This window comes from Actinomadura spongiicola, from assembly GCF_003432485.1.
In the GTDB taxonomy this organism is placed as follows: domain Bacteria; phylum Actinomycetota; class Actinomycetes; order Streptosporangiales; family Streptosporangiaceae; genus Spirillospora; species Spirillospora spongiicola.
In genome coordinates this window covers 513,719-571,389 of record NZ_QVNQ01000002.1, presented here as the reverse complement: position 1 = coordinate 571,389, position 57,671 = coordinate 513,719, and the positions used below count along the sequence as shown (strand labels likewise).

The 57,671-nt window shown below is 69.9% G+C and carries 47 protein-coding genes (2 of these 47 running past the window's edge); 20 read left to right on the top strand and 27 right to left on the bottom strand.

Annotation, left to right across the window (positions count from 1 at the left end; genetic code table 11):
* Positions 1-2,186, bottom strand: partial view of a LamG-like jellyroll fold domain-containing protein gene (locus D0T12_RS07300; RefSeq protein ID WP_158581437.1) — the beginning only. The gene continues 7,204 nt to the left of window position 1, outside the view; the window shows 2,186 of its 9,390 coding nt (coding positions 1-2,186); it begins with the start codon at positions 2,184-2,186; its stop codon lies beyond the left edge, outside the window.
* 111 nt (positions 2,187-2,297) lie between these two features.
* The gene (locus D0T12_RS07295; RefSeq protein WP_147339423.1) at positions 2,298-4,637 is read right to left on the bottom strand and encodes a hypothetical protein; all 2,340 of its coding nucleotides are present in this window, start codon (positions 4,635-4,637) and stop codon (positions 2,298-2,300) included.
* Between the two features lie 783 nt (positions 4,638-5,420).
* On the opposite strand from D0T12_RS07295, the gene mptB reads away from it, so the two are divergent.
* Positions 5,421-6,641: a polyprenol phosphomannose-dependent alpha 1,6 mannosyltransferase MptB gene (mptB, locus tag D0T12_RS07290; protein WP_158581436.1), complete on the top strand. Its 1,221-nt coding sequence runs from the start codon at positions 5,421-5,423 to the stop codon at positions 6,639-6,641.
* Positions 6,642-6,726: 85 nt separating this feature from the next.
* Here the strand turns inward: mptB and D0T12_RS07285 are convergent, their stop codons facing one another.
* A complete protein-coding gene (locus tag D0T12_RS07285) occupies positions 6,727-7,545 on the bottom strand; it encodes a class I SAM-dependent methyltransferase (RefSeq protein ID WP_199487330.1) in 819 nt (272 codons plus the stop codon).
* 103 nt (positions 7,546-7,648) lie between these two features.
* On the opposite strand from D0T12_RS07285, the gene D0T12_RS07280 reads away from it, so the two are divergent.
* Together D0T12_RS07280 and D0T12_RS37360 are read left to right on the top strand one after the other, a co-directional pair.
* A complete protein-coding gene (locus tag D0T12_RS07280; RefSeq protein ID WP_117398672.1) occupies positions 7,649-8,344 on the top strand; it encodes a winged helix-turn-helix transcriptional regulator in 696 nt (231 codons plus the stop codon).
* A gap of 50 nt (positions 8,345-8,394) precedes the next feature.
* Positions 8,395-8,730, top strand: a complete 336-nt coding sequence (locus tag D0T12_RS37360) for an excalibur calcium-binding domain-containing protein (protein ID WP_117398972.1) — start codon at positions 8,395-8,397, stop codon at positions 8,728-8,730.
* Here the strand turns inward: D0T12_RS37360 and D0T12_RS07270 are convergent.
* From D0T12_RS07270 to wecB, 3 genes are read right to left on the bottom strand one after another with little or no spacing between them, the layout of a single operon-like run.
* Entirely contained in the window at positions 8,694-10,853 is a 2,160-nt protein-coding gene (locus tag D0T12_RS07270; RefSeq protein WP_233525917.1) for a glycosyltransferase family protein, read from the bottom strand. The genes D0T12_RS37360 and D0T12_RS07270 overlap by 37 nt on opposite strands.
* A gap of 53 nt (positions 10,854-10,906) precedes the next feature.
* A complete protein-coding gene (locus tag D0T12_RS07265; protein WP_117398670.1) occupies positions 10,907-11,605 on the bottom strand; it encodes a hypothetical protein in 699 nt (232 codons plus the stop codon).
* A complete protein-coding gene (gene wecB, locus D0T12_RS07260) occupies positions 11,598-12,698 on the bottom strand; it encodes a non-hydrolyzing UDP-N-acetylglucosamine 2-epimerase (RefSeq protein WP_117398669.1) in 1,101 nt (366 codons plus the stop codon). The genes D0T12_RS07265 and wecB overlap by 8 nt, the downstream gene beginning before the upstream one ends.
* Before the next feature lie 24 nt (positions 12,699-12,722).
* Here wecB and D0T12_RS07255 point away from each other — a divergent pair, with 24 nt between their 5' ends.
* The 3 genes from D0T12_RS07255 (at position 12,723) to D0T12_RS07245 (ending at position 16,723) form a co-directional block, all read left to right on the top strand.
* Entirely contained in the window at positions 12,723-14,168 is a 1,446-nt protein-coding gene (locus tag D0T12_RS07255; protein ID WP_233525886.1) for a glycosyltransferase family 4 protein, read from the top strand.
* A complete protein-coding gene (locus tag D0T12_RS07250; protein ID WP_117398668.1) occupies positions 14,169-15,452 on the top strand; it encodes a nucleotide sugar dehydrogenase in 1,284 nt (427 codons plus the stop codon).
* Positions 15,453-15,577: 125 nt separating this feature from the next.
* A complete protein-coding gene (locus tag D0T12_RS07245; RefSeq protein ID WP_117398667.1) occupies positions 15,578-16,723 on the top strand; it encodes a glycosyltransferase in 1,146 nt (381 codons plus the stop codon).
* A gap of 12 nt (positions 16,724-16,735) precedes the next feature.
* On the opposite strand, the gene D0T12_RS07240 is transcribed toward D0T12_RS07245, so the two are convergent.
* Complete coding sequence (locus D0T12_RS07240) at positions 16,736-18,661, bottom strand: outer membrane protein assembly factor BamB family protein (protein WP_147339422.1); 1,926 nt, start codon at positions 18,659-18,661, stop codon at positions 16,736-16,738.
* Between the two features lie 92 nt (positions 18,662-18,753).
* Here D0T12_RS07240 and D0T12_RS07235 point away from each other — a divergent pair, with 92 nt between their 5' ends.
* The 4 genes from D0T12_RS07235 to D0T12_RS07220 all read left to right on the top strand — a co-directional run bounded on the left by D0T12_RS07235 (position 18,754) and on the right by D0T12_RS07220 (position 23,023).
* Positions 18,754-19,344: an HD domain-containing protein gene (locus tag D0T12_RS07235; protein WP_117398665.1), complete on the top strand. Its 591-nt coding sequence runs from the start codon at positions 18,754-18,756 to the stop codon at positions 19,342-19,344.
* A 16-nt stretch (positions 19,345-19,360) separates the two neighbouring features.
* On the top strand, positions 19,361-19,858 hold the full coding sequence (locus D0T12_RS07230) for an SRPBCC family protein (protein WP_117398664.1): 498 nt from the start codon (positions 19,361-19,363) through the stop codon (positions 19,856-19,858).
* Positions 19,859-19,948: 90 nt separating this feature from the next.
* Positions 19,949-22,366 carry a HelD family protein gene (locus D0T12_RS07225; protein ID WP_233525884.1) on the top strand — a complete coding sequence of 806 codons (2,418 nt, stop codon included), beginning with the start codon at positions 19,949-19,951 and terminating at the stop codon, positions 22,364-22,366.
* Between the two features lie 39 nt (positions 22,367-22,405).
* Positions 22,406-23,023, top strand: coding sequence for a TetR/AcrR family transcriptional regulator (locus D0T12_RS07220; protein ID WP_117398663.1), 618 nt, complete (start codon positions 22,406-22,408; stop codon positions 23,021-23,023).
* Positions 23,024-23,218: 195 nt separating this feature from the next.
* Here the strand turns inward: D0T12_RS07220 and D0T12_RS07215 are convergent, their stop codons facing one another.
* The 4 genes from D0T12_RS07215 to D0T12_RS07200 are packed head-to-tail and all read right to left on the bottom strand — an operon-like array spanning position 23,219 to position 26,783.
* Positions 23,219-24,073, bottom strand: a complete 855-nt coding sequence (locus D0T12_RS07215) for a glycosyltransferase family 2 protein (protein ID WP_117398969.1) — start codon at positions 24,071-24,073, stop codon at positions 23,219-23,221.
* A 23-nt stretch (positions 24,074-24,096) separates the two neighbouring features.
* A complete protein-coding gene (locus D0T12_RS07210; protein WP_117398662.1) occupies positions 24,097-24,948 on the bottom strand; it encodes a CDP-alcohol phosphatidyltransferase family protein in 852 nt (283 codons plus the stop codon).
* Positions 24,938-25,993, bottom strand: a complete 1,056-nt coding sequence (locus D0T12_RS07205) for an iron-containing alcohol dehydrogenase family protein (protein WP_199487373.1) — start codon at positions 25,991-25,993, stop codon at positions 24,938-24,940. The genes D0T12_RS07210 and D0T12_RS07205 overlap by 11 nt, the downstream gene beginning before the upstream one ends.
* Positions 25,994-26,039: 46 nt before the next feature.
* Positions 26,040-26,783: a phosphocholine cytidylyltransferase family protein gene (locus D0T12_RS07200; RefSeq protein ID WP_117398660.1), complete on the bottom strand. Its 744-nt coding sequence runs from the start codon at positions 26,781-26,783 to the stop codon at positions 26,040-26,042.
* A gap of 410 nt (positions 26,784-27,193) precedes the next feature.
* On the opposite strand from D0T12_RS07200, the gene ispD reads away from it, so the two are divergent.
* Positions 27,194-27,910 (top strand): 2-C-methyl-D-erythritol 4-phosphate cytidylyltransferase, encoded by a 717-nt coding sequence (gene ispD, locus D0T12_RS07195; RefSeq protein WP_117398659.1) that lies wholly within the window; start codon positions 27,194-27,196, stop codon positions 27,908-27,910.
* Complete coding sequence (locus D0T12_RS07190; RefSeq protein WP_117398658.1) at positions 27,907-28,656, top strand: glycerophosphodiester phosphodiesterase; 750 nt, start codon at positions 27,907-27,909, stop codon at positions 28,654-28,656. Before ispD ends, D0T12_RS07190 begins: the two co-directional genes overlap by 4 nt.
* Before the next feature lie 4 nt (positions 28,657-28,660).
* Here D0T12_RS07190 and D0T12_RS07185 read toward each other — a convergent pair whose 3' ends face one another.
* The gene (locus D0T12_RS07185; protein ID WP_117398657.1) at positions 28,661-29,395 is read right to left on the bottom strand and encodes a hypothetical protein; all 735 of its coding nucleotides are present in this window, start codon (positions 29,393-29,395) and stop codon (positions 28,661-28,663) included.
* 125 nt (positions 29,396-29,520) lie between these two features.
* Entirely contained in the window at positions 29,521-30,603 is a 1,083-nt protein-coding gene (locus tag D0T12_RS07180; protein WP_117398656.1) for a glycosyltransferase family 2 protein, read from the bottom strand.
* Between the two features lie 238 nt (positions 30,604-30,841).
* Here D0T12_RS07180 and D0T12_RS07175 point away from each other — a divergent pair, with 238 nt between their 5' ends.
* Positions 30,842-32,509: an LCP family protein gene (locus D0T12_RS07175; RefSeq protein ID WP_117398655.1), complete on the top strand. Its 1,668-nt coding sequence runs from the start codon at positions 30,842-30,844 to the stop codon at positions 32,507-32,509.
* A gap of 116 nt (positions 32,510-32,625) precedes the next feature.
* Positions 32,626-33,207, top strand: a complete 582-nt coding sequence (locus D0T12_RS35265) for a hypothetical protein (RefSeq protein WP_158581434.1) — start codon at positions 32,626-32,628, stop codon at positions 33,205-33,207.
* An 81-nt stretch (positions 33,208-33,288) separates the two neighbouring features.
* Here D0T12_RS35265 and D0T12_RS07160 read toward each other — a convergent pair whose 3' ends face one another.
* The 3 genes from D0T12_RS07160 to D0T12_RS34790 all read right to left on the bottom strand — a co-directional run bounded on the left by D0T12_RS07160 (position 33,289) and on the right by D0T12_RS34790 (position 36,683).
* Positions 33,289-35,379 carry a permease gene (locus D0T12_RS07160; RefSeq protein ID WP_117398652.1) on the bottom strand — a complete coding sequence of 697 codons (2,091 nt, stop codon included), beginning with the start codon at positions 35,377-35,379 and terminating at the stop codon, positions 33,289-33,291.
* Positions 35,380-35,483: 104 nt separating this feature from the next.
* A complete protein-coding gene (locus D0T12_RS07155; protein ID WP_117398651.1) occupies positions 35,484-36,167 on the bottom strand; it encodes an ABC transporter ATP-binding protein in 684 nt (227 codons plus the stop codon).
* A gap of 156 nt (positions 36,168-36,323) precedes the next feature.
* A complete protein-coding gene (locus tag D0T12_RS34790) occupies positions 36,324-36,683 on the bottom strand; it encodes a hypothetical protein (RefSeq protein ID WP_147339419.1) in 360 nt (119 codons plus the stop codon).
* A 624-nt stretch (positions 36,684-37,307) separates the two neighbouring features.
* Between D0T12_RS34790 and D0T12_RS07150 the strand changes: the two genes are divergently transcribed.
* Together D0T12_RS07150 and D0T12_RS07145 are read left to right on the top strand one after the other, a co-directional pair.
* On the top strand, positions 37,308-38,642 hold the full coding sequence (locus tag D0T12_RS07150; protein WP_117398650.1) for a UDP-glucose dehydrogenase family protein: 1,335 nt from the start codon (positions 37,308-37,310) through the stop codon (positions 38,640-38,642).
* Positions 38,643-38,684: 42 nt separating this feature from the next.
* Positions 38,685-39,098, top strand: coding sequence for a CoA-binding protein (locus D0T12_RS07145; protein ID WP_117398968.1), 414 nt, complete (start codon positions 38,685-38,687; stop codon positions 39,096-39,098).
* Between the two features lie 536 nt (positions 39,099-39,634).
* Here the strand turns inward: D0T12_RS07145 and purE are convergent.
* Positions 39,635-40,135, bottom strand: a complete 501-nt coding sequence (gene purE / locus D0T12_RS07135; RefSeq protein WP_117398648.1) for a 5-(carboxyamino)imidazole ribonucleotide mutase — start codon at positions 40,133-40,135, stop codon at positions 39,635-39,637.
* Positions 40,132-41,304, bottom strand: a complete 1,173-nt coding sequence (locus D0T12_RS07130; protein ID WP_117398647.1) for a 5-(carboxyamino)imidazole ribonucleotide synthase — start codon at positions 41,302-41,304, stop codon at positions 40,132-40,134. Before D0T12_RS07130 ends, purE begins: the two co-directional genes overlap by 4 nt.
* A gap of 298 nt (positions 41,305-41,602) precedes the next feature.
* Here D0T12_RS07130 and D0T12_RS07125 point away from each other — a divergent pair, with 298 nt between their 5' ends.
* Entirely contained in the window at positions 41,603-42,199 is a 597-nt protein-coding gene (locus tag D0T12_RS07125; RefSeq protein ID WP_117398646.1) for a GtrA family protein, read from the top strand.
* A gap of 119 nt (positions 42,200-42,318) precedes the next feature.
* Here the strand turns inward: D0T12_RS07125 and D0T12_RS07120 are convergent, their stop codons facing one another.
* The 4 genes from D0T12_RS07120 to treY form a co-directional block, all read right to left on the bottom strand.
* A complete protein-coding gene (locus D0T12_RS07120; RefSeq protein ID WP_117398645.1) occupies positions 42,319-43,590 on the bottom strand; it encodes an ATP-binding protein in 1,272 nt (423 codons plus the stop codon).
* Between the two features lie 101 nt (positions 43,591-43,691).
* Complete coding sequence (locus D0T12_RS07115; RefSeq protein WP_019629095.1) at positions 43,692-44,363, bottom strand: response regulator transcription factor; 672 nt, start codon at positions 44,361-44,363, stop codon at positions 43,692-43,694.
* 137 nt (positions 44,364-44,500) lie between these two features.
* Positions 44,501-46,333 (bottom strand): malto-oligosyltrehalose trehalohydrolase, encoded by a 1,833-nt coding sequence (treZ, locus tag D0T12_RS07110; protein ID WP_117398644.1) that lies wholly within the window; start codon positions 46,331-46,333, stop codon positions 44,501-44,503.
* Positions 46,330-48,675, bottom strand: coding sequence for a malto-oligosyltrehalose synthase (treY, locus tag D0T12_RS07105; RefSeq protein ID WP_117398643.1), 2,346 nt, complete (start codon positions 48,673-48,675; stop codon positions 46,330-46,332). The genes treZ and treY overlap by 4 nt, the downstream gene beginning before the upstream one ends.
* 176 nt (positions 48,676-48,851) lie before the next feature.
* Here treY and D0T12_RS07100 point away from each other — a divergent pair, with 176 nt between their 5' ends.
* Both D0T12_RS07100 and bfr read left to right on the top strand, forming a co-directional pair.
* Positions 48,852-49,142: a (2Fe-2S)-binding protein gene (locus D0T12_RS07100; RefSeq protein ID WP_117398642.1), complete on the top strand. Its 291-nt coding sequence runs from the start codon at positions 48,852-48,854 to the stop codon at positions 49,140-49,142.
* A gap of 100 nt (positions 49,143-49,242) precedes the next feature.
* Positions 49,243-49,740: a bacterioferritin gene (bfr, locus tag D0T12_RS07095; protein WP_117398641.1), complete on the top strand. Its 498-nt coding sequence runs from the start codon at positions 49,243-49,245 to the stop codon at positions 49,738-49,740.
* Between the two features lie 367 nt (positions 49,741-50,107).
* Here bfr and D0T12_RS07090 read toward each other — a convergent pair whose 3' ends face one another.
* The 4 genes from D0T12_RS07090 to D0T12_RS07075 all read right to left on the bottom strand — a co-directional run bounded on the left by D0T12_RS07090 (position 50,108) and on the right by D0T12_RS07075 (position 55,401).
* Positions 50,108-51,115 (bottom strand): adenylate/guanylate cyclase domain-containing protein, encoded by a 1,008-nt coding sequence (locus tag D0T12_RS07090; protein WP_117398967.1) that lies wholly within the window; start codon positions 51,113-51,115, stop codon positions 50,108-50,110.
* 123 nt (positions 51,116-51,238) lie between these two features.
* Positions 51,239-52,099, bottom strand: a complete 861-nt coding sequence (locus tag D0T12_RS07085; RefSeq protein WP_117398640.1) for a biotin--[acetyl-CoA-carboxylase] ligase — start codon at positions 52,097-52,099, stop codon at positions 51,239-51,241.
* A gap of 459 nt (positions 52,100-52,558) precedes the next feature.
* The gene (locus tag D0T12_RS07080) at positions 52,559-54,718 is read right to left on the bottom strand and encodes a permease (RefSeq protein WP_117398639.1); all 2,160 of its coding nucleotides are present in this window, start codon (positions 54,716-54,718) and stop codon (positions 52,559-52,561) included.
* On the bottom strand, positions 54,718-55,401 hold the full coding sequence (locus tag D0T12_RS07075; protein WP_117398638.1) for an ABC transporter ATP-binding protein: 684 nt from the start codon (positions 55,399-55,401) through the stop codon (positions 54,718-54,720). Before D0T12_RS07075 ends, D0T12_RS07080 begins: the two co-directional genes overlap by 1 nt.
* A gap of 890 nt (positions 55,402-56,291) precedes the next feature.
* Here D0T12_RS07075 and D0T12_RS07065 point away from each other — a divergent pair.
* A complete protein-coding gene (locus D0T12_RS07065; protein ID WP_117398636.1) occupies positions 56,292-57,065 on the top strand; it encodes an enoyl-CoA hydratase/isomerase family protein in 774 nt (257 codons plus the stop codon).
* A gap of 6 nt (positions 57,066-57,071) precedes the next feature.
* Here the strand turns inward: D0T12_RS07065 and D0T12_RS07060 are convergent, their stop codons facing one another.
* Positions 57,072-57,671, bottom strand: the final stretch of a protein-coding gene (locus tag D0T12_RS07060) for an MFS transporter (protein WP_233525882.1). It continues 804 nt past the right edge of the window; 600 of the gene's 1,404 nt are visible here — the last part of the coding sequence; the start codon falls outside the window, past its right edge; the stop codon is at positions 57,072-57,074.

Below are 57,671 nucleotides of genomic sequence, written 5' to 3'. Positions count from 1 at the left end.
TTGCTCCACGACAGTCTCCCGGCCGGAACCGTCCAGGCGTAGGTGGGGACATAACCGGAGTCCCAGCAGTTGACCGGCTTGTCGTCTGGCGCCTTCTCACAGATCTCGTACTTGTAGCTCAGCGACGTCCCAGGCGGTGCGTCCAGATCGACGGCGGTCGCCCACAGTTGCGGGGTCAGCGTCGGAGCCTGGTAACCGTTGGGCGGATACAGCTCCTGCAGGACCGGCGCAATGTCGATAATTTGGATGCGTAGCCGTATTGGTGGGACCTGCTCATCAGTGAACACCGGCCCGCCTTTACGCACCATCGTGAAATCGATGGAGTACGTACCGGGTTTCAGCGGTTTGATCACCGCGTCCAGCGTCGCTCTGTCCCCGCGGACGACATTGCCCGGCAGACTCGCCGAGCGTTGCTGGGTGATCAGCTTGCCCTTGCCGTCGTAGACTCGATATGCGAGGTAGTACGTGCTCGGCGTCCAGGTTTCAGCGCCGGTGTTGGTGACCCTCACCTTCACCTTGCCGCTCTGTGCCTGTGTGACCGGCGGATCGGGTACCGGGTCGGTGATCGCGTACGACGCGTTGTAGGGGCTGTGCGTCACGATCAGCCGCGGCGGGTTCTTCGTGTCATGGCCCGTAAACTTCTTCGCACCACTCCCATCGGACGACTCGTCCCGTACTGACAGGCCGTAGTTCGGCTGGGATCCGTTCACCCACCGCTGAACCAGATCACGTCCGCCCTTGCCCAGATTGAACGTCACCGGCTTGGTCGGACACTTCGACCTAGTCGCGCCGAACTCGATGTGTCCGTAGGAGAACGACTTGCGCGCTAACGCCCCACCGACCGACGGCCCCGGATAATCGAGCCCGGTCCTGCCCTCCCAGGCCTCGGTGACCGGGCGGACGCTCACCGGGCGCGAGCGACAAGTCGAAGAGTCGTGGTTCACCATCCACAACGTCGCGCCGAAAATCTTGTGGTACCTCAGCCGGGCGCTCAGCCCGGGAAAGCCCAGATAGGCGGCCGAGCGGGACCCAATCGTCAGTGTCTGCCCGCCATCGACCTGGCCACTGTCGTTGACCGTCAGGCTCGTGGACGCCGCATTGATCTCGACACTGGGGTCGACATCGACGGGAAACACCCGCGCGGGGTCGGCCAGCCATTCCGGGTCGGCGGTCACCTGCAACGCGGGCCTGCCGCCGACAGACACCAGGCTGTAGGACACTTTCGTCGACGTCGCGGGCTCGGCGGCCGAGTCGGTCATCGAACCGGCCGGAACAACCGCCTTCGTCTGCCCGGACGCGTCGACGAACACGACCTGGTCACCGGTGACATGCGCGGTGAGCCCCTTGAGCATCAGGGGAAAGACAAAGGTGCCCGGCGCCTGCGGCGACCGCAGCACAAGTGTCTCTTTCACCCGGCCCGAGCCGACGTCGATCCTCAGGTCCGTGTGCGGGCGCACGTCCGGGTAGGTGACTCCGCGCTCCTCCGCTCGCCCCGATGAGGCTCCGGCACCCTGCAACGCGTAGCCGATCTCCTGGCCGCCGCCGATTCCCAACCGTACGACCGGCGCGCCGTTGGCCGTCGGAGCGAGCCTGATGTCGACTGAGTCGGCCGCGTTTCGCCAGCCCTGTGCGGGCGCGCCGTCGGCACCAACCTTGCCGCCGACCGGGACGAGCCGTGGGTCGACCGGCGCCCAGGAACCATCCGGCCGTCGGTAATGGATCGGCCGGGAAGAGAACTCGGTTGATTCGGTACCGTCGGTGTTCACGTACGTCCGGGCGTGCGCGTCCCGACGTTCGGGCAACTCGCGGCTCGTTGCGGCGTCGAAACCCGACACCTTGCCCGGGTTCGGCGTAGGCGGGGCGACCAGGGCCGCGACGTTTCGCGGCGGCCGTGGCGATCTCGTCGACGTGGCCAGCGGATACCGCGATCTCAGCGACTTCGGTTCCGTACGGTTGCGCCCCGGGACCGCGATGTCCCCGCCGCGTCCCTTGGCCGAACCCCATGACTGCTTCGGGCCATGCGGATCCGGGAGATCCCGCCATGCCGACAACGCATCGTGCCCACTGCTGTCGAGCGTGGCGACCAGCGACAGGACGAGCACCAGGGCGATAGCCCGGAACACCGTGGAAGGCCGCCCGGTCCGCCGTGTGCGTCCACCGATGATCAGCCGCTTCGGCCGCGTCATGTCCCACTCCCGGTCACCGGACGGCATCCCATGGACCCGCCCGTAGTTGAGACGGAGGAATTATCGACAGTGCGGGCCGTCCTGATGAAGGCTCAGGACGGCCCGCATCGATCAGCGGGCAGCTGGAGGTTTGGGGAGCGCGCGGCCCTTGAACGTCGGAGACGTCACGGTCGACCGCAGGGTTTCGCTCTCTGGCGTGTAAAAGCGCACTTCCTGGTTGACAGTGCGGAAGATGAACGCCCACGTGGGGCCATTGGTCCCCGTGTACGCGAACGCGGTCGGGTCCGTTGCCGGGACGTAGGTGTCATCGTGCCGTTGCGCGACGGCCCATGCGCGCCACTGACCAGAGCCCTGGACGATTTCGCCGGTGCTGTGGATCCGATCGTCGGTCCCACGAACGACGATTTCTGTCTTTCCGCTGCCCGGGCTGAGCACCGCGGACGGCGATCCGGCCGCTACAAGGGAGCCGACCTGTTCCCATTCCTGCGGGAAGACGCCCGCGCCGTCCTGCTTCTTCGTCAGGATGTGGCCGTTCGGGCTCCGCACAAAGATCCGCACACGGTGGCCGGGAGACGAGACGACCGACGCCGTTCCCGTGAAACCGGGCTCGCTCAAGGACGCGCAATCCGACAGGGCGCCTCGCGCGTACAGGGCTGTGCGCCAAACCCCGGACGCGTCAAGGTAGAACAGCCGCAACCCATCTGCGACAGGGACCGCAAGCGGTGCGGTAGCGGTGGAAACACCCGACACACCCAACTGAATCCAGCCTCGGTAGGCATCGTTCGCGGCATATTGTGGCAGTGCCCACAGGGAGCCCGCGCCGTCGACGGCGAAGGCGACCAGCGTGTCATCGTGCCGTGCGACCGTCACCGTAGAACCCATCGGCTTCTGCACATTGACCCAGTCGCCCCAGGCGGCAGGATCCTTTGTCGCTTGTGTCCGGGACCAGACGTTGCCGCTCAGATTGTGCGCCAGGACGTTGAGCCGCCCATCGGCCTGCTCGCCCAGCGTCGGCTGGCCGTAGTAGCCTTCCTGCCCATGAATCGGTGTCCATTGGATCGACCACAGTGCGTCGGGATTCGCGCGGCCGTGCATCAGTCGTCCGATGCCATCGGTGTAGGCGAACTCAAGAATCCCAAGCGATCCGACAGCAGTCGGCGACGCCTGCAGGACAGTCGTCGGGTTGTACGGTTCTGGATCGGCCACCGACACCTTCGACGCCTTCTGCATACCGGCCGGAGCGGCGCCACCGGCGCATCCCGTGGCCGGCTCCTTGAAGTAGGCGAACTGATCGATCCAGAGTCGGATCTCTGCCGAACCCGTGTTGTGGACGGTGATTTTGCCGTCCTCACCGAGTTTTGCCGGAAGGGCGCCGCTGTAGGCCATCGCCTCCATGAATGTCACGGCGTGGGTTTCCGTCGGCGCAGTACCGGACGGGTAGACCCGGATGATTCCACTTCCTGTGTGATGGACGTTCGTCAGATTTAGGTACACGCCAGATACGCCAGCGGCCGGAACGCCGCCACGGTCGAGGGGAGCCACAGTGTAGGTGCCACCTGCCGGTACCCGCACATCGTCGGCGAGCCGATACGGTGGGGTCGGCTGCGTCGTCGTCCCCTTGACCGCAGCCGATGGTTCGGCGAGGTATGCCGCCACGTCCAATGAGACCGTGATGGCCTTGGAGCCCGCGTTCCGAATCCTGAACTTTCCGTCAGCCCCCAAGCGAGCCAACACCTGATTCTGGACGAGTAGGTTCAGGCCGTAGTCAAGGTTGGTGTCGCCCGGGAGACTTCCGTCCGACGGGTAGACGATCAGTTTTCCCGATGCGCTGCTCTTGGCCGCCGCCATCGTGAACAACACATCCGATACACCACCCGAGGGGATTCCGGCCTTTCCCAAGGGCTCCACGAGGACACTGTCATTAGCCGGAACGTTGACCTGCCCAATCCTCGCCGGCTTGAGCGGGACGAGAGTGGAGCCTGCAGTGGCCCCAGGCGCCGTCTTCGTGTAGGCGTGCGCATCCGCATAGATTTGGACAGCCGAAGTCGAGTCGTTCTTGAGCTGGATGTTGCCGTCGGAGCCGACCTTCAAGAACACCAGGTTCTGATTGAAGAAGGACTGCCGGAACCGTATCGCCGTGTTGTCCCGGGTCGCCGTACCGGACGGATAGGCGATCACCTGACCGGTACCGCTGGATCCCCTGGCCGCGATATTCAGCGCCACCGAGGCGACACCTGAGGCCGGAATTGCCGCCTGACCGGTGACCTTCACCGTCGAGGTCGCACCGGCCGCTATGACTTTACCGTCCACAAGACCGCCACGCACCTTGAACCACTGACCGACTTCAGGGGGTGCGCTCGGTACCGCCTGGTTCTTTAGCTGGATCCTCGACCCATGCGCCGCCGCAGACGGTATTCCCACCAGGCTGACCGCTAAGGTCAGAGCAGCCATCGCTAAGACCGCGACGTACCCGCGGACACAAAAAATCAACATAGCCCAGCCTTTCGTCCAGCTGCCGCGATACCGGATTACACAGGAGCCACGTGATCACACCCACTAACAAGATCAATCAGCGTCAACGACTTGACAAGATCGCCGACCGCTTAAGGACACGCCGACACTGATCTTCTCCTCGCGGACACCCCCGCCATCAGGCGGGATCGGCACGAACACACTGCTCAGCGCAGTCCCAAGTGGCTACGCTTTTCCACAACGCTTCCTTGTCACAACTCTGCCGACATGTGTCGTCACAATGAGTTTGTAAACCTAGAAGAGGGTACAGGCGTCGTCTCACGTCAGAGCAGATTTCGGACATCCACACCACTCATTACAGCCTGTCATCGAGCAACCTCGACTTCACGGCAAGCCGATCTACCAGGAACTTTCAGGAATTGCAGCGCAGCGCCACACGAGAACCCGTACTCTCTCGCCGTGTCGATCTTGAACGTTGCCGGCTCCGCCCTCCGTTCGCCGGCTCATGCACGAGAACGGGTGAGGCGATTCTTGGGGCCGCTCGGCCTGGGGTTGATGGTGTTGGGCTTAGCGATCTTGGCGGCGTGCATGGCCGCCGGTCGCTCCAGGTTCGTCCCGTTCTGGGGTGGGGACGGACCTTTCCTAGGCTGGAATGCCGGACTGTCCAGTACGACTGTAAGTACGGCGGTCCGAATATCGGCCCTGTGCGCGGGACTCGGAACAGCGTTGACACTGGTCGCACTACGATCTAACTGGACAGGTGTGGCACCACGCCAGCTACTGCTCGGCGGAGTGGTCGCCAGCATCGCCATGGTCTTTCTACCACCGGCGGGATCGATCGACATTCTCAACTACGCCGTCTACGGCCGGATCTCCGACCTCGGGTTAGACCCATATTCCATGACACCCCAACGGTTGCACGACGCGGGCGACCCTGTGGGGCTTCTCCGTCCGAGCTCATGGGCGGACCAGCCGACCGTCTACGGACCGGTCGCCACCGTCGAGCAGGCGTTGGCGGCATGGCTGGGCGGCGCCTCCATGGGCTGGATCATCTTCTGGCTCAAGGCGTTCAACGCAACCGTCTTCATAGTCACCGGCCTCTTGCTGGACCGCCTTGCCGGGCCTGACCCCGCGGCACGCATTCGGGCCGCGATCCTGTGGACGGCAAACCCCCTGATGCTGTTCTGGATGGTCGGTAGTGGTCACGCCGACACCTTGGCCTCCGTCCTCCTCATCGGAGCCGGGTGCGTCCTGTGGCACGAGACAAGACGGCCGACCCCCGTCCTGTGGTTCGGCGCGGTAGCCGGGCTGATGGCGGCAGGCGCGGTCCTGGTGAAGGTGACCTTCGCGCTTCCCGTTCTCGGACTCGCTCTGGCCTGCCTGCGGCGTCCCCGGACGCTGGCCGCGGGTGCGGCCACGACGCTGCTCACGGTTGTGATCACCTACGCCGCCGTCGGACGCAGTGCCCTCACCTCCCTCACCAACCGCATGTCCCACGACGGTGACCTGTTCCTGCCGGTTCCGTCCGCATTGGTCGCCCGCCCCATGCTCTACACCGCGGCGATGGGCGCCGCCACCTTGGGCGCCGCGGCACTGATTTGGCGGGCCTTGCCCCCGCCTCGCCCTGCGGCCACACTGGACCTTCGCCCCGCGGTGGCCTGCGGCATCGCCGCCGTAATACTGTCGCCAGTGCAGTACCCCTGGTACTGCGCGGCGTTCTTTCCAGTACTCGCGCTGTTGGGCGCGACCTACGTTGACGAAGCGCTAGCCATTCGTTCTGCACTGCTCAGTTGCATCATGCTTCCCGGCATAGGCACCTCGGCGGCACAGTTCGAGAGCGCTCGCGTCGCCGCGCCGCTATGTACAGCGGTTGTGATGTTGGCAACCGTGGTTCAACTGGTCCGGACCAAACCCAGACCTCATTCGCGGATCAGGCCTGGTGGCTCGCCTGAGGCCACGAGGTCTTCGGAGTCAAGAAGTTGATTTGTGAGTGGGACTTCTGTTTGCAGTCGCCCAAGCCTGGCGCCTTGGGTTGGGCGAGCAAGCTGGGCGCTCGTTCGGAAGTTCGTCAGGGTCGGCGGTGGGTGGTCACGAGGAGGTACTCCCAGTTCATGGCCAGGGTGGAGGTGCCGTGGTCGTGGTCGCGGGCCAGGTCGGCGAGGGCCTGGTCCAGGGCGACGACCTTGTCGGGGTCGTCGGCGATGTGCTGGTAGACGGCGATGGTGGGGCCGTAGCGGGTCTTGAAGTACTCGCGGAAGTCCTCGGGGCCGTCGAAGGCGTCCACGCGTACCGTACGGCGGTCGATGGTGATGTCGGTGACCTTGTCGCCGAGGAGTGAGCGGACGTGTTCGGGGTCGCCCCACAGGGGTGGGGGCTGCGCGCCCGGAGGGGGCGGCGGGGCGTACGGGCGCATCACGGCGAACATCCGGCCGATGAAGCCCTCCGGTGTCCAGTTGAGCAGGCCGATCGCGCCGCCGGGACGACAGACGCGCAGCAGTTCGTCCGCGGCGGGTCGGTGGTGCGGCGCGAACATGATGCCCACGCAGGACAGGACGGCGTCGAACTCGGCGTCGGCGAACGGCAGCGCCTCGGCGTCGGCCTCCCGCCATTCCAGGTCGGCGCCGCGCCGGGCGGCGTCCTCGCGTCCGGCTTCCAGCAGTTCCGGGGTCAGGTCACTCGCCACGACCTTCGCCCCGGCCAGCGCGGCGGCGATCGCGGCGTTGCCCGCGCCCGCGGCGATGTCCAGGACCCGGTCGCCGGGTTTCACACCGGTCGCCTCGACCAGGGTGCGGCCGAGATCGGGAATGATCTCGGCGGCCAGGGTCGGGTAGTCGCCCAGCGCCCACATCTTCCGATGTTTCGCTTTGACGGTGTCGGTCGTCGTCATGACGGCTCCTCTCGTGTCGTGTCGGCCACGCTATGGAGCGGTTGGACGCGTCTCTAGTACAGGATCTGTACTGGGGGCTGGCCTGCGGTTTAACCTGCGGGGCATGGGGGCCTCCTATTACCAGTTCTGTCCCGTCGCCAAGGCGATGGAACTGCTCGACGAGCGGTGGACGCTGCTGATCGTCCGGGAGCTGCTCTCGGGGAGCGAGCGGTTCAACGAGCTGCGCCGGGGTGTTCCGCGCATGTCGCCGACGCTGCTGTCGAAGCGGCTGAACCAGCTCGTCCGGGCGGGGGTCGTGGAGCGGCGGGCCGAGGGGAACGACGCCCGGTACGTCCTGACCCCGGCGGGCGAGGAGCTGCGGCCGGTCGTCGAGGCGCTCGGCGTGTGGGGCGTCCGGTGGATCGGGGAACTCGGGGACGAGGACCTCGACCCCCGGCTGCTGATGTGGGACATGAGACGCAAGGTCGATCACGAGGCCGTGCCGGACGGGCGGACGGTCATCGAGTTCGTCTTTCCGGATGTTCCCGCCCGCGAGCGGTGTTGGTGGCTGGTGGTGACGCCGGGTGAGGCGGACGTGTGCGACGCCGATCCCGGGTTCGACGTGTCGGTGACCATCACCGCGGACCTACGACAGATGACTCGCGTCTGGCGCCGTGATCTGCCGTGGCCGGAGGCCCTGCGCACCGGCGCCGTCCAAGTTCGGGGGCCCGAGGAACTCCGTCGCGCGGTCCCGGGCTGGTTCACTCAAACGCTGTTTCCCACGGGCCGCCAAGGTGGCCGGATGGTGACAAGAGGATGACTTGGTGAGCCGTCGCGTGTCTGCTGGTCGGATGCGCCGTGGGCGCCGGGATGGCCAGTACTGACTCGGCACAGCGCGCTTCGTCGCCGAGTCCGGTCGCGGGCACGGTGACCGTCACGGCGACGACGACGGAGACGGCGACCGTGCGTCCTGTGGAGGCGGCGCCGACCGGTAGCCCGACGCCGAGCGGCACTCCGGCGCCGCGCCGGGCCCGGCCGAAGCCCAGGCCCAAGCCGACGAAGACGGTGCGGGCGCGGCCGAGGACGGATCCGCGGTTCTCCACCTGTGCGGCGGCCAGGCGCGCGGGCTACGGGCCGTATCGGGCCGGTGAGACCGAGTATGCGTGGTATCAGGATCGGGATGGGGACGGGGTCGTCTGTGAGTGACCGCTGAGAAGGTCCGTCCATTGGCGGCAGACCTCGTCCAGGGCGTAGGCGTTGCGGACCTGGGTGCGAGCTAGGGTTCGGTCGGTTTCCCAGCGGTTCTCAGAGACCGTCGCTGAGATCGAGGCGGCCATCGCCTGGGGTGTTTCGTGTATCCAGCGGTCGTCGTAGATGGTCTCGGCGCCTGGCCACGGGAGCAGGGCGGGGACGGCGCCGGACGCCATGCCCTCGGCGGGGGCGAGATGGAAGCTCTCGTCGTCGCTGGTGGACAGGACGAACCCGATGCGCCGCAGCCAGGACGCCACGTCACGGCCGTAGGAGTCGAAGACGACACCGCCGGACAGCACCTTCGAGCGGCGGATGCGGCGGAACACCTTCTCGTAATGGGCGCGTTCGTCGTCCTTCTGCCAGATCCACCAGTACTCCCAGGGGAGCTTGGATTTGACGAAGAGGGTGAAGCGCGGGTCGTCCCGGCGGAGTTCCTCGACGACGTCGAGGCCCAGGTCGAGGCGTTTGCGGGACGGCGCTATGCCGATCATGCCGAGGTGGTGTTCCGCGCCCGGCAGTTTGGGGCGGTCGAGTTGCGCGTCGTCCACCCAGTTCGGGATGGTGACGACCTTGCCCGCGGGCCAGCCGGTGATCTCGCGGGTCAGGTCCGTGTAGTGGGGGCTGACGCAGATGACCTGGTCGACGGCGTCGATGTCGAGTTGCTTCGGCCAGGGTGCGTACAGCTCGAAGCGGTGCAGGCGGACGACCAGTCGCTGGCCCGGACGCTTGTGTTCGGCGTACCAGAGGGCGTTCGGGCCGCACCATTCGCAGATGACGACGTCCGCCCAGTCGACAAGGTCCTGGCTGCGCTGCTCGTCGTGGGCCTTCAACGCGGGCCAGTGGTCGACGCGGATCTCCATGTCGGAGCGGGAGCGCAGGTAGTCGAGAAGGCGGGTGAAGAACTTCAGGTCGTGGCCCGCGACGCCCACGCGGAGGCGCCGTCCCCTGACGGCGAGGACCTGCTCGGACGGTTCCGGGAATGCCCGCGTCAGGTAGGCGCGGAGGCGGTCGGCGGCGGCGTCGAGGGTGAAGTCGGCGGCGGCGGAGCGGCAGCGGTCGGCGGCGAGGGTGAGGACGTCGGGGTTCTTGCCGATGAGGGTGAGCGCGTCCAGCACGTCGTCCTCGGTGGCGGCGAACAGCGGGTAGTCGGCGCCGAGGAGGCGTTCGTGCATGGGCGTGCGGTTCAGGACGACCGGGACGCCCAGCGCGCCGCATTCCAGGACCTTCGTGGACAGTTCGAGGCTGGCGTCCATGTCCGGGTGCCGCCAGGACAGGCCGATGTCGCAGGCGGCCGTCAGCCGCATCGCCTCGGCGCGGGCATGGCCGCCGTGCCAGATGACGCCCTCGCCCGATTCGAGCGCGGTCCGCATCCGGGTCGCGAACGCGGGATCGGCCGGATCGTCGTGGATCTTGTCGCCGACCATGTGGAGTTCGGCGTCCACGCCGCGGACGGCGAGTTGGCGTGGCAGGGACGTCATCTCGTAGGTGTTCCAGCGCGGCGCGAACTTGCCCGTGTAGACGAGGCGGAGCGCGCGGCCGTCGGGTGTGCCGGGCGCGCGGGGCTCCAGCCCATCGGGGAGCACGACGACGGGCGGGAACGGAACGCTCTTGCCCGCCGTGGCGGGGACGGCGCCCTCCAGGAAACCGCGAAGTTCCTCGGTCTGGCAGAGCAGGATCCGGGACGCGTCGGCGATCCGGCGCAGGTCCGCCCGGTCGGCGGTGGTCAGTTCGGTGGCGGACTGCGGGACGTCGGTGAGGTACGTCCAGAGCCGTCCGGACAGGGGGCCCGCGGCGAGTTTGGCGGCGAGGTCGCGGCCCCGGACGACCACCAGGTCGTGGGGGGCCTCGGCGTCGATCCGGGCGAGGACGGCGGCGGCCCGTTTCGGCGCCATGGCGCGGGACCCGTCGACGAGCCGTTCGGCGTGCGGGCTGCGGACGGTGACGCCGGGCAGGGCGCGCAGCGGGTCGACGAGCCGTCCGGTCCGGACGGCGGCCTTGAGGACCAGGGTCACCTCGCAGCCGGCGCGGGCGAGCGCCTGGACCATGCCCTGTGCCCAGATCGCCGATCCGTCGATCATGTTGAGATCGACGTCGCCGTAGACGAGGGCGCGTGGTCGCACGGTGGTTCCTTTCAACGGGCCGGTTCCAGGAGTTCCGCGAGCCTGCCGGGCGCGGCGGTGTCCTGGAGCGTGACGTCCCAGCTCAGGCGGGCGAGGGTGGCGGGAGGCGCCGCGCCGTACAGGACGAGCGGGAGCGAGCGGGCGGCGGCGATCCGGCGGATCTCGTGCAGCGCGGCCTCACGGTCGTACATGCCGGGAACGCCCAGATAAGCCCAGGGGCCGCCTGGTTCACCGGCCGTCGTGTCGACGACGACCGCGTCGACGTCCGCCGTCCGGAGCACGATCGCGGCGTCGTGCGGGTACAGCGGGACGACCTTGGCGTGCTCGGCGAGCCGGTCCGCCGTGCCCGGTCCGAACACCCCGGCGACGATCACTGTGTCGCAGGGACCGGCGGCCAGCAGCCGGTCCTCGGGATGGTCGACCCGCTCGGGCCGGGCGGCGCCACCGGACGTCCCGGCCGCCGGCACGGGCGCGTGCCGCCTGCGCCACAGCCGGTACAGCTCCCTCGGCAGCCGCCTGCCGCTCTTCGGGTTCCGCGCGGCGTCCGCGACGAGCTGCCCGAACCGCAGGGCCGTCGAGTGCTCCAGCGCGGCGAGCCGCTTCTCCAGCTCGGCGACCCGCGCCTCGCGTTCGCGCAGGGTGGCCCTCAGCCGTCCGAGCTGCTGGTACGCCCTGGCGTTCCGGCGGTTTCCGGTGTCGTCGCTACTCACCCAGATACTCCATGATCACTTCTGCGATGCGGGGGCCCGCGGCGCCGTCCCACAGCGGCGGGCGCCGGTCGGCCTTCCGCGCGTCCGACTCCAGGACCTTGCGCGCTTCCGGAACCAGTTCCTCGAACGTGACGAGGCGGTTCGTGCCGTGGGTGATGGTGATGGGCCGTTCGGTGTTCGGCCGGACGGTCAGGCACGGCACCCCGAGGATCGTCGTCTCCTCCTGGAGGCCGCCCGAGTCGGTGACGACCGCCGCCGCACCCCGGACGGCGGCGATGAAGTCGATGTAACCCAGGGGTTCCAGCACGTGCACGCCGTCGTGGTCGTCGAGTCCGGCGGCCAGCAGGGTCTCCCGGCCGCGCGGGTGGACGGGTATGACCAGGTCGGCGAGGTCGGCGACGCCGTGCAGGTGCCGGACGAGCGCCGCCGCCGTGTCCGGGTCGTCCACGTTCGCGGGCCGGTGCACGGTCGCCAGGACGTACCGTTCCGGCAGGTCGTGGTCCCGGCGAACGGCGTCGGTGTCGAACGCGTCGAGGTTGGCCAGCAGCGTGTCGATCATCGGGTTGCCGACGAGGTGGATCCGGGACACCGCGACGCCCTCGTCCGCCAGGTGCCCGACCGCCTCCGGGCTGGTGACCAGGCACAGGTCGGAGAGCTGGTCGGTGAGCCGCCGGTTGACCTCCTCCGGCATGGACATGTCGAAGCTGCGCAGCCCGGCCTCCACATGGGCGACGGGGATGTGCAGCTTGGCCGCGACGAGGGCGGCGGCGATCGTCGAGTTCACGTCGCCGTACACGATGACGAGGGCGGGTGAACGGCTCGTGAACTCCCGCTCAAGCCCGATCATCAGCGCGGCGGTCTGCGCGGCGTGGCCGCCGGAGCCGACGCCGAGGTTGACGTCGGGTTCGGGCAGGCCGAGCTCGTCGAAGAAGATCTCCGACATCCGGGTGTCGTAGTGCTGGCCGGTGTGGACCACGGCCTGTTCGGCGCCGGCGGCGCGCAGCGCGCCGATCACCGGCGCGGCCTTGACGAAGTTCGGCCGCGCCCCGAGGACGTGCACGATGGGTCCCAACACAATTTCCCTTCTGTTCATCGGGGTTGCCTACGCTCGCCCGCCGTGCCCACAAAGAAGCCCGTCTACCTGGCCGGACTCGCCTGGCGCCAGCTCCGTGACGACCCGGGGCGGGCGTCTCGGCTGGCGGTCCGGCTGGCCGCCCGGACGCCCGCGGGCGCCCGGCTGAGGCGTTCCCGGCTCGTCGTGCCGAAACCGCGGGACGTGCGCCGCGAGACGGCGGACCTGCGGCGCCTGCTGGCCCATGCGCCGCCGTCCCCTGACCGTGCTCGACGCCCGTCCGGCACGCCCGTCCGGCCGGGCGTGCTGAAGTTCGTGACGAACGCGTTGCCGTGCACGAACGCGGGATACACCGTCCGGACGCACCGGCTCGCGCTCGCGCAGCGGGAGATGGGGTTCGACACGCACGTCGTGACGCGGCTCGGGTATCCGCTCAACCAGGGCATCGGGGACGCGCGGGCGTGGGTCGACGTGGACGGCGTCCCCTACCACCGGTTGCTGCCGTGGCTGCCCCCGGCCGATCCGGTGCGGGCGGTCGAGAAGAGCGCGGATCTGGCCCGGCCGCTGGTGGACGAGATGCGTCCAGGCGTCCTGCACGCGGTCAGCAACCACCTGAACGCCGCCGTCGCGCTGGAGCTGGGACGGCGCCACGGGTTGCCGGTCGTATACGAGGTGCGCGGCTTCCTGGAGGACTCGTGGCTGTCGCGCGACCCGGCGCACAGCGAGTCGGACGACTTCTACCGGCTGACGCGCGAGCTGGAGACCCGCCGGATGCGCGAGGCGGACGCGGTCGTCACGCTCGGGGAGGCGATGCGGGCGGAGATCGCGTCCCGTGGCGTGCCCGAGGAGAAGATCTTCACTGTGCCGAACGCGGTGGACGAGGCGTTCCTCGAACCGCTGCCCGCCCCCAGTGACCTGCGCGAACGCCTCGGAATCGAGGAGAGGGCCACGGTCGTCGGGCTGACGTCGTCGTTCTACGGGTACGAGGGCATCGACACGCTGATCGACGCGGCGGCGCTGCTCCGCGACCGGCGCTCGCCCGTCACGCTGCTGCTGGTCGGCGACGGGCCGGAGCGTGGAGCGCTCGAACGGCGGGCGGCGGAGCGGGGCGTTCACGCCGTGTTCACCGGCCGGGTGCCGATGGGATCCGTTCGCCGCTACCACGCCGTCCTCGATGTCTTCGCGGTACCGCGCCGAGCGGACCGGGTCTGCCAATTGGTGACGCCTCTGAAACCGATCGAGGCGATGGCCGGGGGAATCCCCGTCATAGCCAGTGATGTCAGGGCACTTCGCGAAATTGTGGAATCGGGGGTTACTGGCGCGTTAACAGTTCCGGAAGACCCGGAAGCATGGGCGAATTGCCTGGAAGACCTGGCTTACAGTTCCGAAAAGAGGCAAAAAATCGGGCGGGCGGCCCGTGAATGGGTCCGCGCGGAACGCACCTGGCGCGCCGTCGCGGACGGATATCGGGCCGCGTACGCCATCACATAGATGTCGAAGGGAGCCACCGGCGTGGATCTGGTGGTCATCGGACTCGGCTACGTGGGACTGCCGCTCGTGCGGGAGGCCTGCCGGGCCGGCCTGCGGGTCGCCGGTCTCGACCGCGACGCGCGGGTGGTGGCCGGGCTCAAGGCCGGGCTGTCGCACATCGACGACGTCTCGCAGGCCGAGGTCGAGGAGATGCTGGAGGCCGGGTTCGCCCCGAGCCTCCAGGAGGAGATCCTGGACGGCGCCCGCGCCGTCGTGATCTGCGTGCCGACGCCGCTGTCCCCGGAGGGCGGCCCCGACCTCACCGCGGTGCGCGGCGCGGCCGAGACGGTCGCGCGGCACCTGGAGCCGGGGACGCTGGTCGTGCTGGAGTCGACCACCTACCCGGGCACGACGGAGGAGGTCGTCCGGCCGCTGCTGGAGAGGTCCGGGCTGGTCGCCGGGGAGGAGTTCCATCTGGCGTTCTCGCCGGAGCGGATCGACCCGGGCAACCCGGTCTACGGTGTCCGCAACACGCCGAAGATCGTCGGCGGGCTCACCATGGCGTGCGCGTCGGCGGCGTCGGCGTTCTACGGCAAGTTCGTCGACCGGGTCGTGGAGGCCAAGGGCACCCGCGAGGCGGAGATGGCGAAGCTGCTGGAGAACACCTACCGGCACGTCAACATCGCGCTGGTCAACGAGATGGCGGTGTTCTGCAACGAGCTCGGCATCGACCTGTGGGACGCGATCGACTGCGCGGCCACCAAGCCGTTCGGGTTCCAGGCGTTCCGGCCCGGCCCCGGCGTCGGCGGCCACTGCATCCCGATCGACCCGAACTACCTGTCGTACAAGGTCCGCTCGCTGGGCTACCCGTTCCGGTTCGTGGAGCTGGCCCAGGAGATCAACGACCGGATGCCGCGGTACGTCGCGGAACGCGCGCAGCTGCTGCTCAACCGGGAGGGACGGGCGCTGAAAGGCGCGAAGGTCCTGCTTCTCGGCGTCACGTACAAGGCCGACATCGCCGACCAGCGCGAGTCGCCGGCCCGTCCGGTGGCGCGGCGGCTGGCCCGGCTCGGCGCCGACCTGGTGTTCCACGACCCGTTCATCGCGTCCTGGGACGTCGACGGGACGGCCGTCCCGCACGCCGGGAACGATCTACGGACGGCGCTGGAGTCTGCGGACCTGGCGATCGTCCTCGCCGACCACGCCGCCTACGACGCGGCGACGCTGACCCGGCACGCGCGGCTGCTGTTCGACACGCGCGGCCGGACGCGCGGCGCCCCGGCGGAGACCGTCGAACTGCTCTAACACACGGGACGGAATCGCCCGGCATCGTCCACACCGTGGACAACGGGAATTCATCGGCAATTTCCATCGACGCCGAAGACTCGGACTCAAGATCAGAAATCGGCGTCAGGCGGAGTGAGTGAGAAATGCGGGTCTGTGTCTGCACGATCGTGCACCATCCCGAGGACGCGCGCATTCTGCACCGGCAGATCCGCGCGCTGCTCGACGCCGGACATGAGGTCACTTATATCGCCCCGTTCCGGGCCTGCAACGCGACTCCGTGGCGGGAGATCAGCCCGGTGGACGTTCCACGCGCCACCGGGCGGCGCCGGATCCGGGCCCTGCGCGCCGCCCACCGCGCCCTCACCGAGCACGCCGCGTACGCCGACGTGATCCTCCTGCACGACCCCGAACTTCTGGTGTCGCTGCCCCGTCCCGTACGGGAACGGACGGTCGTGTGGGACGTCCACGAGGACACCGCCGCCGCGCTCGGCGCCAAAGGTTGGGTGCCGGGCCCGGCACGCCCGGTGCTGCGGCCCGCCGTCCGGTGCCTGGAACGGCGCAGCGAGCGGCGGCACCGGCTGCTGCTCGCCGAGGACGGCTACCGGTCCCGGTTCCGCGACGACCATCCCGTCGTGCCGAACACCACCTACGTCTCCGACCGCCGTCCCCCGCCGCCGGACGACCGCCGCGCCGTCTACGTGGGGCAGTTGTCCCGGGCGCGCGGCGCCCTCGACATGATCGAGATGTCCCGCCAGCTGGCCGCCGAGGGCGTCCTGGTCGAGCTCATCGGCGCGGCCGACGTCGACGTCCGGGAGCCGCTTCGGGCCGCGCAGCGCGAGGGCATCCTGCGCTGGTACGGGTTCGTCCCCAACGACCGGGCGCTGCGCATCGCCGAGGGCGCCATGGCCGGGCTGGCGCTGCTGCACGACGAGCCGAACTACCGGCACTCGATGCCGACCAAGATCGTTGAGTACATGGCCCGGGGCGTACCGGTGATCACCACGCCGAACCCGCCCGCCGTGGACATCGTCGAACCCGCCGGCTGCGGGCTGATCGTCCCGTTCGGCGCGCCGAACGCCGCCGCCAAGGCCGTCCTGCGCCTGCGCGACAACCCCGAGCTGCGCATCGCCCTCGGCGAGCGCGGTCACCGGGCGGCCCGCACGCGGTTCCACTGGCCCGTCCACGCCGAACGCTTCGTCGCCCAACTGGAGTCGTGGGCGGGCCGCTCGCCCGCGCTCGTCCGGGAAAGGGAACCGGAACCCGGGCCCGAGCCCGTTCCCGAGTACTGAGACCGCCCGCGCTCAGGGCGGGTGGTGCAGCCGGTACGCGACGGACCGGGCGAGCCGGGCCGCCGCGCCCGCCGGACGGTCCGCCTCCACCACCACGACGTACCGGTCGACCCGCAACGCGATCGTGCCCGCGGCGGGGCCGATCTCGTACGCCTCGTCCGCGCCGATGTCCCGGCGGGGCCGGGCCTGCGCCTGCGCGGCCTGCAACGCCTCCAGCATCCGCGAGGCGACCTCGCCGGTCCGCGCGACCCAGCGGACGCTGACGCTGACGGTGCCCACGGCGGCGTCCCGGCCGTCGATGCCCGTCCGGCCGGGCGTGGGCGACGGGGACGTGGGCCGGGGCGTCGCCGTTCCGGATTCGACCGGTTCGGAGCGTTCGCGTTTGCGGGGCCTGGCGTCGCCGTCCTCCTTCGGCGGCCGGTACGCGCAGGCCACCGGGCGCGGCAGCCGCACCGACCCGGCGGACGCGCGGACGGGTTCGGCGGTGTGGTCCGCCACGCGTGCGGCGGCCAGATCGATGTCCTTCAGCACGGAGCAGGCATCGGGCCAGTCGCTCTCCGGCACCCCGCCGAGTTCGGCGGGGCCGGTGCCGGTGAGCCCGCCGCGCAGCGCGAACAGCCGGACGGCGCCCTCCGGGCGCGGCGCCGCCTGCGGAACACCCGCGTACAGCAGCCCGCCCGCCGCCGCCAGCCACGGCCGCCCGCCCGGCAGGTCGGGGTTCACGGAGAACGGCGCGGGCGCCGTCGTGCCGCTCCCGTCGGCGGGATCGACGATGTCGACCCCGGCGGGCAGCAGCCGCTCCGACAGCCGGGGACGCAGCGCGAACACCCGGCCGCCCGCCTCCGCCAGCGCCGCGTACTCGGGCACGTCCCGCCGCCATTCGACCTCGCCGGACGGCACCCGCCTCGCCTCCATGCGGGTCACCCGGCCCCGGGTCCCCTTCGGGTGGTAGACGAGCACGAGCCGTCCGGAGGTCAGCACTGCCGGGCACATGGCCTCGCCGCACACGCCGTCGCCGTCCCAGTCGCCGACCGGTTTCCCGCCGTCGTCGAACGCGCGCAGCGCCGTGCCGTCCGACACCAGCGTCACCCCGTCCAGCATCGCCACCTCGGGCGACTCCCGGGAGCCGAGCGGCCGGTTCCACCGGACGGTGCCCTTGCCCGGGTCGACCGCGAGGAGCCTGGCGCGGCGGTCCTTTCCGGCGCAGTCCAGCGCCAGCGCGGCCAGCGTCTCACGGCCGTCGGACGGGCGCGCGCCGCCCTCGGACAACCGGCACCCGCGCGGCAGCGGCAGCCGCCACACCCGGTTCCCCGTCACCGCCGAGACCCCGAACAGCGTCCGGCGGGCGTCGTCGGTGGTGAGCAGCACGTCCGACCCGGCGGGCCAGCGCAGCGTCGCACGGGAGACCGCCGCGGGACGCTCCCCCTCCCGCCGCCACAGCAGCCCGCCCGACAGCGCGTCGAACGCGACGAGCAGCCGGGCGCCGCGGTCGCCGTCCCGCTCGAAGTAGGCGACGAGCCGGGACCGGGTCGACGCCCAGCCGAGCAGCGTCCATCCGGCGCGGCGGTAGCTCCAGCGGCTCGCGCCGGTCCGCGCGTCCCACACCTCCAGGCCGCTGCCCGACGCGGTCACCACCTGCCCCTGCGCGACCGCGTGGGCGACGCCGTCGTATCCGGCGACGGAACCGTGGTGCGCGCGGGTCGTCCGGTCCCAGCTCACGGCGAGCGGGCCGGGCGGCGGCCCCGCCTCGCTCTGCGGGGTGACGGGCTCGGCGGTCACGGTGTGCCGGACCTGCCACCACTCCGCGCCGAGGACGAACCGGTCGACGAGGACGGCGCACAGCGCGATGGCCATCGCCCCGGAGATCAGGCCGAGCGCGATCCGCACCCCGCCCACCGACTCGGGCCGACCACCGCGCCGCTGCCGGCTCCCGACCACGACCGCGCCGCCTTTCTCCGCGTACCGTCTTGCAGGACGACACCCACCATGCCCTGTGCCGGGCGTCGGCGCGACAGAACGGAGAGGTAAACGTGGAACGCTTCACCCGCTGGCGAACCTGGGACGAGGCCCGCGCGGCCCTCACCGGCGGCGAGGCCGACGTGGACGCACTCGCCAGGGCGGCCGAGGCGGCCGAACGCTGGCACGGCGACCAGCTCCGCCCGACCGGCGCCCCCTACGTCGAGCACCTGCTGGAGGCCCTGGAGGTGCTCGTCCGCGGGGCGGGCGTGACCGACACGACGATGCTGTCCGCCACGCTGCTGCACGACGTCGTCGAGGACACCGAGGCCACCGTCGCGGACGTCGAGGCCGCGTTCGGTCCCGAGGTGGCCGAGCTGGTCGACTGGGTGACCAAGCCACCGGCCGCGGGCACGAGCCGCCGGGACAAACGGGCCGCCAAGACCGCGTACCTGCGCCGCCTCCGCGACGCGCCGCACGAGGCCGTCCTGGTGAAGCTCGCCGACCGCGCCAGCAACGTCCAGACCCTCGACCGGATGCCGCCCGACTTCCAGCGCCGCTACTACGCCGAGACCGTCACCTACATCGTCCCGCTCGCCGAGTCCGACCCCTGGTTCAGGGACTGGTACGCGTCCTGGCAACGGCATTTCGCTCATCTGACATGACTGGAAGAATTCGGTCATGGAACGAGAATGGGTTGTCGAGGAGAGCGTGTCCGTCGAGGCGGACGCCCGGACCGTGTACGCGGCGGTCGCCGACCCTCGCCGCATGCGCGAGTGGAGCCCCGAGGTCTTCGCCACGTTAGTGCTCGGCCGGTCCATCAAGGCGGGCACGAGATTCATCGGGTTCAACCGGCTCGGATGGCGGGTCTGGTGCACCACCTGCCAGGTGACGTTGGCCGTGCCCGGTGAGGCGTTCGCGTTCCGCGTGACGGTCCTCGGGATGCCGGGCGCGCTGTGGGGTTACCGCGTCGAGGACGTCTCGGACGACCCGTCCAAGCCCCGCACGAGGCTCACCGAGTACTGGGAGGACCTGCGACGCGACCACCGCGGAGCCGGGTTCGTCACCCTGGTCGGCCGGATCTTCACCGGCGTCAAGGGCGAGGGCCGCGCCGGGGTCAACCGGACGTCCATGCGGGAGACCCTCCGTCGCATCGCGGAGGGCGTGGAGAAGGGTTGAGGCGGCGCGGCCGTCCGCATCAGGACGCCCACCGGGGTACCCTGGCCAATCTCACGAACGCGATCGCGCCCCACGGAGGAATGCACCGCATTGGACACGCGGCCGACCGGCCCCGGCGGTACGACGAAGGATCGGGAGATCGCCGCCGAGCAGCGCTATGTGGACGCGGCGTACGCGCGGCTGGAGGAGATGCGCGCCGACGCCCAGGCCATGATCCGCGAGGGCTACCGGCAGTCGCTGGCGGGCACCAAGGGCTCGCTCGTGGACCGGGACGCCATGGTCCACCAGGCGGCCCTGCGCGCCCAGGCGCTGGACGTCGCCGACGACGGCCTGGTCTTCGGCCGCCTCGACCTCGCCACCCTTGAGGTCCGCTACATCGGCCGTATCGGCGTCCGGACCAGCGAACACGACTCCCTCGTCATCGACTGGCGGGCGCCCGCCGCCGAGGACTTCTACCGCGCCACCCCCGAGGACCCGCGCGGCGTCGTCCGGCGCCGCGTCCTGCACTCGCGGGGCCACACGGTCGTCGACCTGGAGGACGACCTCCTCGACCCGGACGCCGCCGACGGTATGACCGTGGTCGGCGACGGCGCGTTCCTCGCCTCCCTCGCCCGCACCCGCGAGGGCGCGATGCGCGACATCGTCGCGACGATCCAACGAGAGCAGGACGAGGTGATCCGCGCCCCCGCCGACGGAACGATCCTCGTCCGCGGCGCCCCCGGCACCGGCAAGACCGCCGTCGCCCTCCACCGCGTCGCCTACCTGCTGTTCCGGCACCGGCGCCGGTTCGGCTCCCGGGGCGTACTGGTCGTCGGCCCGAACCGCCGTTTCACCGCCTACATCGAACGGGTTCTCCCCTCGCTAGGCGAAGGCTCGGCGACGCTGCGCTCCCTAGGCGACCTGGTCGAGAGCGTGACCGCCACCGTCCACGACCCACCCCGCCTCGCCCGCATCAAGGGCGCCGAGACCATGGCGACGGTCCTGCGCCGCGCCGTCACCGACCACCCGCCCGGCGCGCCGGACCAGCTGCGCGTCGTCTTCAAGGGCGTCGTCGTGACCCTCGACCGCCCCCGCCTCGACCGGATCAGAAACGAGGTCCACCGCCGCAGCCGCGGCAGCGTCAACGCCGCCCGGGGCCGCGCCGCCGACCTCCTCCTGGACGCCCTCTGGCGCCGCTTCACCGACGTGGGCGGCCCGGACGCGGCCGAATCAGCCGAGGGCGCCGAAACGGCACTGTGGAACGCGATCCTCGCCGAGGACGGCCTGGCCTCCCTCGACGAGGAACCGACCCGCGAGAACGGCGAACCCAAACGCACCCGGTTCGAGGCACGCGTCCGCGAACAACGAGCCTTCACCGACTTCCTCATCGCCTGGTGGCCGATCCGCCGCCCCCTGGACGTCCTCCGCTCCCTCGCCGACCCGTCCCGCCTACGCCGCGCCGCCGCCCGCGACCTCGACACCACCGACATAGAACACGTCGCAGCATCTTGGTCCGGCAATAGCCCCCTCACCTACCAGGACATCGCCCTACTAGACGAGCTCGACTCGCTTCTGGGCTCCCCGCCCCGCCCCCGGACCACGGCCCCCGCCGACGACGACCCGTTCGTCGTCGACGGCGTCAACATCCTCACCGGCGAGGAAGTCGTGGACGAGACGTGGGAACCCGAGATGCGCGAACTCACCACGTCCATCGAACGCCTGGAACGCTCGCGCCGCGTGGACGACGGCGTGGTCGAGGAACGTCCCGAGTACGCGCACATCGTGGTCGACGAGGCGCAGGACCTCTCCCCCATGCAGTGGCGGATGCTCGGCCGCCGCGGCCGCCACGCCAGCTGGACCATCGTGGAGGACCCGGCCCAGAGCGCCTGGGAAGACCTGGACGCCGCCCGCCGAGCCATGGAAACCGCCCTCGGCGGCCCACGCCCCCGCTCCCGCCGCAAGCCCACCCCCCAACGCCCCCGCCACGAATACGAACTCACCACCAACTACCGCAACTCCACCGAGATCGCGGCCGTGTCCGCCCGCGTCCTGGCCATGGCCCTCCCCGACGCCTCCCCGGCCCGCGCCGTCCGCACCTCGGGCATCGACCCGCAGATCCGCCTGATCGCTCCCCCCGACCTCGCCACCACCGCCCGCGCCGCCGCCGAAGAACTCCTCACCCAGGTAGAAGGCACCATCGGCATCATCGTCCCGATGCCCCCCGACGACGAGCCGACCCAGACGACCCTCTTCGACACCCCACCAGAACCCGCCGCCTGGACGGCCCCCGACCACCTCGCCGAAGGCCTCCCCGACCGCGTCCAAGTCCTGAACGTCCTGGAAGCCAAGGGCCTGGAATTCGACGCCGCGGTGATCGTCGCCCCCGAGACCGTCGCCGCCCAATCCCCCCGCGGCCTACGCGTCCTCTACGTGGCCGTCTCCCGAGCCACCCAATACCTGACCATCCTCACCACAGAAGAGGCCTTCTTGAAAAGCCTTGGCGGGGATCCGCCCGGGCGATCGGGTTAGGCTGACGCTGGCTCCATCCGCACGGGTGAACGGAGATCGATGAGCGGCCGGAATCCCGCACCCAGGCGAAGTTACGGTGGTCGTTCGGCCGAGGAGCGCCGGGCCGAGCGGCGGGGACGGCTGCTGGCGGCCGGTCTCGAACTTTTCGGGACCCGCGGCTACACCGCCACGTCCATAGAACGGCTGTGCGCGACGGCGAGCGTGTCCACCCGCAACTTCTACGAGGAGTTCACCGGACGCGAGGAACTCCTCACCACCCTGCACCGCACCGTCAACGACCGCGCCGCCCGAGCCTTCGCCACCGCCTACACCGAGGCGGCGAAGGCCGACCTACCAACCCGCGTCCACAACGCCGTCCACGCGTTCGTCTCCGTAACCGCCACCGACCCCCGCTGGGCCCGCATAGCGTTCGTCGAGGTCGGCCCCACCCTGGACCGATACAGCCAGTGGGAAAACGCGATCCGCACCCTCATCCAGGACGCCGTAACCCGCAACGAGGCCCCACCCCGCGACTACACGCTAACCGTAATCGCAATAACTGGCGCCCTAACCGCCCTAATCCACCACTGGTCCACCCAAAACCAAACCATCCCCACAGACCAAATAACCACCGAACTAACAACCCTAATCGTCAAAGCCCTAACCCCCACCCCCTAACCATCCGCACGAACCCCAGCCCGCCACAGCAACCCCACAACAACCTCAAGGTTTGCGATCGCGTCCGAAGGCAGGTTCAAGCGAAGCGAGAACCTGATCGCGCAGCGAGCCGCAAGGCGAGCCGAAGCGATGCCAGCGATCGCACGTGTTTTTCGACGATGGAGGGCCCTCCGGGCCCGAAGGAGGAGAAAAATACTAAATAACAGGAGGTCTTCCTGTTCGGGTCATTCTCCAGGCGGTGCGGTAGGTGATGGGGCGGCGGGGGCCCGCGGGTTTGCGCCAGCCTTCGACGAAGCCTTTGAACCAGGGCTTGAGGGCCTTGGGTTTGCGTTCGCGGAGGACGGTCATGCCGACCCATACGGCGACGTAGGTGAGGGCGAGGGGCCAGGGGAGGTTGCGGCGGGCCAGCCAGACGCGGTTGCGGGCGTTGTAGCGGTAGAACATGTCGTGGCGGGTCGGCAGGACGGCGGGGTGGAACATGACGGCTGAGGCGTCGTAGACGATGCGGTAGCCGGCGTTGAGGACCTGCCAGGCGAGGTCGGTTTCCTCGTGGGCGTAGAAGAAGTCCTCGGGGAGGCCGCCGCCCGCGTCGAACGCGGCGCGGCGGACGGCGCAGGCGCCGCCGAGGAAGGTGGTGACGGCGGAGGAGCGTTCGGGGTCGCCGGCGCGGAGCCGGGGGACGTGGCGGCGTTCGCCGCGTCCGCCCTCGGGGTCGCGGACGCGGAACGAGACGATGCCGAGGTCGGGTTCGGCGGAGAACCGGTCGCGCAGGTGGGCGCCCAGGCGGGTGGAGCGGTACCAGCCGTCGTCGTCGAGGAAGAGGATGACGTCGCCGCTGGACGCCTCCACGCCCCGGTTGCGGCCCGCGGGGATGCCGACGTTCTTCGGGAGGGCGACGCTCTTGACGCGCTCGTCGTCGAACGGGGGTTGGTCGGCGCGGTCGCCGGCGGGGTCGACGCCGTTGCCGACGAGGACGACCTCGACGTCCACGTGTTCCTGTTCGAGGGCGCTGCGAACGGCGCGGGCCAGTTCGTCCGGGCGGTTGCCCATGGTCAGGATGACGACGGAGAGTTTCACTTCAGTCTCCGGGAGGCCAGGATGCTGACCAGGTGCAGCAGGGTCTGGACGGCGGCGACGGCGGCGACGGCGACCATGAGGACGCGGACGGCGGTGGGGTCGTCGCCGCCGAACACGGTGTCGATCACGGCGGCGGCGAGGATCAGCAGGGACAGTTCGACGGCGCCGATGATCCGGTGCAGGCGCAGCATGGACGCGGCCTGCCGGGCGAGGGCGATGCGGGTGGAGCGGGGGCGCAGCGCGCTGTCGCCGCCGGTGGGGTCGGCGGGCAGTCCCGACTTGGCGCGTGCGACGACGACGTTGTCGGTCTCCGCCTTGATCAGCGCGGCGCCGAGGGCGGCGACGAGGCCGAGTTCGACCCAGCCGCCGTTCTCCCAGCCGCCCTGGGCCATGAAGCCGAGCCCGATGAGCAGCGACACCTCGGACAGGTAGTGCCCGATGCGGTCGAGGAACACCCCGGCGACCGAGGTGCGGCGCAGGTAGCGGGCGACCTCGCCGTCCACGCAGTCGAGGAGGAGGTAGATCTGGACGAGCACGGCGCCGCCGAGCGCCGTCCACAGCGGGGACGCGGGCAGAGACACCACGGCGCCCGCGACGATGCCGCTGAGCATCATCAGGTACGTGAGCTGGTTGGGGCTGAGGCCGAGGCGCAGCGCGACCAACGCGACGTACGGGGACAGGTCGCGCATGTAGAGGCGGCCCGCCCAGTGCTCTTCGTTGCGCCGGTCCTTCAGCCCGGGGGGCTGCCCGTACCGGCGGATGTCGGCGACCCTGGCGCCCTTGCGGGGCGGACGGTCGTCGCCGGGGGGTTCGGGGGTTCGGTTCCCCACGGGGATCTCAGCCTCCATGGGCCTGGACATACTCTTCCACCGCCTTGAGGGTCGCGCCCTGGTCTAGACCGAGAAATTCCAAGATCGTATAGCGGCCTGGTCGGGTGCGGGGGGCGTATTCCACGGCCTCGGCGAACTGTTCGACGGTCAGGCCGACGTCGCCGGGCAGGCGCGGCAAGCCGTGCCGGGCGAGACACGCGAGGATGTCGTCCAGCCGGTCCTTGCCGGAGCCGAGGTGGGTGGCGCGCAGGTGGAAGCAGAACGCCGCGCCGATTCCGGCGAGTTCGCCGTGGTTGGCGGTGCCGGGGAACAGGTGGTCGATGGCGTGCAGGATTTCGTGGTCGCCGCCGCTCGCGGGTCGGGAGTCACCCGCGAACGCCATCGCCATCCCGGACAGGACGAGTCCTTCGGCGAGGACGGTGAGGAACCGGTCCGACTCGATCGACTCGGGCTGGTGCAGCAGCGCCTCCGCGGCGGTGCGCGCGACGGTGAGCGCCATCCGGTCGACGCGTTCGCCGCATTCGTCGGCGGCGAGCAGCCAGTCCTCCACGGCGGACAGGTTGCTGACGACGTCCCCGATCCCGGCGCGGATGAGCCGGGCGGGCGCGGCGTGCACATAGTCCAGGTCGACGATCATCGCGAGCGGCATCACCACGCCGAACGAGCCCTTGCCCTTGTCGTGGACGAGGGAGGCGACCGGGGAGCAGATCCCGTCGTGGGACAGGTTCGTCGCGACCGACACCATCGGGATGCCGGACAGCGTGGCCGCGTACTTGGTGGCGTCGATCGTCCGGCCACCGCCGATCCCGACGACGGCCTCGTACGATCCCGCGCGGAGTTTGGCGGTGAGGTCGACGGCCGCGTCGACGGTGCCGCCCTCGACGTGGAACACGTCGCAGGACGACAGGGACGGGCGGACGTGTTCGGCGATCTGGTCGCCCTGGCCGGGTCCGACGGCGATGGCGACGCGTCCCTCGGTGGCGATCCGCTTGTCGGCGAGCAGTTCACCGAGGCCCGCGACGGCGCCGCGACGCACGTCGATGGACAGCGGGGCGTTCAGCATTCGCGTCAGCAGGGGCATGAGCCTCCTCGCTCGGTCGCGTTCGCGGTCAGTGTCCCTTGGCGATCCGGCGGGCCTTCTCCAGGTCGGCGTGGTCGTCGACCTCGACCCAGGGGACGTCGCCGATGGGGGCCACGCCGATGCGGCCGCCCCGGTCGACGTACTCCTGGTAGCCGTCCTCGTAGTAGAGGTCGGGGTCGCGTTCCCAGGTGGCCTTGAGGGCGTCGGCGAGCGGCCCGGCGGCGGCGGGCTCGATGAGCGTGGCACCGATGTACTCGCCGTTCGCGGTGGACGGGTCCATGAGCTTGGTGATGGTCTTCAACCGGCCCTCGCCGTCGAGGATGACCTTCATCTCCTCGTCGGCCAGGGTTTTCACATCGTCCACGGCGAGGAGGATGTCCGGTCCACGGTTGGCCAGTAGCGTCTTCTCGACGCTCACCGGATGGACCGTGTCGCCGTTGACCATGAGGACGCCCTTGGAGAAGTGTTCCCGAGCCAGCCAGAGGGAGTAGGCGTTGTTCCACTCCTCGGCCTTGTCGTTGTGGACGAGCGTGATGGACACGCCGTACCGCTCCTGGAGCGCGGCCCTGCGCTCCTCGACCGCGTCCGCGCGGTAGCCGACGACGATGACGACGTCGGTCAGCCCGACCTCGGCGAGGTTGCCGAGCGCGATGTCGAGGATGCTCGTCGTCCCGTCGGCGGTCTCGCGCACGGGGACGAGGGCCTTGGGGAGGGTGTCGGTGTACGGTCGCAGCCTCCGGCCCGCGCCCGCCGCCAGCACCATGCCGATCATGCTTTCCCTCTCTCCAGGTCGACGATCACGCCGGGCCGTCCGGCCAACCTAGGCGGCCGACGCCATGGATGCGAACGGGAGTAATCCGGACAAGGTTCGCATGTTGCTGCTATCCGGCCTTCCCGGCCGAGCCCCGCCCGGCACCGACACGGGCTGCGCGAACTCCGGCACGGCCAGGTAACCATACTCGATTCCGCAGGGAACGGGCGGTGCGCGGGCCGGTCCGACCGGACGAACCTTCCGATGATCATGGGCCGGTCCGGTACGTTGGGCCTGACCGGCCGATCGCGTGGGGACGCCTGGTCCATGGGGCCTGCGGATCCATCGGGCCTCCGGCCGGTTCGGAACGTCACGGGGCAGACGCACAGCGTAGCGGCCCGATGACCGGATGTCGTGGAAACCGGGGTGGCATGGCGACGCGGACGGTGGCGGTGGTGCTGGCCGGCGGGGTCGGCGCGCGGATGGGCGCCGGGCGCCCCAAGCAGCTCGTCGAGGTGGGCGGGCGGCCGATCCTGGCGCACGCGATCGCCGCGTTCGACGCGCATCCCGCCGTCGACGAGGTGGTCGTCGTGATGGCGGCCGGGCATCTGCGGGACGCCGCCGCGATCGCCGCGCCGTTCCGGAAGACGGCGGCGGTGATCGAGGGCGGCGACACGCGGACCGCGTCCACGGTCGCGGCGCTGCGCGTGCTGGACGACCGTCCGGACGACGCCCGGGTGCTGTTCCACGACGCGGCCCGCCCGTTCGTGGACGCCTCGGTGATCGACCGCGTGCTGGACGCGCTGGACGGCCACGACGCGGTCGCGGTCGGTGTGCCCGCGTCCGACACGATCGTGGTGGTCGAGGACGGCCTGGTCGTGTCCATGCCGCCACGTGACTCGATGAGCCTGTTCCAGACCCCGCAGGGCTTCCGGCTCGGCACGATCCGCCGGGCGTACGAGCTGGCGCTCGCCGACCCCGCGCTGCGGGCCACCGACGACTGCGGGATCGTGCACCGCTACCTGCCGGACGTGCCCATCCGCGTCGTCGCGGGCAGCGACCGGAACCTCAAGGTCACCCGACCGCTCGACGCCGTCGTCGCCGAGCACCTCGCCGGAGAGCACCACACCACGGGAGACGTCCGTTGATCTTCGAGAGCACTCCCACGGTGATCGGCCATCGCGGCTACGGGTCCGGGGAGCCGACGCCGCCCGGCGCGGCGGCGCCCGTCGCCGAGAACACGCTGCCCTCGCTGCTCGCCGCCGTCGACGCGGGCCTGTCGTGGGTCGAGATCGACGTGACCCGGACGGCCGACGACGACCTGGTCCTGCGGCACGACCCGACCGTCCCCGGCGGTGACCACGTCGTCGACCTGCCGGGCGCGGCGAGCGGGCTGCCCCGCCTCACGGACGTGTTCGACGCGCTCCCCGCGGACGTCGCCGTGGACGTCGACGTCAAGACCGTCCTGGAGGACGCGGTGGACGACCCGTCCCGCCGCACCGGCGCGCTGCTCCTGCCGGTGCTGAAGCGGGAGGCGAAGCGGCGCGGGCTGCTCGTCACGTCGTTCGATCCGTCGCTGCTGACGTTCCTGCGGGACGAACTGCCCGGCGTCCCGCTGGGGCTGCTGACGTGGCTGCGGTTCCCGTTCTGGCACGCCGTCCCCGCCGCGACCGGGCTCGGGCTGGACGTCGTCGCCGTGCACACCGGGTCGTGCGGTCTCGACCATCCCGACACGCGCCTGCGCCCCCTGGAGCACTGCGTGGACGTCGCGCACAAGGCGGGCCTGGAGACCGTCGTGTGGTGCCCGACCGCCGAGACGGCACCGGACTACGCGGCGGCCGGGTTCGACGCGATGGTCGTCAACGACGTCCCGGGCGTGCTCGCGGCGCTCTGAACGGTCAGCGGTCGCCGCCGTACACGCGCGTCCATTCGCCGGGCTCGTCGTCGTCCGGCCCGCTCGCCGAGGACGGCTTGGGCCGCTCGGCGGCGGGCGACGCGGGCGCGGCCGGGGACGCGGGCGGCAGCGGAGGCGGATTGGACGCGCCGGGCCCCTGCCCGAACTGGGGCGGGCCCTGCCAGGGCGGCGCACCCTGCCCCGCCGGAGGCGGCGCCTGCGGGTGCCGGGGTGCCCCCATGGGCGCCGGAGCACCGTGCAGGGGCGGCGGACCCAACGGCGCGGGCGGCGGTCCCCCGAAACGCGGCGCCGCGCCGGCGGTACGGGCCTGCCACCGGGACGGGACCACCGACGCCGCGACGAGCACCACCCCGAGCAGCAGGTAGATCCCGTACAGCCCGAGCGACATGTACGGGATGACCAGGTCGTCCGGAATCGTGTCGCCCGAGGGGTGCCTGACCGCCCAGTCCGGCTCCACGAGCCAGAGCAGGCCGAGTCCGGTGAAGGCGACTCCCGGAACCAGCGAGGCGAGCGGCGAGACCCGCGACGCCATGATCAGGCCGAGCGCGACGGCCACCGCGAGGAGGAGCGACGCGCCGAGCCATCTCTCACTCGACCCGTCGGCTCTGCCCAGGGTCTCCACCGCCACCCGGGTGGAAAGCCGTATCCGGTCCGTGCCGTAGGTCAGACCGAGGGCGACCAGGGGCGTGACGATCAGCCCGATCACCACGCCGATCATGTGACGTGCTCCGTTGGACATGGCCACCCTCCAGACCGGGTCGGCGGCAGGCTCCCGCCAAACCTAACCCTGAGACGCGCCGCCGGGCACGGGGGTTCGAGGGTGGACTTGCTCTATGGTGCCAGCTATTGGATGGATTCGCCGGGTTTGACCGGACTGGGCTGGCCGAGTCGCGGCGGGCTGGTCAGGAACCCGATGCCCCAGGTCACGTGCATGGTGGCGTACACGAGCGGGAGTCGCAGCCACGCGGTCAACGGCAGCCCGCGTCCCTCCACCGCTGCGCCGACGATCAACGCGGCCGCGTACCCGCCCGGCACCAGCCAGCCCGGCCAGAACCCGAACACCCCGGCGACCGCGCCGACCGTCATCGCGACCACGGCGATCGGCGGCGCGAGATAGCGGAAGTTGAGGGTGCCCTGGTGCTCGCGGCCGACGACGCGCCGCCAGCGTCCGGTGTGGAAGTACTGCTTGGCGAGGGCCCGCAGGTTGGGACGCGGCCGGTACGTGACGCGCATCCGCGGCGTGAAGAAGACCCGGCCGCCGGTCTGCCGGATGCGGTGGTTCATCTCCCAGTCCTGCGCGCGGGCGAACGTCTCGTCGTAACCGCCGACGCGTTCGAGCGCGCTGCGCCGGAACGTCCCCAGGTAGACGGTCTCGACCTCCCCGGGTTCCCCGCCGGTGTGGAAGCGGGCGTTGCCGACGCCGATCTTGGACGTCATCGCCCGCGCCACGGCCTTCTCGAACGGCGTGACGCCCTCCGCCGCCATGATGCCGCCCACGTTGTCGGCGCCGGTCTCCTCCATCGTCTCGACGGCGGCGCGGACGTAGTCGGACGGCAGCAGCGAATGCCCGTCCACCCGGACGACGATCGAGTACTGCGACGCCTTGATCGCGATGTTGAGGCCCTGCGGGGTGCGTCCGGTCGGATTGGCGACCACCAGGACCCGCTGGTCGTCGGCGGCGAGCGCCCGCGCGATCTTCTCCGTACGGTCCCGACACGGTCCCACCGCGAGCACGAGTTCGAGCTCACCGGGATAGTCCTGGGTGAGGATGCCGCGGACGGCCTCGGCCAGGTGCCGCTCCTCGTTGAGGACCGGCATCACCACCGACACCGCGGGCCAGGTGCGTTCACCGGAATCGGAGCGAGGCTTCACGGCTTCCTGGGTTTCCTGCTGCGTGGCGCTCTGGGCATGGGGAGACGAATTCATGTGGCTCGCGGACGCCCCCCGTCCGAGACGGCGGAGTGGCGCCTCTTCCTCTCTCTGGCTCGCTTGCCTGACGCGGCCCACGCCGCCCAGATATGCGTGCGGGCCGCCGGGGTGTGGTCGAGACGGCGCCACGTTACTGCACGGACACGAGGTCGAGGTAGCGAACGGACGGGTGTCCCCCACTTTAGAGTGGGGTGGACTCGCGTCAGGAAGACGTCTTCGGGAGGCGGCGGCCGTTATGGCAGACGGGCACGACTCAGGTCGCGGCGCCGGCGACCCGCCGGACGACGATCCGCTGGAGCGCTATTTCCGGCCGCGTCCGGGCGGGCACGCGGCGACGGGCGACGACGGTGACATCGAGGGCGTCACCATCGACGGGATGCCCGCGCCACGCGTGTCGGTGGAGAGCCCGCGCGGCCCTCGCCGGCCCGGCCGGACGCTGAGTCCACGGGCGGCGATGAGCGCGCGGCGGCAGAAGCGCTTCCTCACGCTGACCGGCGCGATGTCGGTGTTCGTGCTGCTGACCTCCGGTGGCGCGTGGGCGTTCCAGAACTACGTCACCGGCCTCATCGACGAGGTGTCGGTCGGCGGTCTCGGCCGCGGCAAGGACGCGCCGAAGGGCGCGATGACGATCCTGGTCGCCGGGGTCGACCGCCGGGACGGGCTGACGAAGGAGCAGCAGAAGGCGGCCAAACTCGGCCACCAGCCGGGTGAGCGGTCCGACACGATGATGCTGCTGCACGTGTCCCGCGACCATGACCGGGTGTCGGTCGTGAACCTGCCGCGCGACTCGTACGTGACGATCCCGGCGCACAAGTCGAACGGCGCGGAGGGGCCGAAGGGGGCGCGGGTTCCGTCCCGTCCGGGCAAGCTGACCTGGGCGTACCAGTTCGGCGGGCCCGACCTCACGGTCGACACGATCAAACGCGCGACGGGCGTGTCCATCGACCACTACGTCGAGGTGAACTTCTACGGCTTCGTGCGCATGGTGGACGCGCTCGGCGGCGTGGACGTGTGCACCGAGCAGGCCGTCAACGACCCGAAGAGCGGGCTGAAGCTGCCTCCCGGCAAGTCGCACGTGGACGGTCTCAAGGCCCTGTCGTTCGCCCGCGCCCGCTACACCCTCACCGGCGGCAGCGACCTCGGCCGCATCGACCGGCAGCAGCAGTTCATGGCGTCGATGATGAAGCAGGCGCTGTCGACGAAGACGCTGAGCGACCCGGTGAAGTCGACGAAGTTCCTGAAGGCGGCGCTGTCGTCGCTGCGCGTCGACCCGGAACTCGCCGACAACCTGCCGAAGCTCACCGACCAGATGAAGAACCTGTCGACCGACAAGCTGACGTTCGCGAAGGTGCCGCTCGCCAACCCGGGCCACAACGCCGTGCTGTGGAACTCGCCCTCGACGCAGTCGGTCGTCCTGTGGGACCAGGGCAAGGCCCGCGACCTGTTCTCCAAGATCCGGCGGGACCAGCCGCTCGACGAGCACACCAAGAAGCCGAGCCCGACACCGACGGGCAAGCCCGAGAACCGTCTGACGGTGCCGCCGGACGACATCTCCGTCCGCGTCCTGAACGCGATCGGCACGCCGGGCCTCGCGACGAAGGCGGGCAGGCAACTGCGGGGAGTGGGCTTCGACGTCACGGTCGTCCCGGGCGTGGCGCGCCGCGGCCTCCAGACCACCCAGATCCAGCACGGCGCGGACGCCGCGGACAAGGCGAAGACCCTGGCCGCCGCGATCCCGGGCGCCAAGCTGAAGAAGGTCGGCGGGCTCGGGTCGAAGGTGCAGGTCATGGTCGGGGCGAACTGGGACGACGTGAAGGAGGTGAAGGTCGACGGCGCCTCGCCGACCGCGTCGCCGGGCGGCGGCATCGAGACCGACACCGCCACCCAGAAACTCTGCGGCTGAGCGCCGAGGCATCCGAACCGCGCGACACGCCGTCGTGACCTCCTGATTCACAGATGATCACTGTGGGTAACAGAGCGAGTGACAGAGAGTAGCCACTCGTATCAGGAGGCCACAGCATGTCGACAAGAAAGCTCAGCCTGCTCACCATGACCGCCGCGCTGGCGCTCACCGCGTCCGTCGCCACCGCGAACGCCGCGCTCGCCGTGCCACCGCCGTCTCCGGCGGACACCAAGAGCACGGCCGACGGCAAGCCCAAGCCCGACCCGCAGCACGCGGACCTCGTGGGCTCGCCCAAGACGAACGCCATGCCCGACGGCCCGTCGTCCGACGCCGCGTCCAAGGCCGAGGCCGGCAAGCCGGCCGCCAAGCCCAAGTCACAGCCCAAGTCACAGCCGAAGGACAAGTCCAGGCCGGTCGCCAAGGACGGCACCAACGTTCATGCGTGCCTGGACGCCAGGTGCGAGGTCGAGGTGCGCAACGGCCAGGAAATCCAGCTCGACGGACGGTACGGGGTCGAGGAGATCGAGGTCGAGCTGAACGGCGGCCAGGCGACCCTCTTCGTCCGGGGCAACGGCTCCACGGCGATCGCGTCGATGGCCACGACCCAGCCCGGCCCGGCCACGGCCATCAACGGCGTGCGCATCAGCGCCTACCAGGTGGACCACGACAGGATCATCCTCAACATCTCACACGCCTGATCACGAGTTCCGGGGGACGGACGGCACGTCCGTCCCCCATGGACCATGCCCGGCCCGCAGGTGCCCGAGCGTGAAATGGCGCTAGTCGGCCGTAGGCCGCCAGCGATACGCCTCTTGCCGCGCGCTCCAGCCCCCAATGACCCCCACCGCGATGGCGAACACCATCGAACTGGTCACCGATCCGAACAGCACATTGAAGGAGAACTGCCCTTCCTGAATCACAGAGATGAAGAACAGGCTATGCCAGATGGTGATGACCGCCGCGGCCGCCGCAGATATGATCATGGGAACCGTCAGATGCCATAGCGCGATACGTTGGAAGAGTCCGGGCGTGCTCGCAAGGGCGGATACCGGCGCCAACGCCGCTCCGAATCTCAGGAATTCTCCGGCGACGCTGAGCACGGTGGCGAACATGAGCAAGACCATGCCCACGATGCCAAAGAGCAGCATCCAGTCGCCGAGCCTGGCCCGATCGCTGTTTCCGAGTACCCAATCGTCTCCGAGCCTGCTGATATGGGGCGTGTTCAGACTCCTGTAGGCGGCTTTTTCCACATCACTTCGATAGTCGCCACCCACCGCGGCGGAGTCGGCCACGATCGCGACGGTTTCCGGACCATCCCGCAAGGGAGGAGGAAGCTCGTCCTGAACGCTGAACTTCTTTCCCCCGTACCAGCCGAGCAACTCCCTCATGCGAAGGTCGTTCACCCTGTCGATCGCATTCGGGTTCTTCGCTCCACAATCGAGATGAAGGCGACCAAGAACCGCGCAGGTCGCATGAAGGCTCACGAAGGATTTCTTGTCTTCATGCGTTCGAACGGTCAGTACCTCGGCCCCCACCGGAAGTGCTCCAGTGAAAGCCTTCATGCGTTCTCCCGTGATATCACGAGACTCGACGATCAAAACTTGATCGCCGATACGAGCCTGCGTGGCCTGGGCCGCCTCGGCGGGAGCTCCGAGACGGCTCTGCCACACCTGCAACTGACTGATCAGCCCGAGTGAAATGATCATCGCGGTCGCCAGCCGCACGATCACACCGGGATGCAGAGCGGTCCATCGGCCCCCGATGATGAGCCCCGGGTTGCCCAGCCGGTTCCCGACGCTTGCCATCCTGCATCCCAGCCAGCCGCTGGCCTTTGCACCGACGGAAGGAAGAGTGGCCCACAGACCGACGGTCCCTCCGACGAACAGGAAAAGGCCGACCTCGCCACGGATGTACTGACTGATGAAGACCGTGCACAGGGCAACGACGAACAAGACCGAGCGATAGCGTGGTACGCGCTCGCTGAACCCGCGAGGACGTGTCGAACCACCGGTAGCCGTTGAGCGGTGCAACGCCACGACCATGAGCAGCACCGCGAGGAACGACAGAAGGGCCGCAGTCACGACGAGAAGAAGATGATCACGTACGTCCACCGCGCTCATCGTGTAGCCCGTGACCGGAAGACGTATGTTCGTGCTCATCGCGATGGCCAGTGGTATGACGCCCAGCATGGTCCCGAGCGCGGCCGGAGTCGCAGCCTCGCCTGTCGTCACCAGGGCGTTGTCCTTCCACCTGGCTCCGAGGGCCACCAGCAGTCGGCCACGGCGATCTCTCGTGGCCGACCCGCAGCGGGCGACCACGACCAGTAGGGCGACGGCGGGGAGACCGGCCAGCGCCGCGATCGCGAGAACCACCTGCGTCAACGGACGCGGATCAACGGCCTCACCGATTCCCCATGCCTGGCCGAATCCAGTCGCCTGATACCAGAGCTCATCGGCGTTTCCGCCTTCGGGCGGAGAGTGCGGTCGCATGTAGACGAGCCGCTCGCCAGGTGAGGCCAGTCCGGACGCCCCGATTTCTCCGGCGAACCTGCCATAGCGCTGCTTGATGTGGTCGTTGGCGGTCGCGGCATTGATCAATCCCGGCGACAGAAACGCTTCGCCGGGCGCGGGCCAACGCGACAGACCCGGCGGTGGCTTGGCCGCCACCGATCTGGGTTCGAGGGAGATCACCCAATGATGTCGCCCGTGGAGCGTATCGGTGCTCTCGGCCCATCGAAATTCGATCGCGTCTCCGCTGTGTTCAGAGACGATCGGCCCGCGTGCCTGTTCGCGCTGCTCGCGACCATCGTAGATGGAGAAGGCGGCGGCCACGGAGAGAAAGGTCATCGTCAAGGCCGCGGACGCGACCACGAGTCCGGCGAACCTCAGGCGGCCCCCACGGATTCCGTGGCCGCTCGTCCATCCGATCCTGAGCAGTTGGACCCAGAGTAACCGGCCTGACCGGCGCCCAGCACTCATTGGGGTGCCATCTCCATCAGTTCAGCGGCTTCCAATTTGAACTGGCGGTCGGCCCGGCGCGCCACGGCGGGGTCGTGGGTGACGACGACGATGGCGCAACCGTACTGCTTCGCCAAACCGAAGAGCAGATCGGCCACGTCCTCTCTCGATTTCGCGTCCAACGCCCCCGTCGGTTCGTCCGCGAGTATCACACTCGGCTCCGTCACCAACGCCCGCGCCACGGCGGTGCGCTGCCGCTCACCGCCGGAGAGAAGGCTGGTCGGAGTTTCCTCCATGGGGATGCCGAGGCGCCTGAGCAGGGTGTTCGCTCGCTGATAAGCGACTTTCCTGCCTTTGCCGGCCAGTAACCCGGGGAGGGCGACGTTCTCCAGTGGACTGAGCTCGGGCAGCAGCTCGCCGAACTGGAACACCATGCTCATTTTCCGGCGACGCAGATCCGCCCGCTGGCGAGCGGACCTCCCGGTGAGCTCTTCTCCATCAACGACAACGGAGCCGTCCTGCGATTCGATGAGTCCGAGGGCACACATCAATAATGTGGACTTGCCGCTTCCACTCGGGCCCGTTATGGCAACAGACTCACCCTGGTGGACGCCGAAGCTCACATCTTTGAGGATGGTGCGTTCAGCTATCGAATAGCACAGCCCACGCACTTCGAGCATGGCGTTCTCAGATTCCTTCATGAATACTTCTGACCTTCATCTTCGCGGCACTGGTGAGCCGCTCGCGACCACCAGGTGGACGGCTCGGGGCGAACTCTCGCTACACCGAGAACGAGAGACCTTCCCTTCGAACGGGGGGCAGGGGACCGGCCTTCCTCGACCGGTCCCCTGGTGTTCTTACTTGACCGGCACCCACTTCGAGCAGAGGTCCGGCGCCTTGTCCCGCTCTTCACAGACGTGGATCTTGGTCACCTTGCGACCGTTCTTGGTGTAGGTCTTCTTCCCCTTGCCGAGCTTGTTCCAGAGCGTGTACTTGTGCTTGCCCGTGCCCACGCGGTTGTACTCGTTCTTCACCCAGTCCCCAGCCCACGTGTCCTTCACTCCGGCCCTGCCGGCCTTTCCCCCGGCCGGGGCCCAGCCATGGGCGAAGACCGTGCCGTTCTTAGCCGCGTAGGCATTCGTGGCTAAAGCGCCGGTGGAGGGCAGTGCGGCGGTTGCCACCAGGACCCCGACGAGCACCTTGAGCGATCGTGACATGAACTATTCCCTTTCGGTCGGCATCCTTCGATGCGCTATTCGCGGGGTCATTTCATTAAGAGATGCTGACAGCCCGCAGAAGACGAGGTCAAGTCACCCTGCGTGATGCTTCTTGTCGGCCGGTGACCATCGAGTTCACCTACGGCCACCAATGACGGGTCGCGAGACGAAAAGACGGTCTCATGACCTGCGCTTCTTCCAGTCGAGTTCACAAGGTCACAGATTGTCACACGAGTCGATCAGGTCATCGATGATTTGTTCCAATCCAAGTTTTCACGCAGTGCGCGCAGCCACAAAACTGCAAGAGCTACGTGTTTCCCACGATGTTCGATCCTCCCCAGCGATATACGATCCGCCGGGCCCATGAGTCGGTATTTCTTTGTTGGCCGAGAGGTCATGGGGATGCCGATCCCGATGCCGGATCCGGTGGTGTCGTCCGATGAGGGGCGGTCGGTGCTGACGGGGAGGCTGCGCCGCGGTAGGACCTCGCAGGCGTCGCGGTTGCGGAAGCGGGGAATGTAGCCCGGACGCGCTGTGCCGCGGGCGGGGCACAAACCCGGCTGTAGTGGGCACTGGAGGGAAGAGGCCGCCTGTCGGCGGCGGCGGAGTGGGAGGAGTGGGTTCTTGGCCCATCGACTCACGGTCATCGGGACCGGTTACCTCGGTGCCACCCATGCGGCGTGCATGGCCGATCTGGGTTTCGAGGTGCTGGGCGTCGACGTGGACGAGGAGAGGATCGCGCGTCTCGCGGCCGGTGAGCTTCCGTTCTACGAGCCGGGGCTGGAGCCGATGCTGCGCAAGGGGGTGGAGAGCCGGCGGTTGCGGTTCACCTCGTCGTACCCGGAGGCCGCGGAGTTCGGCGACGTCCACTTCCTGTGCGTCGGGACGCCGCAGAAGGCCGGTGAGTACGCGGCCGACCTCTCCGCCGTTGACGGCGCGATCGGGACGCTCGCGCCGCTGCTGCGGCGGCCCTGCCTGGTCGTCGGCAAGTCCACCGTCCCGGTCGGGACGGCCGAACGGCTGGCGGAGACGCTCGCCAGGACGGCGCCCACCGGTGGCGACGCCGTCCTGGTGTGGAACCCCGAGTTCCTGCGCGAGGGCTTCGCCGTCCACGACACGCTGCGTCCGGACCGGATCGTCGCCGGGCTGCCCCCCGACCAGGGCGCGGCCGACCATGCCGAGAAGGCGCTGCGGGAGATCTACCGGACGATGATCGCGGCCGGAACGCCGTTCATCACCTGCGACTACCCCACCGCGGAACTGGTCAAGGTGGCGGCCAACGCGTTCCTCGCCACCAAGATCTCCTTCATCAACGCGATGGCGGAGGTGTGCGAGGCGGCCCGCGCGGACGTGACGAAGCTGTCGCAGGCGCTCGCCCACGACGACCGGATCGGCGGAAGGTTCCTCGGCCCGGGGCTCGGCTTCGGCGGCGGCTGCCTGCCGAAGGACATCCGCGCGTTCATGGCGCGGGCCGGGGAGCTCGGCGCCGACCAGGCGTTGACGTTCCTGCGCGAGGTCGACGAGATCAACATCCGCCGCCGGATCCGGATGGTGGACCTCGCCCGGCAGCTGCTCGGCGGCTCGTTCGCCGGACGGACGGTCGGGGTTCTCGGCGCCGCGTTCAAACCCGACTCCGACGACGTGCGCGACTCGCCCGCGCTGGACGTGGCCGCGTCCATCCGCGCGCAGGGGGCGAAGGTGACGGTGTACGACCCGAAGGCCATGCCCAACGCGCGGCGCGCGCAGCCGAGCCTGGAGTACGGCGAGTCGGCCCTGACCGCCGCCGAGAACGCCCATGTCGTGCTGCTGCTGACCGAATGGCCCGAGTTCCGGGACATGGACCCGTCCGCGCTCGCCGAGGTCGTCGCCGAACGCAACATCGTGGACGGCCGCAACACGCTCGACCCGGAGCGGTGGCGCGCGGCCGGATGGAACTACCGGGCGCTGGGACGTCCCTGAAACAGGGGGAAGCAACGGGTCGGGCGCGCTGTTGTCGTGGACATGGTTGATCCCTTCGCCGACCAGGACGTGATCCGGCGGCTGCTGAACGAGACGAGGACGTGGGCGTTCGTCGGACTCGGCGACAACCCGGAGCGCGAGGTGTACACGCAGGCCCGGCTGCTGCGAGAGCGGGGGAAGCAGATCATTCCCGTCCATCCGGAGGCGCGGGAGGTCCTCGGCGCGAAGGGATACGCGTCCCTGGCCGACGTGCCGGACGAGATCGACGTGGTCGGCGTCTACCGCCGCGCCGAGTTCGCGGGACAGGCCGTGGACGAGGCGATCGCGGCGGGCGCGAAGGCGGTGTGGCTGCCACTCCAGGTGATCGACGAGGCTGCGGCGCGCCGCGCCCGGGACGCCGGACTCGACGTCGTCATGAACCGCTGCCCCGCCGTCGAGTGGGCCCTACGCCGCTAGCTTTATTGCAGTCCCGGCCCATAGCTTTATTGCAGTCCCGGCCCACTTCGCTCGCCTGGCGGCTCGCTACGTGACCGTCCCTGGGGCGAACGCGACATCGCTTCGCGATCCGCCCGGCTCCGCTCGCCTCCGGCGTCGCTCCACCGGGCGGGTAACGCGTTCGCGTGCGGGCTGAGGCCGCTGTGTTCCTTGCAGAACCGGGCCACTTCGCTCACCTGGCGGCGCGCTACGTGACCGAGTCCGGGCGAATGCGGTATCGCTTCGCGATCTGCTCGGTTTTGCTCGCCTTCGGCGTCGCTGCACCGGGCGGGTCACGCGTTCGCGTGCGGGCTGAGGCCGCTGTGTTCTTGCAGGACCGGGCCACTTCGTTCGCCTGGCGGCTCGGTGCGTGACCGGGTCTGGGCGAACGCGGTATCGCTTCGCGATCCGCTCTGTTTCGCTTGCCTTTGGCGTTGCTGTGCTGGGCGGGTTGTGTGTTCGCGGGCTGAGGGCACCTCGCTAGGGCGCTGGCCTCGGTCGGTGGTTCGGTCCGGCGCTCAGAGGCTCTCTCGCAGGCGGGTGCCCTTTGCCTTGGCCTGGTTGTAGAGGTCGCGCTGGAAGTCCCGCATCCGGGCCTGGAGGCCGTCGTCGGACGCGGCCAGGATGCGGACGGCCAGCAGGCCCGCGTTGCGGGCGGCGCCGACCGCGACCGTCGCGACGGGGACTCCGGCGGGCATCTGGACGATCGACAGCAGCGAGTCCATGCCGTCCAGGTACTTCAGCGGGACGGGGACGCCGATCACCGGCAGCGGGGTGACGGAGGCCAGCATGCCGGGCAGATGTGCCGCGCCGCCCGCGCCCGCGATGATCACTCGGAGGCCGCGGGCGGCCGCCTGCTCCCCGTAGGCGATCATGTCGTGCGGCATCCGGTGCGCGGACACGACATCGGCCTCATACGGGACGTCGAACTCTGTGAGCGCGTCGGCCGCGTCCTTCATGACCGGCCAGTCGGAGTCGCTGCCCATCACCACGCCGACCAGCGGCCCTCGCTCGGTCATCGCCGTCCCTCCCGCTCCTTCATCCTGGTGCCCCAGCGCAGGTAGGCGGCCGCGTGCCGGGCGCGTTCCCGCACGTCGTCGAGGTCGTCGCCCAGCGCGGTCACATGGCCGATCTTGCGGCCGGGACGCGACTCCTTGGCGTACATGTGCACCTTGACCGCCGGGTCGTGCGCCATCACGTGGATGTAGCGGGCGTAGACGTCCGGGTCGTCGCCGCCGAGCACGTTCGCCATGACCGTGTACGCGGCGGTGGGCTCGGTGGACCCGAGCGGCAGGTCGAGGACGGCCCGCAGGTGCTGTTCGAACTGCGACGTCCGGGCGCCCTCGATCGTCCAGTGGCCGGAGTTGTGCGGGCGCATCGCCAGCTCGTTCACGATCAGCCCGCGGTCGGTCTCGAACAGCTCGACCGCGAGGAGGCCGACGACGCCGAGTTCCCCGGCGATCGTCAGGGCGAGACGCTGCGCCTCGGCGGCCACGTCCTTCGGCAGGCCCGGCGCGGGCGCGATCACCTCGGTGCAGATCCCGCCCTCCTGGACGGTCTCCACGATCGGGTACGCGGCGCCCTGCCCGTACGGGGAGCGCGCGACGAGCGCGGCCAGCTCCCGGGTGAACGCCACATGCTCCTCGACCATCAGGTCGACGTCCTTGGAGAGCAGGTCGCGGATCATGTCCCCGGCCGCCTCGTCGAGGGCGTCCAGCACCCAGACGCCCTTGCCGTCGTAGCCGCCGCGGACGGCCTTGACCACGAGTGGGAGGCCGTGGTCGGCGGCGAAATCCTCAAGCGTCTTCAGCGGCTCCGCCCTCGGGACGGGCGCGTAGGCCGGGCAGGGGACGCCCATGCCGCTGAGCCGCTCCCGCATCACCAGCTTGTCCTGCGCGTGCGCCAGCGCGGCCGGACCCGGACGGCACGGCACCCCCGTCGACTCCAGCTTCCGGATGTGCGCTCCGGGGACGTGCTCGTGGTCGAACGTCACGACGTCACAGCCCTGGCCGAACGCCAGGAGGTCGTCCAGGGACCGGTCGTCGCCGACCCGCACCCCGGACACGACCTTCGCCGCCGCGTCGTTCGGCGTGGCGGCGAGCACGCGCAGCGACACGCCGAGCGCGATCGCGGCCTGCTGCGTCATCCGGGCCAGCTGGCCCCCGCCGGCCATGCCCACAACAGGCACACCATTCCGGCGGAGCCGGTCCGGGGGGTGTGGGGGGTCGCCCCCCCTCGCAGGGAATCGGGCTGGAATCGTCACGTCAGAAGGTTATCGGCCGGTGGAACTGAACGAACCGCCCCCGCCGTGCGTCGGACCTGGGTGTGGGGGACGCGGATATGGGCATGGAACGCTCGGACAACGTGAAACGTTCATGTTCCGACGTCCCAGGGGCCGCGTGCGTCTATTCTCGTGATGCCTCCGTAGTAGCCGCCGCGCGCCGGACGTGGCGCACAGACGAAGCCCGGAAGGACGGTTCCCCTTCGTGAACCTGGTCGCCAGTCTCCATCGGCAGTTCGCGCACCTCGTGCGGGAGCTGGCCAAGTTCGGCAGCGTGGGCGCCATCGCGTTCGGCATCACCGTCGTGATCGGCAACGCCCTGCACACCGGCCTGGGAGTGGGGCCGCTGACCTCCAACGGCATCGCGACGGTGATCGCCACGACGTTCTCGTACGTGGCGAACCGGTTCTGGACGTTCCGGCACCGCGACCGCACCGGTCTCGGCCGCGAGTACATGCTGTTCTTCGCGTTGAACGGCGTCGGGCTCGTGATCACGGAGCTGTTCATCGGGTTCTCGCACTACGTCCTTGGCCTGTCCGGCGCGGTGTACTACAACGCCTCGCTGGTCGTCGGTACGGGCGTGGCGACGCTGTTCCGCTTCTGGTCGTACAAGAAGTGGGTGTTCCTGCCCGCGTCCGCGCCGCACGTCGACCCCGCGTCGGGGCTGCCGGAGCCCGACCCCGCGGCCGAGCCGGCCGCCGAGGGGACGGGCGCGCACCGCGTGAACGGTCACCCGGTGCCCTCGCCGAAGGTCGGCCACCCCCTCGACGCGCACGCCGCCGAGGACTACGCGGAAATCTAACGGCCCGGCTCGCTACGTGACCGTTCCTGAGGCGAACGCGACATCGCTTCGCGAGCCGCCCGGCTCACGCGTTCGTGCGGGCTGAGGTCGCTGGAAACGGCTCCAGGCCCCTTCCCGATTCAGGCGGGGCCCATGACGACGCGTTCGGCCGCGAGGCGGGCCTCGGCGGCCGGGCGGAGGAAGATCCCGAACACGGCGGGACGGGACTGGATCAGTTCCAGCCGCCCGCCGTCCACCATGGCGAGCGAGCGGGCCAGGTAGAGCCCGAGGCCGGTGCCGCGGCCGCCGCTGACGCTCCGCTCGAAGATCCGGGGCTCCAGCTCGGGCGGGATGCCGTTGCCCTCGTCGCCGATCTCGACGACCACCGAACTCGCGCCGGGTTTGGTGTGGATGGTCACGGTCCCGGCGCCGTGCATCAGCGAGTTGTCCAGGAGCGTGGCGACGATCTGGGAGAGACCCTCCGGATTGGTCATCCCGATGAGGCCCTGCTCGCCGATGATCCGCACGTCGCGTCCGTCCCGGCGGAAGATCGGCCGCCACTCCTCCACCTGCTGCGCGATGATCTCGTCGATGGGCGAGGCGACCGCGCCGCCGGTGCGGTCGTGCCGGGCGCGGGCGAGAAGCTGCTCGACGACCGCGACGAGCCGTTCGGCCTGCGTGACGGCCGCCGCGCCCTCCTCCCGGACGACGTCCGGGTAGTCGGCGGCCTCGATCATCTCCTCCAGCCGCATCGACAGCGCGGTCAGCGGCGTGCGGAGCTGGTGGCTGGCGTCGGAGGCGAACTCGCGGCTCGCGGCGACCAGGTCGGCGATGCGGACGGCGCTGCGGTCCAGCACCTCGGCGACCCGGTCGACCTCCGGGATGCCGTAGCGGCGGCGACGCGGCCTGGCGTTGCCGCTGCCGAGCCGGTCGGCGGTCTCGGCGAGGTCGATCAGCGGCAGTGTCAGCTTGCGCGCCTGCACCATCGCCAGGGCGACGGTGAGGGCGACGCCGAGCAGCGCGAGGCTGCCGATGAACAGCATCAGCCGCAGCGCCTCGTCGCGGACCTCCGCCTCCGGCCTGGACACCCGGACCCGGATCGCGTCGTGCGTCCGGGTGGCGGTGAGGACGTCCCCGCGCCGCGGCGGGCCCGCGGTGAGCGTCCGACCGTCCGGCAGGACGACCGTGATGTGCCGGCCCGGGAACTCCCGCGCGATCATCACGCCGGTGAGGGGCCGCCGCGTCTCCAGGCTGAAGCCGACACCGCCGGCGATGGAGGACGCCTCGCGGTCCAGCGACCGGCCGGCCCCCTCGTAGACGAGCTTGTGGGCGGCGTAGGCGAGGGGTATGCCGAGCGACAGGATCGCGACCACCGCCACCGCGAGCGTCGACAGGAGGAGTCGGCGCCTCATCAGGGCTCCTTCAGGGGTGGGGCCACGGATCGCACGGCACGTCGCCCCGGGGGCCTCTCGGGAAGGCCCCCGGACGTCCCGCACGACCGTGGCGGCCGGTGCTAGTCGCCGCGCTCGAACCGGAAGCCGACGCCCCGCACCGTGGTGATGTAGCGGGGGCTGCCGGCGTCGTCGCCGAGTTTGCGGCGCAGCCAGGAAATGTGCATGTCGAGCGTCTTCGTGGAACCCCACCAGTTGGTGTCCCACACCTCGCGCATGATCTGTTCGCGGGTCACGACCTTGCCCGCGTCGCGGACGAGGACGCGCAGCAGGTCGAACTCCTTGGTGGTGAGCTGGAGCTCCTGGTCGCCCATCCAGGCGCGGCGCGACTCGGCGTCGATCCGCACCCCCTGGACGATCGGCGTCTCGGTGCTTCCCCGGCGCAGCAGCGCCCGCACCCGGGCGAGAAGCTCGGCCAGCCGGAACGGTTTGGTGACATAGTCGTCGGCGCCCGCGTCCAGCCCGACGACGGTGTCGACCTCGTCGGCACGGGCGGTCAGGATCAGAATGGGCACGCCATGCCCCTCGGCCCGCACCCTGCGGGCCACCTCAAGGCCGTCCAGCTCGGGAAGGCCGAGATCAAGGACGATCAGGTCGACGCCGCCGCCGAGCGCCCGTTCCAGGGCCTGCGGGCCGTCCGGGCTGACTTCGACGGTGTACCCCTCGCGCCGCAGCGCGCGGGCGAGAGGCTCGGAGATGGACGTGTCGTCCTCGGCGAGCAGTACTGAGGTCATGAACCGATCGTATGACCATTCTTGAACATTGCCCGGCAGCCGCCGCGCTCTTGACCTGCGGTTTGCCACTCATAGTACATCCTCGAATACCCCCAGATCCGACGAAATACGGAGGTAGGCCGCATCCTGGGCGGCTGTCAAGGGGTCGGGAAGCCCGATTCTCGGCCGAGGACCGCGACCGACGCACCGGGCAGTTCGACGCGGGCCGCATCCGAATTGCCGGTGCTGTCCTCGTGCAGGTGGATCGCCGGATTCGAGGCGAGCAGCAGGCGCCGCCGGGGCGCTCCGGGCTCGGGCGCCGGGGGCGCGATCGGAAGGTCGATCGGGGTCTCGCCGAGGTTCGCGGCGACGCACACCCCGCCGCGCCACATGATCAGCCAGCGGTCGCCGAGCGTCTCGGTGCCCGTGTCAACGGTCGTCCCGGTCAGGCGTGGGTCGTTCAACTCCGGGCGTGAGCGGCGCAGGGCCAGCAGGGACCGGTGCCATTCCAGGAGGTCGCGGTGGTGGGGCCGGTCCGGCTCCGTCCAGTCGAGTACGGAGCGCCGGAAGGTTTCCACAGCCTGTGGATCGGGGACGGCGCCCGTCCAGGCGTGCCGCGCGAACTCCCGGCGGCGTCCCTCGGTGACCGCACGCGCCAGTTCAGGGTCCTGGTGGTCGGTGAAGTAGCACCACGGGGTGGACGCTCCCCACTCCTCGCCCATGAACAGCATGGGCGTGAAGGGCGCGAGCAGGAACAGCGCCGCGCCGACCTTCAGCATCGACGGCGCGATCCGCGCGGACTCCAGGACGGCGCCGAGGCGGTCGCCCGCCGCCCGGTTGCCGATCTGGTCGTGGTTCTGGAGAAAGCCGATGAACCGGTGCGCGGGCGTCTTATGGACGTCGACAGGGCGGCCGTGGTGCCGTCCCCGATACGTCGACATCGTGCCGTCGTGGACGAAGACGTTCGTCAGCGCCTTCCTGAGCGTCTCCAGGGAACCGAAGTCGCAGTAGTAGCCCTGCCGTTCGCCGGTGAGCGCGGCATGGAGGGCGTGGTGGAAGTCGTCGCTCCACTGGGCGTCCATCCCGTGTCCGCCCGCTTCCCTGGACGTCACCAGCCGCGGATCGTTCAGGTCGGACTCGGCGATGAGGAACAGTTCCCGCCCCAGGTGCGCCGAAAGGCCCGCCACGGCGCCCGCCAGTTCCTCCAGGATGTGGACGGCACTGTGGTCGGTGATGGCGTGGACGGCGTCGAGGCGGAGCCCGTCGAAGTGGTAGTCGCGCAGCCACATCAGCGCGTTCCGCACGACGAACGCGCGGACCTCGTCCGAGCCCTCCTGGTCGAAGTTCACCGCCTCGCCCCAGGGGGTGGTGTGGGAGTCGGTGAAGTACGGGCCGTAACTGGCGAGGCGGTTACCGTCGGGGCCCAGATGGTTGTAGACGACGTCCAGGACGACGGCGAGGCCCCGGGCATGAGCGGCGTCCACGAAACGCTTCAGGCCGTCGGGGCCGCCGTACGGCTCATGCGGCGCCCACAGGTGAACACCGTCGTAACCCCATCCGCGGCGGCCGGGGAACGCGGCGACGGGCAGAAGTTCCACGGCGTCGACCCCGAGGGCCACCAGATGGTCGAGACGCTCCACCGCGGCGTCGAACGTCCCTTCCGGCGTGAACGTGCCCACGTGCATCTCGTAGAGGACGCTTCCGGGGAGCGGCCGTCCATGCCAGTGCTGGTCGGTCCAAGAGAACCGGTCGTGGTCGTAGATACGGCTCTGCCCGTGGACGCCGTTCGGCTGCCAAGGTGAGCGCGGGTCGGGTAGTACTTCGTCCGTGCCGTCCAGGACGAAGCCGTAGTCAGTGCCGTGTGCGGCGTCCTGGACGTCGGCCCACCACCAGCCGGGGTGACGCCTGTTCATAGGGTGGCGCCGGGTGCCGCCGGTCACGACGTCGACACGGTCGGCGAACGGTGCCCACACCTCGAACCGGGTGCTCAACGATCGATCTCCCTGGGGACGAGCAACGCGACGGGCAGATGCTCGAACAGGCGGGCGGCGTCCAGGATCGGGCCCATGTGGGTGCAGCTCGTCAGGACGTCCCGCCAACCCTGGCGGCGGACGTCCACCCTCGTCCCCTTCCAGCCGCCACGGCGTTCCAGCCCCACGGGCAGCCGGGTGACGAGCGCGACGGCTTCCCCGCGGGCGAAGCCGACGACGTGTTCGGCGGCGGGCCCGTGCGCGGCGATCGGCTCGTATCCGGCGGTCGGGCCGAACCATTCGGGGTGCGACCGGCGCAGCCGCAGCGTCCGGGACGTCACGAGCAGCTTCTCGTCGTCGACCTCCTTCGGCAGCCGTCCGGTGTCGAGCCGGAAGAGATGCTCGCGACGGCGCCCGTAGTCGACCGGCCGCCGGTTGTCGGGATCGACCAGCGCCAACCCGGTCATCTCGCAGCCCTGGTAGACGTCCGGTACGCCCGGCATGGCCAGCTGGACGAGCTTCTGCCCGAGCGTGTTCACCCGCGCGTAGGGGGCCAGCCTCGCGACGAACGAGGTCATGTCGGTGACCAGGTCGGGGTCGGCGAGGACACCGCGCGCATACTCCAGGACCGCCTTCTCGTAGGCGGGATCCTGATCGAGCCAGGACGTGCGGGTCTTGGCCTCCCGCATCGCCTTGGTGAGAAACTCCTCCAGGCGCCCGGTGGTGAGCGGCCACGCACCGACGAGGGTCTGCCACAGCAGATATTCGAGGTCCGGTTCAAGAGGCGAGGTGCCGGGACCCCAGTTCCGCCAACGTTCCACGGCCTCCACCCACTCGCCGGGCAGTTCCGACAGCACGGACAGCCATGCCCGCACGTCCTCCTCCCGCTTGGTGTCGTGCGTGGACAGCGTCGTCATCGTCAACGGCCAGTCGCGGGCGAGCCTGATGCAGTGCGAGTGGAAGTCCTCGGCGCCCACGGAGAACCGGCCTGGGACGCCCCCGACCTCGTTCAGGGCGGCCATGCGGTTCCACCGGTAGAACGCCGTGTCCTCGACGCCCTTGGCCGCCAGCGGCGCCGACGTCTGCTGGAAACGCACGATGAACTCGGCGTCGGTGCGCTCACCACGACCGAGGGCCAGGTCGACGACCGCCTCCAGGTCGGCGTGCGCGTCCTCGGGGAGATGCGCGCGTGCACGGCGGGCGGCCTCGTTGAGGACGTCCACGGCCCGCTGCGGCGCGTCCTCACCAGGAACCACGTACGCGCGGTACACCGGCATGGCGACGAGCAGTTCGACCAGCGCCCGTTCCATGCCGGGACGCCGCTCACCCACCATCCGCCGGAGAACACGGACGAGACGATCGATCTCCGGCTTCAGGCAGGACGACGCCGCGTGCAGGCGGGCGTCGCGCTCCACCTCCTCGAAGTCGCGCGGCCCGCCCGTCAACGACACGTAGTAGTCGGTGAGCGGCTTCTCACCCGCCGGATCGACGAACAGCCCGCCGACCATGCCGAGCGAGTCGTAGCCGGTGGTGCCCGCGCACGGCCAGTCGGGCGGCAGCCGCTCCTCCCCCGTCGTGATCTTCTCGACCAGTAACCAGACGCCCGCGGCGGCCTCCGCCAGCCGCCGCAGATATCCGCGCGGGTCGGCGAGACCGTCCGGGTGGTCGATGCGGAGCCCGTGCACCAGGCCTTCCTCGACCAGGCCGAGCAGTCGCGCGTGCGTGCGCTCGAACACCTCCGGGTCCTCCTGGCGCAGCCCGATCAGGCCGTCGATGTCGAAGAACCGCCGGTAGTTGACCTCGCCCTCCCCGGGCAGGACGACCCGGCCGCCGCCCGCCTCCCAGTCGATGTCGAACCACGACGCGTACGGCGACGCGGGACCGTCCGCGACGACGGCGGCGAACGGCACGTTCAGGTCGCGCGGGACCGGGATCGCCATGTGGTTCGGGACGACGTCCACCAGCAGCCGCAGCCCGTGCGCCCGGAACCGGGTGGCCATCGCGCCGAACGCCTCCGCGCCGCCCAGCTCGTCCGCCAGCCGGGAGTGGTCGACCACGTCGTAGCCGTGCGTCGATCCGGGCGCGGCCCGCAGGATCGGCGACAGGTAGACGTGCGAGACGCCGAGCGACGCCAGGTAGGGGGCCAGGGCGGCGGCCTCGGCGAATCCGAAGCGCTCGTGCGGCGTCCCGCGAAGCTGGAGCCGGTAGGTACCGGACGGCGGCGCGACCGCGTGGTCCGCCGGAACGCCTCCGCTGACTCCGGTCAGGGCCTCTTCGGCCAGATGGTCCTCGGACACGGTCTCCTCACCAGGGGGTTCGGCGCCGGGAAGCGGTTCCTCGGGAGCGGGTTCGGCGGCGTACATGTCAGAGGAGAGCCCTTCCCCGTGAGGGGTGGCTCACACCGGTCGGACGCCCGCTGGCCAGAACGGAAGATCCTGAGTTACTTTAGGGGAGCCTAACCTTAATGAGGGTGCCCTAAGCTCCCCCGGTCAGGCCGGTAGAAGCCCGTTGATCCCGCACGGAAGGTCCGCCACCCCGCATGTACGTCTGCATCTGCAACGCCGTCACGGAGGACGACGTTCACGGCTGTATGGCGAGCGGTTGCAGGACCGCCAAAGAGGTCAAGGCCGCCTGCGGCTTCAAACCCGGGTGCGGCACGTGCACCAGGCGCATCCACGCGATGGTCAGCGAATACCGCACGGCCAGCGAACTCGCGGACGCGCTCACCGGCGGACCGGCCACGCTGACGGCCGTCCCCGACCAGGACGTTCCCGACCAGATCATTCCCGCGACCACCGAAGGAGGGGCCGCTCCGCAGACCGCCGCCTGAGCCTTCCCCCGGGCCCCGCAAGGACCTCCACGCAGGAGGACGAGCACCTTGCGGGGGTCAGTGCTGTCCAGAAACCCCCTGTCATGGAAGCATGGGGGGCATGGAAGGCGACAAGGACATCATCGCGCTGCTGAACGAACAGCTCACCGCGGAACTCACGGCGATCAACCAGTACTTCCTGCACGCCAAGATGCAGCAGAACTGGGGCTTCACCCGCATCGCCAAACACACCCGCGACGAGTCCTTCGACGAGATGCGGCACGCGGAGCGGCTCACCGACCGGATCCTGTTCCTAGAGGGTCTGCCGAACTACCAGAAGATCGGCACCCTCAGGATCGGGCAGAACATCGTCGAGCAACTTGAGGCGGACCTCGCCGTCGAGCTGGAGGCCGTGGCCCGGCTCCGTCCCGGCATCGACCTGATGCGCTCCCGCGGCGACGTCACGTCCGCCCGGATCTTCGAGGACATCCTCGCCGACGAGGAGGAGCACATCGACTACCTGGAGACCGAGCTCAGCCTCGTCCAGGCCCTCGGCGAACAGAACTACCTGCAACGCCTCACCGAATCCCCCGGCGAGGACACGACCAAGCCCGTCTGACCGCACTCCTCCCCGGGCGCTCCACCGCCGCGCACCCCGGGCCTGCCGCCCTTTCCCAGGCGCAGTCCCGGGGAAGCACGGCCCCGGCGCCACGAACACCCGATCGCGGCCGACCCGCCGAGGACACGACCAAACGGTCTGTCCCCGGGCCCTCCACGACCGCGACCGCTCCGGGCCTGAGGCCCCTTCGGGCGCAGTGCCGGGGAAACTCGCCCCGGCGCCGTGGACAACTGCTCGCGGACCCGACGAGGACACGATCACGCCGATCTGACCGCACTCCTCCCGGGCACTCCACGGCCGCGACCGTGCAGGGCCTGACGCCTGGCCCCCGTGATGCTGCGCGGAGCCGCGCGGACGTGACGGGCCGTCAGGCCGTGCCCGGCGGCCGTCGGCGCAGTACGTAGGGCTGGATGATGCCGAGGCCGCGGACCGGGCGGCGCACGATCTGGGTGACCTCGTAGGCCGTGTTCGGCTCCAGCGCCGCGGCCAGCTCACCGTCGATCACGACGGAACCGGGCCGCGCCAGCGACGTCAACCGGGCCGCGAGGTTCACCGTCGTGCCGAACAGGTCGCCCATCAGCGGCAGGACGGGCCCGTGCGCGACACCGACCCGCACGTCCGGAACCTCCGTCTCGTCCTGGATCGCGGCCGCCACCGTCAACGCGATCTCCGCGCCGACCTCCGGCTGCTCCGCGCTGAACAGCACCTCGTCCCCGAGCGTCTTCACCAGGCGGCCACCGCAGGAGGCGATGATGTCGGCGGCGGTCTCCTCGAACCACTCCACGATCCGGGCCAGCTCGATCTCCTCCAGCTCCCGGCTGACCTGCGTGAACGACACCATGTCCGCGAACCCGACCGTGACGGGCGTGCGCCCCGCCGGGTCGCCGTTGTCGCCCGTCGCCGCGGCCGCCAGCGCACGCGTGCCCGCCGCGGCGAGCTGCCGCCGCCACGCGTGCACGACCAGCGGCTCGAACTCGCCGATGTGCTTCTCCGCCACGTCCACGATCGTCTGGACGGCCTCCGCCGACGGCGAGTCGTGCGGCTCCTGGGTGAGCATGCTGCGCAGCAGGCTGACCTGCCACTCCGCGAGCCGCGTCATCGTCTGCCCGAACGCCCGGACCAGCCGGATCACGCCCTCCTCGTCGAGGACGCCGTCGTCCATCAGGCGGCGGATGCGGTCCAGCGCGGCGATGTCGTTCTCGGTGTACGCGACGGTCTCGTCCGGCATCGACGGATACCCGAACGCGCGCCACACCCGACCGGAGAACTCCCGGGAGACGCCCGCCAAACGGACGGCGTCGACGCGGTTGTACCGCAGCTCGCCTCCGAGCAGGAGCTCTTCGATCTCCTTGGGATCCGGAATTCCGGCCGCCATCATCCGCCCCTCAGTCGGCCGCCGCCATGGGCCGTGGCCTCGGCATCCTAACCCTGTTCTCGGACATATCGGTGCAGATCAGCCGCACTGTCGGCTCGCGGACCCCCCTTTGCCGTTCCCCGTTCATCGGACATGCACGACGTCACCGGCGCTGATCGCCGTGTCCCCGCCCGGGCCGGAGACCACCAGCCGTCCCGCGCCGTCCACGTCCCGCGCCGTCCCCACGACCCGCACGTCACCGGGCAACTCCACCCTGACCTCCCGGCCGAGCGTCACACACAGATTCTTATAGGCCGTACGCACCCCGCTGCTCTCCGGGTCGCCGTCCAGCGCCGTCCACTCCTGATACCAGGTCGCGAACTCGCGCAGAATCGCCCGCAGCAGCGGCGCCCGATCGGTCAACGGCGCCCCCTCGATCGCGAGGGACGTCGCCGTCGCCACGGGCAACTCCTCCTCCCGCAGCCCGACGTTCAGACCGACGCCGACGACGAGCCCGTCCTCGACCTTCTCCACCAGTATCCCGGCGAGCTTCCTGTCGCCCACCAGCAGGTCGTTCGGCCATTTGAGCCGCACGTCCACGGCCACGTCCCCGCCGTCCCCGAGAAACCCCTCCCCCGCCTCCGACCACGCCGTCATCCGCCGCACGGCGGACGCCACGGCGACACCCGTCAACAACGACGCCCACCCCAGCATCGGCACCGGGACGCGCGGCCGCACCACCATCGAGAACATCAACCCCGACCGAGGCGGCGCCGCCCACACCCGCCCCAGACGTCCCCGACCCGCCGTCTGCGACTCGGTCACCAGCACGGTGCCCTCCGGCGCCCCCTCCCGGGCCCGCGCGGCGAGATCGGCGTTCGTGGACCCCGTCTCGTCCACCACCCGCACCTCCCGCCACAACCCCCCGTCCCGCACCAGCGCCCGCTCCAACGCCACCCCATGCAACGGCGGCCGACCAAGATCGTTATAAGGAGACTCACTCATCCCCCCATCCAATCGGGTTTGTTTTGTATTTCTCTCCTCCTTCGGCCCCTGCTGTGTTTTTTGCAGTGCACTCCTCCTTCGGGCCTGGCGGCCCTCCATCGTCGTGCACCGCGGGCGATCGCTGGCATCGCTCCGATTCGCTGTTGTGTTTATGGCAGTACACCTAGCGGCTCGCTGCGCGATCAGGTTCTCGCTTCGCTTGAACCTGCCTTCGGACGCGATCGCAGTGGCCGAGGTTGTCGCGGGGTTGCGGAGGCGGGCTGAGGTCAGCTCGTACGGATGGTGCAGGAGGTCGCGGCCGTGCACCCGGCATCGCTTCGGCTCGCCTTACGGCTCGCTGCGCGGTGGCGGTGGTGGGCTGGGGGCGTGCGTTCGCTGGTAGCGCTTTGGCCTCCCCGGCTGGTTGCCGGGGAGGTCGGGACGGGCATGTCGTGGTCTGAGTGATCAGCGGAGGGGTGGTCAGTCTCCTGTTGGTCGCCAGCGGGGGGCGGCGCGGGTGGCGGACAGGCCTCCGGCCAGGGCTATGGCGAAGGCGAGGAGCGTGCCGGTGGTGGTGGCGATGGTCAAGGTCTCCCAGGAGAAGGTGCCTTCGTCCACGACGGCTATGAAATGGAGGCCCTGCCAGGCTGTGACGGCGGCGCCTATGAGCGTCGCCAGGCTCAGGGGGACGGCGAGGTTCCATAGGGCGATCGAGATGAAGACGCGGTGACCGTCCGCCTGGATCGTCAGGGGCATGAGGGCCGGGCTGAAGCGTAGGAACTCGGCGGCGGCGCTCACCGCGGCCGCCAGCATGAGGATCAGCATGCCGCAGACGCCGAACAGGACGAGCCATCTCGCCATCTGGGAGTCTGATTTCGCCGAGATGAGCGAGTCCGCACCCAGCTGGTCGACTTTCGGCAGCGGGAGTGTGGCGTAGGCGGCCTGCTTCACCGGTGTCGTCCGGGATCCGGCCTCCGGGGCGGACAGGACGGCGAGGGCGTCCAGCTTCGAGCCGGTGATCGATCCGGTGCGGACGATCATCTGTCCGTTTTGTTTGCCCTGCCAGCGGTGCAGTTCCTGCACTCTTGTGTCCCCCGCGCCGGTTCTGAGCGCTGTGGGCGTGGGGGGACAGGTGAGGTGGACGCTCCTGAGGGCCGGGCAGGGGGCGACCGCGGTCGTTGGGCCGTTCTCCGGAGTGTGCAGGCCCAAGATCGTGTAGGCGGGTGGGAGGTGGCGAGCGAATGCGCTGATCTGGGCGGGGGTGAGGTCCGTTTCGGCGCTCACGAGCAGGACTCCGCCGCCGACGCGCTGTTCGGTGGCGACGGCCTCCTTCTGAGGGTCGCTCAGTCTGCTGTGCCACACCTGGACCTGGGTGATCAGGCCGAGCCCGATGATGACGGCGACCGCGAGGCGTGTCACCACACCGGGGTGGGCGACGATCCACCGGCCCGCCGTCAAGGGAGCGGGACGTCCTCGCCGTCGGCCGAACGCGGCGATGCGCTCGCCGAGCCCGCGGCTCAAAGCGGCGGCGACGGAGGGCAGGGTCGCCAACACGCCGAGCGTGCCGGCCAGGTAGAGGTAGAAGCCGACGTCTCCGTCCACGAAGCCGCTGACGGCCTCGACGGCGAACATGACCGCGCACAGGACAAGGCGCCACCGGGGCACCGGACCGGAGAACGAGCGGGGTCTGGTGGTCTTCCCGGCACGGTCGATGCGGTGCAGCATGACGACGGCGGTGAGCGTGATGAGGACCGTCGCGAGCACCACGGCGGGGATCGTCCACAACACAGCGCGCAGGTCGGTGGAGCCGATCAGGTAGCCGGTCCCCGGTATGCGGATGTCGACGATCATCGCTGTGAGAATCGGGACGGCTCCCAGGCAGGCGCCGGCCGTCGCGGGCAGCGCGGCCTCACCAAGGTTGACCACCGCGCGGTGCCGCGCCAGCCCGCCCAGCGCCTGCAACAGGGCGCTGCGACGATCTCGGGCGGTCGAGCCGCAGCGCGCGGCGACCACGAGCAGGGCTAGCGCGGGAACCGCGAGCAGGCCGATCAGGGCGTCAAGGAACATGGACAGCGGACGCGCGGCCTGCGCTTCGCCCAACCCGACGGCCTGGCCGAAGCCAGTGATCTTGAACCAGTCGTCCGACCGGAGATTCGGGTGGAGAGGTCGTACATAGGCGATTCGCTCTCCCGGCGAGGCGAGCCCGTTCCGTTGGACGAGACCCGCCAGGTGGCCGTACCTGGCTGAGATGTTCTCGGGTCCGCCGAGCCGGAGGAGTTCCGGCGACAGGTACGCCTCTCCTCGGGCCGGCCATCGCGGAAGGCCCGGCGGCGGCGCGGCCGACGCGGTGAGCGGCTCCACGAACACCACCGAGTGCTGGACTTGGTCGACCGCGTCGAACTCGACCCTCCACAGGGCGGTCGCCGGCTCGCCGTCGTCGGCGAACAACGGGCCCCGCGTTCGCTCGACGCCGTCGCGTGCGTCGACGACCGCCACGGCGGCCACGGCCGTGGACGCGATGAGGGCCAGCGTCGCCGACGCCAGCAACAGGGCGATGAACCGGGTCCGGTCGCCCGAAGCGCCGCGCCCGATGTTCCAGCCGATGCGCAGCAGTTGCCACCAGAGGCTCCGACGAATCATCAGGCCACCTCGGTCAGTTTTCCGGCGTCCAGCCGGAGCCGCCGGTCGGCACGACCGGCCACCGCCGGATCGTGGGTGACGACCAGCAGCGCGCAGTCACGGTCGCGCGCCAAGGAGTAGAGCGTGCTCGCCACGGCGTCGCGCGTCGTCCAGTCGAGCGCCCCGGTCGGTTCGTCCGCCAGCAGCACGGCCGGTTCGCTGATCAGTGCACGTGCCACGGCGGTACGTTGCCGTTCGCCGCCCGACAACAGGCCCGTCGTGGTGTTGTCCTTGGGCACGCCGAGGTCCCCCAGGAGGCGTTCGGCGGACGCGTACGCCTTCTGGTGATTCATGCCGGCGAGCAGCGCGGGCAGCGCGACGTTCTCGAGTGGGGTTAATTCTGGTAACAGCTCTCCGAACTGGAAGACGACGCCGAGATGTCGGCGCCGGTGCGCCGCGAGCGCTCTGGTGGAGAGGCGGGTGATGTCCGCGCCCGCCACCTCGACCCGCCCCGCGCTCGGTTTGATCAGACCGAGGAGGCACATCAGGAGCGTCGTCTTGCCGCTGCCGCTGGGCCCGACGACGGCCACCGACTCACCGGAGCGCATCGTGAATTCCAGGTCGGTGAAGATGGGCCGGTCCGACACCGCGTGGGTCAGCCCCGCTATGCGCAATGCGCCGTTCGTCTGATTGCCTGGTTTCATTACCGATTCCTTCTCTCAGGGCCCTTGGGCCGGACGGGGAAGACCCCGGACCAGTACTGGCCCGGGGTCATCACTGAAGTAGGTCAGGCAACCCACTTGCCGCACTTGTCCTTCTGAGCGCGCCGTTGGTGGCATGCCAGGAGGCTGATTGTCTTCGTGCCCGGACCACTGGTGATGGTGGTCCTGGGGCCGGACTTGTTCCAGACGTTCAGGGTCTTGCTGGGCGAGTGCGTCCTCCTGTACTCGGCCTTGACCGCGAACTCGTCGTCACCCAAGTTTTTGACGGCATCCCTCTTGTTGGTGCCCTTGCTCCAGGCCGAGACCTTGACCTTGATCTCGTCAACCCCTGCCAGGCAGGACACAATCGAGCGGCCGCGAGACCCGTTGACCCGACTCCACCCACAGACTCGGTCACTGACCCGCGCTCCTGCAATTCAGGTGATCGATCGTCACGGTAAGCGACATTGACCGGATCGGGACACACGTTCGAATCAGGCTACCTCAACCCGTCCGGTTCATATCGGTCAAAATTGGTTTCATGGGACGGGGCAGCAGATTCGCATCTGACCTGCGAAAATCACGGGAGAGGGCGGATCGGCCGACCTATCGCGAACTGGTGAAGCGCATCGGATAAGCGATGGCGACATTGGCCCGGGCCCCACGAGGGGACCAGTTGCCCAGCCCGGCGGTGGTTCTAGCCTTCGTGGAGGCGTGCGGGGGCCGACCAACCTCGCTTTCAGCCCGGACGTCCGAACTCTCGCCTCGGGCGGCGCGGACCACGGCATCGTCACCTGGTCTTGACCCCGACGTCGCCCACCGGCGCCTAACTCACTTACCCGCCGGAACTTGACCGCAAATACTCACCTTCGGTTTTAGTACAGTGCCGCCTCATGGACGGTGTGACGTTGCGGGCCGAAGGGCATGTCGTCGAGATCGTGCTGGATCGGGCGGAGGCGCTCAATGCCCTGTCGACGGCGATGGCGCGACGGCTCGCCATGGTGTGCGCGGAGGTGGCGGCGGACGATTCCGTGCGTGCGGTGGTGCTGAGCGCGGCCGGGGAGAAAGCGTTCTGTGTCGGCGCCGACCTCAAGGAACGCAACGCGATGACGGACGCGGAACTCCTCGCCCAGCGGCCCGTGTTCCGGGCCGCGTTCGGCGGCGTGCTGAACCTCCCGCAGCCGGTGATCGCGGCCGTGCACGGCTTCGCCCTCGGCGGCGGCTGCGAGTTCGCGCTGTCCGCCGACCTGATCGTCGCGGACGAGACGGCCGTGTTCGGGCTGCCGGAGGTCGGCGTCGGGCTCGTCCCGGGCGGCGGCGGAACCCAGCTCGCGTTGCGCCGCCTCGGGCCGGGCAGGGCCGCCGACCTGGTGTTCACCGGCCGCCGCCTCGGGGTCGACGAGGCCGTGGAGTACGGCCTCGCCGACCAGAAGGTGCCCGCGGGCAAGGCCCGCGAGGAGGCCCTGGCACTCGCCGGGGTGATCGCGGGGAACTCGCCGGTCGCGGTCCGGGCCGCGAAGCGCGCGCTGCGGCTCGGCGCCGGGGTGAGCCTGGAGGCGGGGCTCGACCTGGAGGAGAACGCCTGGCGCACCGCCGCGATCTCCGCCGACCGCCGCGAGGGCATCGCCGCGTTCACCGAGAAACGCAAGCCGAACTGGCCGTCCTAGACGCCATCACAAGGGAACGGCCCTTTCGCTCGTCGCCGGACTCACGCCGACGGGCGTCGCCGCGATCTCCTCGCCACCGCGGTCGCGCGGGCGCAGCCCGAACCAGACCACGGCCACGCTGAGGAGCGTCACGGCCACGATCACGCCGAGTGCGAGGTGGATACCGGCCAGTTCCCCGCTCTGGGACGCGGCGACCGCGCCCATCACCGGGATGCCCACGGTCAGGGCCACCTGCTGGGTCATCGACGCCAGGCCCGTCGCGAGACCCTGCTGCTCGTCCGGCAGGCCGGACGTCGCGGTCACCGTGAACGCGACGATCGCTCCGACGTGTCCGAAGAACCCGATGAACAGCGCCGGTACGAGGACGACGATCGCCGCCCGGTCGGCCCCCAGGAAGATCAGCGGGACGGTCGCCAGCCCCTGCACGGCGAGGCCCGCCGCCAGGACGCGGCGGCCGCCGAGACGGCCGATGACCCGTCCGGCGATCACCCCTGCGGCCACCGACGCCAACCCGGGAATCCCGAAGATCAACCCCGTGGCCAGTGGCGACAGGTCCAGGACCTCCTGGAGATAGAGGGTCATCAAGAAGATCATCGCGGGTTCCAT

What these genes read in the sequence shown, in the direction of transcription:
- D0T12_RS07295 (WP_147339423.1), bottom strand. Translation starts at nt 4,637, where the DNA reads ATGGCTGCTCTGACCTTAGCGGTCAGCCTGGTGGGAATACCGTCTGCG.
- D0T12_RS07285 (WP_199487330.1), bottom strand. Translation starts at nt 7,545, where the DNA reads ATGACGACGACCGACACCGTCAAAGCGAAACATCGGAAGATGTGGGCG.
- D0T12_RS07280 (WP_117398672.1), top strand. Translation starts at nt 7,649, where the DNA reads ATGGGGGCCTCCTATTACCAGTTCTGTCCCGTCGCCAAGGCGATGGAA.
- D0T12_RS37360 (WP_117398972.1), top strand. Translation starts at nt 8,395, where the DNA reads ATGGCCAGTACTGACTCGGCACAGCGCGCTTCGTCGCCGAGTCCGGTC.
- D0T12_RS07270 (WP_233525917.1), bottom strand. Translation starts at nt 10,853, where the DNA reads ATGATCGACGGATCGGCGATCTGGGCACAGGGCATGGTCCAGGCGCTC.
- wecB (WP_117398669.1), bottom strand. Translation starts at nt 12,698, where the DNA reads ATGAACAGAAGGGAAATTGTGTTGGGACCCATCGTGCACGTCCTCGGG.
- D0T12_RS07250 (WP_117398668.1), top strand. Translation starts at nt 14,169, where the DNA reads ATGTCGAAGGGAGCCACCGGCGTGGATCTGGTGGTCATCGGACTCGGC.
- D0T12_RS07245 (WP_117398667.1), top strand. Translation starts at nt 15,578, where the DNA reads ATGCGGGTCTGTGTCTGCACGATCGTGCACCATCCCGAGGACGCGCGC.
- D0T12_RS07230 (WP_117398664.1), top strand. Translation starts at nt 19,361, where the DNA reads ATGGAACGAGAATGGGTTGTCGAGGAGAGCGTGTCCGTCGAGGCGGAC.
- D0T12_RS07220 (WP_117398663.1), top strand. Translation starts at nt 22,406, where the DNA reads ATGAGCGGCCGGAATCCCGCACCCAGGCGAAGTTACGGTGGTCGTTCG.
- D0T12_RS07215 (WP_117398969.1), bottom strand. Translation starts at nt 24,073, where the DNA reads ATGGGCAACCGCCCGGACGAACTGGCCCGCGCCGTTCGCAGCGCCCTC.
- D0T12_RS07210 (WP_117398662.1), bottom strand. Translation starts at nt 24,948, where the DNA reads ATGGAGGCTGAGATCCCCGTGGGGAACCGAACCCCCGAACCCCCCGGC.
- D0T12_RS07205 (WP_199487373.1), bottom strand. Translation starts at nt 25,993, where the DNA reads ATGCTGAACGCCCCGCTGTCCATCGACGTGCGTCGCGGCGCCGTCGCG.
- D0T12_RS07200 (WP_117398660.1), bottom strand. Translation starts at nt 26,783, where the DNA reads ATGATCGGCATGGTGCTGGCGGCGGGCGCGGGCCGGAGGCTGCGACCG.
- ispD (WP_117398659.1), top strand. Translation starts at nt 27,194, where the DNA reads ATGGCGACGCGGACGGTGGCGGTGGTGCTGGCCGGCGGGGTCGGCGCG.
- D0T12_RS07185 (WP_117398657.1), bottom strand. Translation starts at nt 29,395, where the DNA reads ATGATCGGCGTGGTGATCGGGCTGATCGTCACGCCCCTGGTCGCCCTC.
- D0T12_RS07180 (WP_117398656.1), bottom strand. Translation starts at nt 30,603, where the DNA reads ATGAATTCGTCTCCCCATGCCCAGAGCGCCACGCAGCAGGAAACCCAG.
- D0T12_RS07175 (WP_117398655.1), top strand. Translation starts at nt 30,842, where the DNA reads ATGGCAGACGGGCACGACTCAGGTCGCGGCGCCGGCGACCCGCCGGAC.
- D0T12_RS35265 (WP_158581434.1), top strand. Translation starts at nt 32,626, where the DNA reads ATGTCGACAAGAAAGCTCAGCCTGCTCACCATGACCGCCGCGCTGGCG.
- D0T12_RS07155 (WP_117398651.1), bottom strand. Translation starts at nt 36,167, where the DNA reads ATGAAGGAATCTGAGAACGCCATGCTCGAAGTGCGTGGGCTGTGCTAT.
- D0T12_RS34790 (WP_147339419.1), bottom strand. Translation starts at nt 36,683, where the DNA reads ATGTCACGATCGCTCAAGGTGCTCGTCGGGGTCCTGGTGGCAACCGCC.
- D0T12_RS07145 (WP_117398968.1), top strand. Translation starts at nt 38,685, where the DNA reads ATGGTTGATCCCTTCGCCGACCAGGACGTGATCCGGCGGCTGCTGAAC.
- purE (WP_117398648.1), bottom strand. Translation starts at nt 40,135, where the DNA reads ATGACCGAGCGAGGGCCGCTGGTCGGCGTGGTGATGGGCAGCGACTCC.
- D0T12_RS07120 (WP_117398645.1), bottom strand. Translation starts at nt 43,590, where the DNA reads ATGAGGCGCCGACTCCTCCTGTCGACGCTCGCGGTGGCGGTGGTCGCG.
- D0T12_RS07115 (WP_019629095.1), bottom strand. Translation starts at nt 44,363, where the DNA reads ATGACCTCAGTACTGCTCGCCGAGGACGACACGTCCATCTCCGAGCCT.
- treY (WP_117398643.1), bottom strand. Translation starts at nt 48,675, where the DNA reads ATGTACGCCGCCGAACCCGCTCCCGAGGAACCGCTTCCCGGCGCCGAA.
- D0T12_RS07100 (WP_117398642.1), top strand. Translation starts at nt 48,852, where the DNA reads ATGTACGTCTGCATCTGCAACGCCGTCACGGAGGACGACGTTCACGGC.
- bfr (WP_117398641.1), top strand. Translation starts at nt 49,243, where the DNA reads ATGGAAGGCGACAAGGACATCATCGCGCTGCTGAACGAACAGCTCACC.
- D0T12_RS07090 (WP_117398967.1), bottom strand. Translation starts at nt 51,115, where the DNA reads ATGGCGGCCGGAATTCCGGATCCCAAGGAGATCGAAGAGCTCCTGCTC.
- D0T12_RS07085 (WP_117398640.1), bottom strand. Translation starts at nt 52,099, where the DNA reads ATGAGTGAGTCTCCTTATAACGATCTTGGTCGGCCGCCGTTGCATGGG.
- D0T12_RS07080 (WP_117398639.1), bottom strand. Translation starts at nt 54,718, where the DNA reads ATGATTCGTCGGAGCCTCTGGTGGCAACTGCTGCGCATCGGCTGGAAC.
- D0T12_RS07075 (WP_117398638.1), bottom strand. Translation starts at nt 55,401, where the DNA reads ATGAAACCAGGCAATCAGACGAACGGCGCATTGCGCATAGCGGGGCTG.
- D0T12_RS07065 (WP_117398636.1), top strand. Translation starts at nt 56,292, where the DNA reads ATGGACGGTGTGACGTTGCGGGCCGAAGGGCATGTCGTCGAGATCGTG.